This window comes from Raoultibacter massiliensis (assembly GCF_900199545.1).
Lineage (GTDB): Bacteria > Actinomycetota > Coriobacteriia > Coriobacteriales > Eggerthellaceae > Raoultibacter > Raoultibacter massiliensis.
In genome coordinates this window covers 565,681-623,351 of the sequence record NZ_LT962671.1, presented here as the reverse complement: position 1 = coordinate 623,351, position 57,671 = coordinate 565,681, and the positions used below count along the sequence as shown (strand labels likewise).

50 protein-coding genes and 2 tRNA genes (2 of these 52 only partly in view) are annotated in these 57,671 nt (G+C 59.9%); 11 read left to right on the top strand and 41 right to left on the bottom strand.

Translation table 11 applies throughout. From position 1 onward, the window contains the following. The 16 genes from fabG to C1719_RS06715 all read right to left on the bottom strand — a co-directional run. Window positions 1-40, bottom strand: the 5' portion of a protein-coding gene (gene fabG, locus C1719_RS06790; RefSeq protein WP_102374415.1) for a 3-oxoacyl-[acyl-carrier-protein] reductase. 746 nt of this gene lie to the left of the window's left edge; the window shows 40 of its 786 coding nt (coding positions 1-40); its start codon is at window positions 38-40; the stop codon falls past the left edge of the window. After that, window positions 27-1,037: an ACP S-malonyltransferase gene (locus C1719_RS06785; protein WP_245874406.1), complete on the bottom strand. Its 1,011-nt coding sequence runs from the start codon at window positions 1,035-1,037 to the stop codon at window positions 27-29. The genes fabG and C1719_RS06785 overlap by 14 nt, the downstream gene beginning before the upstream one ends. Then, a complete protein-coding gene (locus C1719_RS06780) occupies window positions 1,037-2,017 on the bottom strand; it encodes a nitronate monooxygenase (RefSeq protein WP_102374414.1) in 981 nt (326 codons plus the stop codon). Before C1719_RS06780 ends, C1719_RS06785 begins: the two co-directional genes overlap by 1 nt. A gap of 10 nt (window positions 2,018-2,027) precedes the next feature. Next, window positions 2,028-2,249 (bottom strand): acyl carrier protein, encoded by a 222-nt coding sequence (locus C1719_RS06775; protein ID WP_102374413.1) that lies wholly within the window; start codon window positions 2,247-2,249, stop codon window positions 2,028-2,030. Between the two features lie 152 nt (window positions 2,250-2,401). Further along, complete coding sequence (locus tag C1719_RS06770) at window positions 2,402-2,896, bottom strand: MarR family winged helix-turn-helix transcriptional regulator (protein WP_102374412.1); 495 nt, start codon at window positions 2,894-2,896, stop codon at window positions 2,402-2,404. Window positions 2,897-2,925: 29 nt separating this feature from the next. Continuing rightward, the gene (locus tag C1719_RS06765; RefSeq protein WP_102374411.1) at window positions 2,926-3,780 is read right to left on the bottom strand and encodes a DegV family protein; all 855 of its coding nucleotides are present in this window, start codon (window positions 3,778-3,780) and stop codon (window positions 2,926-2,928) included. 289 nt (window positions 3,781-4,069) lie between these two features. After that, on the bottom strand, window positions 4,070-4,507 hold the full coding sequence (locus C1719_RS06760) for a hypothetical protein (protein ID WP_146007862.1): 438 nt from the start codon (window positions 4,505-4,507) through the stop codon (window positions 4,070-4,072). A 253-nt stretch (window positions 4,508-4,760) separates the two neighbouring features. Then, complete coding sequence (gene rnr, locus C1719_RS06755) at window positions 4,761-6,764, bottom strand: ribonuclease R (protein WP_102374409.1); 2,004 nt, start codon at window positions 6,762-6,764, stop codon at window positions 4,761-4,763. A gap of 8 nt (window positions 6,765-6,772) precedes the next feature. Continuing rightward, a complete protein-coding gene (locus tag C1719_RS06750; RefSeq protein WP_102374408.1) occupies window positions 6,773-8,050 on the bottom strand; it encodes a S41 family peptidase in 1,278 nt (425 codons plus the stop codon). 24 nt (window positions 8,051-8,074) lie between these two features. After that, a complete protein-coding gene (gene ftsX, locus C1719_RS06745) occupies window positions 8,075-8,989 on the bottom strand; it encodes a permease-like cell division protein FtsX (protein WP_102374407.1) in 915 nt (304 codons plus the stop codon). After that, window positions 8,982-9,812 carry a cell division ATP-binding protein FtsE gene (gene ftsE / locus C1719_RS06740; protein WP_102374406.1) on the bottom strand — a complete coding sequence of 277 codons (831 nt, stop codon included), beginning with the start codon at window positions 9,810-9,812 and terminating at the stop codon, window positions 8,982-8,984. Before ftsE ends, ftsX begins: the two co-directional genes overlap by 8 nt. 44 nt (window positions 9,813-9,856) lie before the next feature. Further along, window positions 9,857-10,840, bottom strand: coding sequence for a transketolase family protein (locus C1719_RS06735; RefSeq protein ID WP_102374405.1), 984 nt, complete (start codon window positions 10,838-10,840; stop codon window positions 9,857-9,859). Then, window positions 10,833-11,669 (bottom strand): transketolase, encoded by an 837-nt coding sequence (locus C1719_RS06730; RefSeq protein ID WP_102374404.1) that lies wholly within the window; start codon window positions 11,667-11,669, stop codon window positions 10,833-10,835. Before C1719_RS06730 ends, C1719_RS06735 begins: the two co-directional genes overlap by 8 nt. 28 nt (window positions 11,670-11,697) lie before the next feature. Then, window positions 11,698-12,792, bottom strand: coding sequence for a peptide chain release factor 2 (prfB, locus tag C1719_RS06725; RefSeq protein WP_102374403.1), 1,095 nt, complete (start codon window positions 12,790-12,792; stop codon window positions 11,698-11,700). 65 nt (window positions 12,793-12,857) lie between these two features. Next, window positions 12,858-15,656, bottom strand: a complete 2,799-nt coding sequence (secA, locus tag C1719_RS06720) for a preprotein translocase subunit SecA (RefSeq protein WP_102374402.1) — start codon at window positions 15,654-15,656, stop codon at window positions 12,858-12,860. Window positions 15,657-15,852: 196 nt separating this feature from the next. Continuing rightward, window positions 15,853-18,414, bottom strand: a complete 2,562-nt coding sequence (locus C1719_RS06715; protein WP_146007861.1) for an AfsR/SARP family transcriptional regulator — start codon at window positions 18,412-18,414, stop codon at window positions 15,853-15,855. A gap of 205 nt (window positions 18,415-18,619) precedes the next feature. Here C1719_RS06715 and C1719_RS06710 point away from each other — a divergent pair, with 205 nt between their 5' ends. Both C1719_RS06710 and C1719_RS06705 read left to right on the top strand, forming a co-directional pair. Then, entirely contained in the window at window positions 18,620-19,978 is a 1,359-nt protein-coding gene (locus C1719_RS06710) for a CCA tRNA nucleotidyltransferase (protein WP_102374400.1), read from the top strand. Between the two features lie 107 nt (window positions 19,979-20,085). Next, entirely contained in the window at window positions 20,086-20,796 is a 711-nt protein-coding gene (locus C1719_RS06705; protein ID WP_102374399.1) for a CDGSH iron-sulfur domain-containing protein, read from the top strand. 164 nt (window positions 20,797-20,960) lie between these two features. On the opposite strand, the gene tnpA is transcribed toward C1719_RS06705, so the two are convergent. The 11 genes from tnpA to C1719_RS15555 all read right to left on the bottom strand — a co-directional run bounded on the left by tnpA (window position 20,961) and on the right by C1719_RS15555 (window position 28,997). Continuing rightward, window positions 20,961-21,482: an IS200/IS605 family transposase gene (gene tnpA / locus C1719_RS06700; RefSeq protein ID WP_180963402.1), complete on the bottom strand. Its 522-nt coding sequence runs from the start codon at window positions 21,480-21,482 to the stop codon at window positions 20,961-20,963. A 141-nt stretch (window positions 21,483-21,623) separates the two neighbouring features. After that, window positions 21,624-21,700, bottom strand: a tRNA-Glu gene (locus C1719_RS06695). Between the two features lie 95 nt (window positions 21,701-21,795). Further along, window positions 21,796-21,869: transfer RNA gene (locus C1719_RS06690), tRNA-Gln, on the bottom strand. Window positions 21,870-21,977: 108 nt separating this feature from the next. Next, window positions 21,978-22,124 (bottom strand): hypothetical protein, encoded by a 147-nt coding sequence (locus tag C1719_RS15695; RefSeq protein ID WP_180963510.1) that lies wholly within the window; start codon window positions 22,122-22,124, stop codon window positions 21,978-21,980. Continuing rightward, entirely contained in the window at window positions 22,124-23,533 is a 1,410-nt protein-coding gene (locus C1719_RS06685; RefSeq protein WP_102374398.1) for an SLC13 family permease, read from the bottom strand. The genes C1719_RS15695 and C1719_RS06685 overlap by 1 nt, the downstream gene beginning before the upstream one ends. 70 nt (window positions 23,534-23,603) lie before the next feature. Further along, window positions 23,604-25,013, bottom strand: coding sequence for an SLC13 family permease (locus C1719_RS06680; RefSeq protein ID WP_180963509.1), 1,410 nt, complete (start codon window positions 25,011-25,013; stop codon window positions 23,604-23,606). Window positions 25,014-25,086: 73 nt separating this feature from the next. After that, window positions 25,087-25,914: a 4Fe-4S dicluster domain-containing protein gene (locus C1719_RS06675; protein ID WP_102374396.1), complete on the bottom strand. Its 828-nt coding sequence runs from the start codon at window positions 25,912-25,914 to the stop codon at window positions 25,087-25,089. Window position 25,915: 1 nt separating this feature from the next. Next, window positions 25,916-27,391: a molybdopterin dinucleotide binding domain-containing protein gene (locus C1719_RS16060; RefSeq protein ID WP_245874404.1), complete on the bottom strand. Its 1,476-nt coding sequence runs from the start codon at window positions 27,389-27,391 to the stop codon at window positions 25,916-25,918. After that, window positions 27,316-28,488 carry a molybdopterin-dependent oxidoreductase gene (locus tag C1719_RS16055; protein ID WP_425439825.1) on the bottom strand — a complete coding sequence of 391 codons (1,173 nt, stop codon included), beginning with the start codon at window positions 28,486-28,488 and terminating at the stop codon, window positions 27,316-27,318. Before C1719_RS16055 ends, C1719_RS16060 begins: the two co-directional genes overlap by 76 nt. A gap of 55 nt (window positions 28,489-28,543) precedes the next feature. Beyond that, a complete protein-coding gene (locus C1719_RS06665; RefSeq protein WP_102374395.1) occupies window positions 28,544-28,729 on the bottom strand; it encodes a hypothetical protein in 186 nt (61 codons plus the stop codon). Window positions 28,730-28,763: 34 nt separating this feature from the next. Beyond that, window positions 28,764-28,997 carry a zinc-ribbon domain-containing protein gene (locus tag C1719_RS15555; RefSeq protein ID WP_180963508.1) on the bottom strand — a complete coding sequence of 78 codons (234 nt, stop codon included), beginning with the start codon at window positions 28,995-28,997 and terminating at the stop codon, window positions 28,764-28,766. A gap of 336 nt (window positions 28,998-29,333) precedes the next feature. Here C1719_RS15555 and C1719_RS06655 point away from each other — a divergent pair, with 336 nt between their 5' ends. Further along, a complete protein-coding gene (locus tag C1719_RS06655) occupies window positions 29,334-30,842 on the top strand; it encodes a helix-turn-helix transcriptional regulator (RefSeq protein ID WP_102374393.1) in 1,509 nt (502 codons plus the stop codon). Window positions 30,843-31,032: 190 nt separating this feature from the next. On the opposite strand, the gene C1719_RS06650 is transcribed toward C1719_RS06655, so the two are convergent. The 7 genes from C1719_RS06650 to C1719_RS06620 form a co-directional block, all read right to left on the bottom strand. Further along, window positions 31,033-31,734 carry a ferric reductase-like transmembrane domain-containing protein gene (locus C1719_RS06650; protein ID WP_102374392.1) on the bottom strand — a complete coding sequence of 234 codons (702 nt, stop codon included), beginning with the start codon at window positions 31,732-31,734 and terminating at the stop codon, window positions 31,033-31,035. Between the two features lie 90 nt (window positions 31,735-31,824). Further along, window positions 31,825-32,442: a 4Fe-4S dicluster domain-containing protein gene (locus C1719_RS06645; protein ID WP_102374391.1), complete on the bottom strand. Its 618-nt coding sequence runs from the start codon at window positions 32,440-32,442 to the stop codon at window positions 31,825-31,827. A 9-nt stretch (window positions 32,443-32,451) separates the two neighbouring features. Continuing rightward, window positions 32,452-34,905, bottom strand: a complete 2,454-nt coding sequence (locus C1719_RS06640; protein WP_102374390.1) for a molybdopterin-containing oxidoreductase family protein — start codon at window positions 34,903-34,905, stop codon at window positions 32,452-32,454. 222 nt (window positions 34,906-35,127) lie between these two features. Then, window positions 35,128-36,108 carry a slipin family protein gene (locus tag C1719_RS06635; RefSeq protein ID WP_245874400.1) on the bottom strand — a complete coding sequence of 327 codons (981 nt, stop codon included), beginning with the start codon at window positions 36,106-36,108 and terminating at the stop codon, window positions 35,128-35,130. Beyond that, window positions 36,086-36,496 (bottom strand): GntR family transcriptional regulator, encoded by a 411-nt coding sequence (locus C1719_RS06630; protein ID WP_102374389.1) that lies wholly within the window; start codon window positions 36,494-36,496, stop codon window positions 36,086-36,088. Before C1719_RS06630 ends, C1719_RS06635 begins: the two co-directional genes overlap by 23 nt. Before the next feature lie 11 nt (window positions 36,497-36,507). Then, on the bottom strand, window positions 36,508-37,404 hold the full coding sequence (gene nrfD, locus C1719_RS06625; protein ID WP_180963507.1) for an NrfD/PsrC family molybdoenzyme membrane anchor subunit: 897 nt from the start codon (window positions 37,402-37,404) through the stop codon (window positions 36,508-36,510). A 589-nt stretch (window positions 37,405-37,993) separates the two neighbouring features. Continuing rightward, the gene (locus C1719_RS06620; protein WP_102374387.1) at window positions 37,994-38,254 is read right to left on the bottom strand and encodes a hypothetical protein; all 261 of its coding nucleotides are present in this window, start codon (window positions 38,252-38,254) and stop codon (window positions 37,994-37,996) included. 185 nt (window positions 38,255-38,439) lie between these two features. Here C1719_RS06620 and C1719_RS06615 point away from each other — a divergent pair, with 185 nt between their 5' ends. Then, on the top strand, window positions 38,440-39,759 hold the full coding sequence (locus C1719_RS06615) for a trigger factor (RefSeq protein ID WP_102374386.1): 1,320 nt from the start codon (window positions 38,440-38,442) through the stop codon (window positions 39,757-39,759). Between the two features lie 122 nt (window positions 39,760-39,881). Then, the gene (locus tag C1719_RS15875; protein WP_146007859.1) at window positions 39,882-40,124 is read left to right on the top strand and encodes a hypothetical protein; all 243 of its coding nucleotides are present in this window, start codon (window positions 39,882-39,884) and stop codon (window positions 40,122-40,124) included. A gap of 239 nt (window positions 40,125-40,363) precedes the next feature. Here the strand turns inward: C1719_RS15875 and C1719_RS06605 are convergent, their stop codons facing one another. After that, window positions 40,364-41,329, bottom strand: a complete 966-nt coding sequence (locus tag C1719_RS06605) for a LysR family transcriptional regulator (RefSeq protein WP_180963505.1) — start codon at window positions 41,327-41,329, stop codon at window positions 40,364-40,366. 426 nt (window positions 41,330-41,755) lie between these two features. Between C1719_RS06605 and C1719_RS06600 the strand changes: the two genes are divergently transcribed. The 4 genes from C1719_RS06600 (at window position 41,756) to C1719_RS06585 (ending at window position 48,234) form a co-directional block, all read left to right on the top strand. Then, entirely contained in the window at window positions 41,756-44,368 is a 2,613-nt protein-coding gene (locus C1719_RS06600; RefSeq protein ID WP_102374383.1) for a molybdopterin dinucleotide binding domain-containing protein, read from the top strand. A gap of 2 nt (window positions 44,369-44,370) precedes the next feature. Continuing rightward, on the top strand, window positions 44,371-45,180 hold the full coding sequence (locus C1719_RS06595) for a 4Fe-4S dicluster domain-containing protein (RefSeq protein WP_102374382.1): 810 nt from the start codon (window positions 44,371-44,373) through the stop codon (window positions 45,178-45,180). A 78-nt stretch (window positions 45,181-45,258) separates the two neighbouring features. Then, entirely contained in the window at window positions 45,259-46,677 is a 1,419-nt protein-coding gene (locus C1719_RS06590; RefSeq protein ID WP_102374381.1) for an SLC13 family permease, read from the top strand. Window positions 46,678-46,809: 132 nt separating this feature from the next. Beyond that, the gene (locus tag C1719_RS06585) at window positions 46,810-48,234 is read left to right on the top strand and encodes an SLC13 family permease (RefSeq protein WP_146007858.1); all 1,425 of its coding nucleotides are present in this window, start codon (window positions 46,810-46,812) and stop codon (window positions 48,232-48,234) included. A gap of 139 nt (window positions 48,235-48,373) precedes the next feature. On the opposite strand, the gene C1719_RS06580 is transcribed toward C1719_RS06585, so the two are convergent. Continuing rightward, window positions 48,374-49,441, bottom strand: coding sequence for an alpha/beta hydrolase (locus C1719_RS06580; protein WP_102374379.1), 1,068 nt, complete (start codon window positions 49,439-49,441; stop codon window positions 48,374-48,376). Window positions 49,442-49,450: 9 nt separating this feature from the next. Beyond that, on the bottom strand, window positions 49,451-52,075 hold the full coding sequence (locus tag C1719_RS06575) for a cation-translocating P-type ATPase (RefSeq protein ID WP_102374378.1): 2,625 nt from the start codon (window positions 52,073-52,075) through the stop codon (window positions 49,451-49,453). A 234-nt stretch (window positions 52,076-52,309) separates the two neighbouring features. Here C1719_RS06575 and C1719_RS06565 point away from each other — a divergent pair, with 234 nt between their 5' ends. Both C1719_RS06565 and C1719_RS06560 read left to right on the top strand, forming a co-directional pair. Further along, window positions 52,310-53,347 (top strand): MBL fold metallo-hydrolase, encoded by a 1,038-nt coding sequence (locus C1719_RS06565; protein WP_102374376.1) that lies wholly within the window; start codon window positions 52,310-52,312, stop codon window positions 53,345-53,347. Window positions 53,348-53,431: 84 nt separating this feature from the next. Continuing rightward, window positions 53,432-55,057, top strand: coding sequence for an amidohydrolase (locus C1719_RS06560; RefSeq protein ID WP_102374375.1), 1,626 nt, complete (start codon window positions 53,432-53,434; stop codon window positions 55,055-55,057). A gap of 1 nt (window position 55,058) precedes the next feature. On the opposite strand, the gene thiD is transcribed toward C1719_RS06560, so the two are convergent. The 4 genes from thiD to thiC form a co-directional block, all read right to left on the bottom strand. Next, window positions 55,059-55,841: a bifunctional hydroxymethylpyrimidine kinase/phosphomethylpyrimidine kinase gene (gene thiD / locus C1719_RS06555; RefSeq protein WP_102374374.1), complete on the bottom strand. Its 783-nt coding sequence runs from the start codon at window positions 55,839-55,841 to the stop codon at window positions 55,059-55,061. Between the two features lie 82 nt (window positions 55,842-55,923). Then, window positions 55,924-56,571 (bottom strand): thiamine phosphate synthase, encoded by a 648-nt coding sequence (thiE, locus tag C1719_RS06550; RefSeq protein ID WP_102374373.1) that lies wholly within the window; start codon window positions 56,569-56,571, stop codon window positions 55,924-55,926. Window positions 56,572-56,574: 3 nt separating this feature from the next. Continuing rightward, window positions 56,575-57,414, bottom strand: a complete 840-nt coding sequence (gene thiM / locus C1719_RS06545) for a hydroxyethylthiazole kinase (RefSeq protein ID WP_102375961.1) — start codon at window positions 57,412-57,414, stop codon at window positions 56,575-56,577. Window positions 57,415-57,482: 68 nt separating this feature from the next. Next, window positions 57,483-57,671, bottom strand: the end of a protein-coding gene (gene thiC, locus C1719_RS06540; RefSeq protein WP_102375960.1) for a phosphomethylpyrimidine synthase ThiC. The gene runs 1,110 nt beyond the window's last position; 189 of the gene's 1,299 nt are visible here — the last part of the coding sequence; its start codon lies beyond the right edge, outside the window — the gene reads right to left on this strand; its stop codon occupies window positions 57,483-57,485.

Here is a 57,671-nt window from a genome sequence, read left to right as displayed (position 1 = left end):
CGGCATCCGCCGATGCGGCGCCTTCGCTATATGTTTGCATTGCAATCCTTTTCAGAGTCAGCGCTTTCACGCAGCGCGTCCGACACCGTCGCGCCCATCCCATAGCGGGCACATGCCGCCTCGAAGTCGCCTCGATCCTGCACGATCGATCGGGCGAGGCTTTTGTCGATGCGTTTGACAAGTCCGACGAGCACGCCCCCGAAGCCGGTTTCGACGAAATCGGTCGCACCCGCTTGCTCCAAGAACGAGACGCTTCGATCGAACCGAACGGGCTCGACCAAATGGCGAGCCAGATGCTCTGCGGCATCGGCGGCGCAAAGGGGGCGGGCATCTACGTTGCATATCAGGGGGATGCGCGGCTCGTCGAACGGAACGGTGGCGAGATACGACGAAAGCGCATCCGAGGCCTCTTGCATCAACGGGCTGTGAAAGCCGCCCTCGGTGGCGAGCATCGCCGAGCGCTTCTTGCGGGCGCCCCACGCCTCTCGCGCGCGTCCGACCGCATCGCTTGTGCCCGACACGACGATTTGACCGGGACAGTTGCAGTTTGCAATCACGAGCACATCGCCTTCGGCGCACTCCTCGCACAGCTGCCGAACCGTTTCCTCGTCGGCGCCGAGCAGCGCGCACATGGAACCCGGATGGGATGCGGCGGCTTCGCTCATGAGCTCTGCGCGACGCGCTGCAAGCGCAAACGTCTCGCCGAGCCCGAGCATGCCCGAAACCGCCAATGCGCCGATCTGCCCGAGTGAAAAACCGAGCACGGCGCTCGGCTGAACGCCCTTTGCCATGAGCGCACGGGCGATGCCCACCGACAGGGCGGCTATCGAAGCTTGGGCGCACAGGGTTCGCGAAAGATCCTCCTGCGTGCCCTCGGCAACGGCTCGCGCGACATCGAACCCGAACGAGTCGGACGCGCAATCGAACGTTTCCCGCACTTCGGGCAAGCCCATCAGGTCTGCCCCCATGCCGACAGCTTGCGATCCTTGCCCCGAGAGCATGAAAACCGGCTCGGCGGGGTTTACGGCAAAATCCACTACGCGCCCCTTCGCACCCGTGCGCGCTCGGCGCTGCATTCGGCCATTTCCGCAAGCGTGCGCCCGCCGATCTCTTCCGCTTCGCGTACCAGATCGGCAACCGCCTCGCGCGCGGTCTTCCGCTCGCGGACGATGCCCGCAGATTGGCCCGCCATCATCGAGCCTCCGTCGGTATCGCCTTCCACCGCTCGCCTGAGCGAGCCGGCGTACAGAGCCTCAAGTTCGGCGGCATCGGCAGAAGGATCGCCCTCGAGCAGCCTCACCTTGCGCGAGAACGCATTCTTCAGCCCGCGTACGGGATGACCGCCCGCGCGACCCGTCACGATGGTATCGGAGTCCTTGGCAGCCACGACGCGTTCTTTGTACGCATCGCAGATCGTGCACTCGTCAACCGTAAGAAACCTCGTTCCCACTTGCACGGCTTCCGCTCCGAGAGCGAACGCCGCAGCCATGCCGCGACCATCTGCGATCCCACCCGCAGCGATAACGGGGATCGAAACGGCATCGCACACGGCGGGAACAAGCGCCATGGTGGTGAGCTCGCCGATATGACCGCCCGCCTCGCAGCCCTCTGCGACAACCGCATCGGCGCCGCAACGCTCCATCCGGGCCGCAAGGGCGCTCGATGCAACGACGGGTACGACCTTGCATCCGGCTTCCTTCCACATCTCGATGTAGGCCGAAGGGCTGCCGGCGCCCGTCGTGATCACGTCGATGCGCAAATCGGCGAGCAGTTTGGCGATCTTTGCCGCATCGGGGTTCATGAGCATGACGTTTACGCCGATGGGCTTATCGGTTGCAGCGCGCGCAAGGCGCACCTGCTCCTCGATCCAGGAAAGGGGGGCGGCTCCCGCTGCGATGATGCCAAGGCCTCCCGCTTCGCTGACCGCTCCGGCAAGGCTTGCATTGGCAACCCATGCCATCGCTCCCTGGATTACGGGATACTCGATTCCCAAAAGCTCGGTTACCCGCGTCTTCATGGGCTTCCCCTTATTTGAGGGAGTCGATGTGCTCAACGAGCTGACCGATGGTCGCAATGCCCTCGGGCTCCCCGAACTCAATGTCGCACTTCTCTTCGATATCGCAGATGAGCTCCACCATATCGAGGGAATCGATTCCAAGGGAATCGAGCGTCGCCTCTTCGGTAACCTGCTCGCCCTCGATGTCGAGGTTTTCGGAGAGCACTTCTTTTACGGTATCCAGCGTTGCCATAACGGTTCCTTTCTCTTTGCCGCTTCCGCGTTTGCGGGCGGCTCCTTTTCCTTGGCGCAAAATAGTTTGATAATCTAAGTTTTTACCGAGAACAATACTACGACTCGCATTCGTTCAAGCAAGGGGTTCCATGATTTCTGCAGACGTTGCGGTTAAGCCTGTTCGTCGAAGAAGGACTTCACGCGAACGAGAGCATGGGCGAACACGCGCTCCTCTTCCTCGTTGAGCCCGGCCAGCGCTTCGTTGATCATCTTCTTGTGGAAAAGCCCATGCGCACGGTACACCTGCTTTCCCCGCTTGGTCAGCGAGATAAGCACCTTGCGCCGATCGTCTTCGCACCGCGTTCTCGAGATGAAGCCCTTCTCTACAAGCTTGTTCACCGCCGTCGTGAGCGTGGCGAGCGTTACGCCAAGGCGTCCGGCTACCACGTTCATAGGGTTGGCCTCATGCAGGCCCACGGCCACTATCGTATGGATTTCGGTGATGGTCAAACCTTCGGTGAGCTTGTTCTGCAGAGACTTCTCTTCGGTCCTCAGCACCGAGTTGAACGTGCTCGACAAAAGCTCGTCGAGCTCCGCACGACGCCTGATCGCGGCGCTTCCGAGCGGCTGCTGTGTCTGTTCGGATTGTTCGTTTGTCTCGGCCATGGCTCCCGTCCGTTCGATTCGGTACCATTTTACCCGTTTAGCGGCGATACGGCCATGCCGATTACGCCGATGCCCGCATGGGTCGCAACCGTAGCGCCGCATGCATCGATGCCGGAAACCTCGAACTCGATCCCCTCGGCTTCAAGCGCCTTGATGAGCTTTTCGATTTCCGCGCCGTTGCGCGCGTGCATGAACCGCAACCTGAGCGCTCCGCTTTCTTCGGCATGGGAAGCCGCAACTTCGACCAGGCGCTTGATGATGCCCTTCGAGCCTTTAACCTTGTCGAAATTCACAAGACGGCCCTCGTCGTTCAAAGCGAACACGAGCTTGATGTTGAGCATCGCCGCGCCCTGCGCTTGCTCTTCGGTGATGCGGCCGCCCTTCACGAGGTTGTCGGTCGAATCGGGCGCAAGGTAGAGCCGCGTTTTCGCTGCGGCTTCTTCAACGGCGGAAACGATCTCGTCGAAGGAAGATCCCGCGTCGCGCATACGGCACGCCCGCTCCACAAGCAGTCCGAGGCTCGATGTCGCGTTCTTGGAGTCGATCGCCGCAACGGGGATATCGACGCGGTCTGCCGCCATGCTGGCGGACGAAAGCGTTCCCGACAGCACGGGTGCGATATGCAGCGAAACGACGGCATCGTAGCCTTCTTCCGCAAGCCGTTCGTACACGGCAATGAAATCGCCTGGCGAAGGCTGCGAAGTCATAGGGATCTCAGCCGCCGCCTCCATGCGGTCGTAAAGCTCTTCGGATGGAAGCTCAACCTGGTCAAGCAACGATTCTCCGCCAACCTGGATCTTGAGCGGAACCATGACGACGTTGTTCTGCTCGTACTCTTCGGGCGACCAATCGCAGGTCGAATCGGTTACGATGGCTATTCTCATATGCAAACCTTCTCTCGTTTCCGACCGGCAGAGCGCCGGCAGAATGCAGCCGAAAACGGCCGCATGGTTTCAAGACCGTGACATGGTATCAAAATTAGTTTGATAATCAAACTAATTTCTCCCAAAACACATTCCAGCTTGCACGTCTTCAAATTTCACTCAGGGATTTATGGATGACTGGCAAAGTCATGGTTTTCCATGCGCGCAGCGAGCCTCCCGAACGGCGGCCCAGCAACCCGATGCGATTCGCACGGCGAGCCGACGCTCCGCAAAACGGCCCGATCCCGATCTACGAATCTTCTTTCGCGGCGAGTGCTTTTTGGCCTGCGGCCTTCGCCTCTTCGCTCGCCAAGACCAGCACCGGTTCGCCGCCGGGGGCATCTTGAACGGCGCTTGCCACATCGAAAGCCTCGCTCCCGTCGGCCAAGCGCTCATCGCTGTAAAACCATACGGTATGCACGTCGAACCCATCTCCGGCCGTGACATCGGCGAAAACCCCTTCGAGCTCGTCTTCGGTCGCCTGAGACGGAACCGAAACGCGATAGCTTGCGCCGCGCAGATCGCCCTGTGCGTACTCGTCCACCCCTTCGGCAACCGCGTATTCGATGGTCGCCTGAGCCTCGGGAGCCTCCCCGCCACCGGCGTTATCGGAAGAATCGCCGCCCGAACAGGCACCGAGCACAAGACAAAGGGCCAGAGCCCCCGCAATCGCCACGATCCTCTTCATATGCGCGCATCCTTTCGCTTCGCAACCCGCCCGAATATTCGGATGCCCTGCACCCGTTGAAGGCGAACTCGGCGCCGATGCGCTGCTCCATGCTGCACGCCAACGCCATCCCGATTCGCCGGAAGCGGCGCCCGCCGACTCCGACAACAAACGCCTGCAAGGCATTATACCAGCACCGACGCTGCGGCAAGGGACCGGTTTCGATGACCCTATCGGAATACGGCCTTGTCGCACGGTGCTCGGGAAGCCGGCTTCAGCGCCCTTTTGCGGCAAGCCTGAAATCGAGCTTGCGCTCGCGCGGATTCGCCGCTTCGAGAACCACGCGAATGCGCTGCCCGAGCCGATATGCCGCACCGCTTTCCTGCCCCACCAGCTGATGGCGCTTCGCATCGAGGGCGAAATACTCGTCGCCGAGCTCCTTCAAGGGAACGAGGCCCTCGGCCGTGTTGTCGAGCCGCACGAAGAACCCATAGCTTGCAACGCCTGCGATCACAGCGTCGAACGCGGCTCCCACATCGTGCGACAGGTATTCGACCAGCTTGTATTCCTGCGACTCGCGAGATGCCGTTTCGGCGATACGCTCCATTGCCGACGAATGCTTTGCAAGCCAAGTAAGGTTGTGAACCTGCTGCTCGAAGGTTTCAGGCTTGCCGAACAGGTGCGCCTTGAGCATACGGTGCACGACTAGATCGGGATATCGCCTGATCGGACTCGTGAAATGCGTGTACGCGTCGCTTGCGAGGCCGAAGTGCTGTTCGCACTCGCTTCTGTATTCGGCTCGCTTCATCGAACGCAGTACGAGCATCGATACGAGCTCGGCCTCGGGCCTTCCCGCAGCACGCTGCAACACCGCTTGGATCGCCTTGGGGTTTCCTGCCGAAAACGCCGATGCCGAAACGGTCTTCAGATAGTCGAATTCCTGCAGCACGGGCACGAGCTCTGCAAGGCTTTCGGGGGAAGGCGGCTCATGCACGCGGTACAGGCTCGGAAAACCCCGTTCATGCAGATAGGAGGCCACCTCGCTGTTCGCAAGGATCATCGCCTCCTCGATCATCTCCGTCGCATCGGTCCGACGGCGCAGCACGATGTCCACAGGAGCGCCGTCGGCATCGAGCTTCACCTTCGCCTCGGTCGTATCGAAATCGATGCCGCCCTCCTGCCGGCGCTTGTTCGCAAGGCCGCAGGCGACGTCGTGCAGGCTCGCGAGCCGCACCGCAAGATCCTTCCCAACGGACGCAACCGGCATTCCGTCAAGCGCCTCCTGCGCCTCCTCGTAAGTGAGACGAGCGTGCGATTCGATGAGCGATGGGTAGAAAATGCGGCGTTTGACCTCGAAGTTCTCGTCGAGATACAGATCAGCCGTCATAACGCGGCGCGGCTCGCCCGGTTTGAGCGAGCAGATGTCGGAGGAAAGCTCTTCGGGCAGCATCGGGATCACGCGATCGACGAGGTACACGCTCGTCGCGCGGCGGCGCGCGTCGAGGTCGATCGAGGAGTTCCAGGGCACGTAATGCGAGACGTCGGCAATATGCACGCCGAGCCGAACCAAACCGTCGACTTTCTCGATCGAGATGGCGTCGTCGAAATCGCGTGCATCGGCGGGGTCGATCGTGAAGACGAACCGATCGCGCAGATCACGGTAGCCCTCGCGAAGCGCCTCCTCCCCATCGACCCGCGCATCCCGCGCCTGTTCGAGCGAGGCATCCGAAAAGGCCGTTTCGAGCTTATGCCGCGCGATGATCACATCTATGGCAAGATCCTCGTCGTCGGCCCGACCGATCACCTCTTCGATGATGCCCGTGGCGGCTTCGGTGCGCGAAGGGTAGGTGGCGATGCGCACGCGCACGGCGTCGCCATCCTGCACGTGGGGATAATCCTTGCGCATGGTGAAGATATCGTAGGGTATGCGGCGGTCTTCGGGCACCACGACGCCGAAGGGCTCGGCGACTTCGTAGCGGCCCACGATGCTCTCATGCGCCCGCCCGACAACCCGAACGACCCGTCCCGAGGGCTTGTCGCCCTTCTTCCCGCTGCGCCCCTTGTGAGGCTGTTTGTGCTGGGGGTTGACGTGCGAAGAAGCAAGCTCCACCATATCGCCGTCGAATGCGCCGCCCATTTTCGAAGAGGGAACGAAGAGCTCCCCTTCGGCCGTTTGCACGAACCCGTAACCGGCAGCCGAAACGCGCAGGACTCCACGGGGATTGCTGCGGGGATTGCGCCGGGTCTTCCGCTTTGCCGTAGAGCGCGATCTGCCCATGGCGCAGCCTAAAGCACCACGAGGGACTGGGCGGTCTCTATCGCAAAATCCTTCTGGCTGTCGGCTCCTTCTTCGCCGTCGTCATTGACCGTGATGTCGGGCGCGATGCCCACGTTGTTGATATCGTGGCCTTGCGGCGTACGGTAGTAAGCCGCCGTATAGCGAAGCGCTCCGCCGAAGCTGAGCTTCTGAACCCTCTGAACCGATCCTTTGCCCATGGTGTTCGTGCCGACGACCGTCGCGCGCTGGCTATCTTGCAGCGCAGCCGCAAGCACCTCCGCCGCAGCCGACGTGTTTCCGTCAACAAGCACGACGAGCGGTTTGTCGGTTGCCGTCACGCTGCTTGTCACGGATTTCGTGCTCGTGCCGTCGCGCACGGTTTCGATCTCGACGACGACGCCGCTCTTCATGAACAGCGAGGCGATCTCGACCGCCTGCGTAAGGTACCCGCCGGGATTGCCCCGCAAATCGAGCACGAATGAAAGCGCGCCGCCTTCCTCGAGATCGGAAACGGCTTGCTCGACGAGACCCGTCGACTCCTGGGTGAACTGCTTGAGCGAGATGTAGCCGACCTGATCGTGAATCTCGGTGATCAGGTTCTGCTCCTTGTAGATGCCCGTGGTCAGCGTGGTGGAAAACTCCTCCCCGCCTTCCGCATCCATGCTTGCAGGGCGGCGCCACGTGACGATGACCGAATCGCCCTCGTCGCGCGCAAGCGCGTTGACCACCTCCGTCATCGACCAATCCTGACTGCGGTCGCCGTCGATAGCGACCACGAAATCGCCCTGTTTGACCCCGTTCGCATCCGCCGTCGAGCCCTCGAAGACATCGACCGCGTACGCAAGGCCGTTGTATTCGGAGAACAGCACGCCGATGCCGCCGTACTTGGTCGAATTCTCCTTCATGAACGCCTGGTAGCGCGTCTCGTCGTAGTAGCGCAGATACGGATCTTCCGTCGATTCGGCGAACGCGTTCAGAAGCTGAGCGGTCGTGTTGTCGAGATCGTAGGAATCCATGCTGTCGTTTGCAAGGATGCCCTCCACTTCGGCCACGCGAGCCGAGATGGAGCTGTAGGTGCTGCCGTGCACCGTAGCACCGGGATTCTGCTCGCCTGCAACGATGAGGGATTCGAATCCGATCCGCTCGAGCAGGCCGCGATCGCCTCGCAACAGGAAGCCCGCAGCAAAAGCGAGGCACACGCAAATGCAGGCCGTCAGTATTCTGATGATCCGTGCATTGCGTGCGCCCGCTGCTTTAAGCTTGTTTGTTTCGCCGTGTTTGGCCATGACCGTGCCGCCTTGCGAGGGCTGCTACACCTTCAGGTAGCGGCGCATGGCGAGCGCCGAGCCGAGGAGGCCGATGATCAGACCCGCCGCGATCAGAAGCGCATAGATCATGAAGGTCGTCGACGAGCCGAGATCGAGCGGAAGCCACACGAGAGCCGTCGAGATCTGCGGAAACACTATGGAACGCAGAAGCTCGAGCGATCCGACCGCCAGAAGCGATCCGATAATGGCGTGCAGCGCGCCCTCCATGAGGAAGGGTCCCCGAATGAAGCCGTTCGAGGCGCCGACGAGGCGCATGATCGCGATCTCCTTGCGACGTGCCAGGATGGCGAGCCTGATGGTGTTGTTGATGAACACCATTGCGATGAAGATCAGCAGGGCGATGAGGGCGATGCCGATGTAGCGGATGTAGTTCGTAAGATCGAATAGACGCTCCACGCTCTTCTGACCGTATTTCAGCGAATCGGCCGGATCGCCCGGGTTGTCGCAGATCTTGGTAAACGTAGCGTTCGACTGGATCTGACCGGCGATCGTTTCGACCATCTGAGGATCGGACAGCTCCACTTCGATGGAAGCAGGAAGCGGATTCTGGCCGTCAAGCTGGTCGACGATCTCGGGGTTCGAGGTCATCGAATTGCGGAAGTTCTCGAGCGCCTGCTCTTTGGTGGTGAAGCCCACGCTCTCAACCCCCTCGAGACCTTGAATGTAGCTCTCGAGCGTCGTGATATCGCTGTCGCTCGCATCGTCTGAAAGCCACACCGAGATGGACACCTTGTCCTCCACTGAAGATACGACGTTCTCGACGATGAATCCGCCGATGAGAAAGATGCCGATGATGAGCAGCGAAAGGAAGATGGTGACGATGGACCCGAGGGCCGTCGAAAGGTTTCGCGAAAAGCCGGTAAGCGACTCTTTGAGGAAATACAGCAGACTAGACATCGAAACCGTACACCCCCCTGTCCTGGTCGCGGGTCAAGTGGCCCTTGTCGAGTGCGATGACGCGCCTGCGCATGTTGTCGACCATTTCACGGTCATGCGTGGCCACGAGCACGGTGGTGCCCGTGCGGTTGATGCGCTCGAGCAGATCCATGATGCCGCGCGATGTTTGGGGATCGAGATTTCCGGTCGGCTCGTCGCAAATGAGCAGCGGAGGCCTGTTCACGATGGCGCGCGCGATGGAAACGCGCTGCTGCTCGCCTCCGGAAAGCTGATCGGGGCGCTTGTTGAGCTTGTCCTGCAAACCGACGAGGCGAAGAACCTCGGGAACCTGCGTCTTGATGACGTGGCGGCTCTTGCCGATTACCTCGAGGGCGAACGCGACGTTCTCGAACACTGTTTTGTTCGGAAGCAGCTTGAAGTCCTGGAATACGCAGCCGATGTTGCGGCGCAGATACGGTACGCGCCAGTTGCGCATGTTCGAAAGATCTTCGTCAGCTACGTAGATATGGCCCTGCGTGGGCTTCACTTCGCGGATAAGCATGCGGATGAACGTCGATTTGCCCGATCCGGAATGACCCACGAGGAAGACGAATTCCCCTGCGTAGATCTGCAACGTGATGTCGTCGAGGGCGGGCTTGTTGGGCTGAGCCGGATACACTTTGGTCACATGATCAAACGTGATGACGGGCGTGCCCATCGGTTGGGGCATATCGTCTACGTCGAGCATGGGAAGCGATGCAGAAAGCTGCGAAGCCGCCTGCCTCGGACGCCCGGCGTGCGCACCCGTGCGCGCAGAAGCCCCTCGGGTATTATCGTTTGTCACAGAATGCTCCGTTCGAATAGTCAATATACTGAGACGCCGTAATTCTAGCAGATCGCTTTTCTGGCGATAGCCTTCTTCACAGCTTCAACAATGGCGGCAGCATCGAGGGCGAAGTACGCCATCAGCTCGGAGAATTCCCCCGACTTGCCGAACGTATCGCGAACGCCGACGAACTCGCAAGGCGCCGGGTGCTCTTCCGCAAGCGCCTCGGCAACTGCCGATCCGAGCCCGCCTACAACCGAATGCTCTTCGGCGACGACGGCGCACCCCGTCTTCTCGACCGAAGAGACGATGGTCGCACGATCGAGCGGCTTTACGGAAAACGCATCGACGACCTCGATCGATACGCCCTCTTCGGCAAGCATGTCAGCAGCCTTCAGGGCCTCGTCGATCTCCACGCCGCACGCGACGACCGTGGCGTCGGCTCCTTCGCGCAGCACATAGGCGCGTCCGACCTCGAGCTCCACGTCGTCGGCGTACACGCAGGGCACCGAAGCACGACCCATGCGCACGTACACCGGGCCCGGCGTTTCGGCCGCAAGCCTGATGGCGGCGCGTGCCGCCGCATAATCGGCGGGAACGAGCACCGTCATGTTCGGAAGCCCGCGCATGAGGGACACGTCTTCGAGCATTTGATGGCTGCCGCCATCGGGGCCGACCGAGACGCCCGCATGCGTGGGAGCGATCTTCACGTTGAGCTTGGAATAGGCAACGGTGTTGCGAATCTGATCGTATGCGCGGCCCGTGCCGAACACGGCGAACGAGCCGGTGTAGGCGATGTGGCCCGTCAAGGCGAGACCAGCCGCCACGTCGATCATGTTCTGCTCTGCGATGCCGCAGTTGAACAGCTTGCCCTCGTTTTCCGGTGCCGCCTGGGCGAACTTCTTCGTAGTCGTCGAACCGGTCAGATCGGCGTCGACGGCGACGACGGGGAATCCTTCGGCGGCAAGCTCGGCGAGCGTCGCGCCGAACGCCGCGCGAGTCGCCTTCTTCTGGGATGCCTGCTCGGGCGATGCAAACTTAACCACGGTTGCCTCCTTCCGCGCCGAGCTCGGCAAGCGCGATTTCGAGCTCTTCTGCGTTGGGGGCCTTGCCGTGCCAGCCCGCTTGGTTTTCCATGAACGAAACTCCCTTGCCCTTCACCGTTGCCGCGATCACCGCATGGGGCTTTTCTCCCCCAGCGGCCTTGAGATTGCCGAAAAGCTCGACGAGCGCCGCGATATCGTGGCCGTCGACGTAGGATACATCCCAGCCGAACGCTGCAAACTTCCCGCCCAGATCGCCTTCGCAGCACACGTCACAGCACGCGCCGTCGATCTGCAGGCCGTTGGCATCGACGATCGCGATCAGGTTGCCGAGGCGCTTGTGTGCGGAGAACATAGCCGCTTCCCACACTTGCCCCTCCTGGCATTCGCCATCGCCGAGCACGACGAACACGCGGTTGTCCAATCCGTCGAGCCGCAGACCCGCTGCGGCGCCCGCGCCGATGGACAGCCCCTGGCCAAGCGATCCCGTGGACACTTCCACGCCCTCGAGCAGGTTCGAATCGGGATGGCCCTGCAGCCGCGTGCCGAGCTTGCGCAGCGTCATGAGCTCCTCTTTGGGAAAGTAACCCGCTTCGGCAAGCGTTGCATACAGGGCGGGAGCCGCATGCCCCTTGCCCAAGATGAAGTAATCCCTGCGAGGGTCGCTCGGATGCGCCGGGTCGTGCACGAGCACGCCCCCGAAATAGAGCGCCGTCAGTATGTCGGCACAGGAAAGCGATCCGCCCGGATGTCCGCTTCCCGCTTCGGCGATCATGCGCACGATGCTCTCGCGGATGTTTCGCGCCTTCGCTTCGACCTCGGTTAATTCCATGCCCGTCCTTCTTCTCTCAGCCTGCACCTCACGACGTCACGCGCCACTTATGGTAGCCGAGCACGAACTCGTCGATATCGCCGTCCAAGACCGCGTCGACGTTGCCCGTCTCGATGTTGCTGCGCACGTCTTTCACCAATTGATAAGGATACAATACGTAGTTTCTGATTTGGCTGCCGAAAGAGTTTTCCATACGCTCTCCCCGCAGTTCCCGAAGCTCCTCTTCGCGCTTGCGCTCCTCGAGTTCGAAGAGCTTGGCGCGCAGCACCTTGAAGGCCGCTTCTTTGTTCTGGAGCTGTGATTTCTCGTTTTGGCAGGTAACCACGATGCCGCTGGGCACATGGATGAGCCTCACCGCCGAGTCGGTCGTGTTCACGCACTGGCCGCCCGGCCCGCTTGAGCGATACACGTCGACGCGCACGTCGGCGGGATTGATATCGATTTCGATATCGTCGGGAAGCACCGGCAGCACCTCGACGCCGGCGAACGTGGTGTGGCGGCGCTTCTTGTCGTCGGTCGGCGAGATGCGCACGAGGCGATGCACGCCCGATTCGCTTCTGAGCATGCCGTAGGCGTTGCGCCCCTCGATTTGGATGGTCGCCTTATCGAGGCCGATGCCGTTGCCCGGCACGAGGTCGAGCACACGCACCTTCCAGCCCTTCTTCTCCGCATAGCGCGCGTACATGCGGTAGAGCATCTCGGTCCAATCCTGGGCCTCGAGCCCGCCCGATCCCGGATTGACCGTGAGTATCGCGTCGCCCGAATCGAACCGGCCCGAAAACCACGACGCTACCTCGAGCCTGTCAAGCAGCGCGTCGAGCGCGTCGAGCGCTTGGGCGGCCTCCTCCTCGAACGCCTCGTCTTCCGAAGCGAGTTCGAGCGCTGCGCGGGCATCGTCGAGGAGCGTTTCCGCCTCGCGATACTCCTCGATGGTGTCGCGCAGATTGCTCGCCCGCTTCGACACCTCTTGAGCGCGGTTCGCATCATCCCAGAAACCCGGCGATGCGATGGTTTCATCGAGCGATGCAAGCTCCTCGCTTTTCCGTTCGATATGCAGGTAACCCTTCGCGTCTTCGACGCGCTTGGCCACCTGCTCGATATCTTTGAATTCCCTGTCAGTCATGCTTCCCCGCCGTTAACGAATGGACCCGAACCTGATGCCGCAGCACCGTGAAGCCGAATCGCACGTCAGAGGTTCGCTCCGTGGCACTTCTTGAACTTCTTGCCCGAACCGCACGGACACGGATCGTTGCGCCCGACGTTGGCGAACGGATCGTCTTTGTCCTTCTCCACCGTCTTGGCCTTTCCCGTTGGCGCCGCTTTCGGCGGTGCGGCGGGTATGCCCTTCGCCTGCGCGGCCGCAGCCTGCGTGCGCTGGGCGGTCGTGGCCGTATCGTTCAAAGCTGCCTCGGGAGACGAATAGCTCACCTTGCCCTCGAGCGGGTTGCGCTCCTCGGGAACCTCCTTGACCGCAATCTGCAGGCGCAGCAGCGTGCGAAGGAAATCTTCGTACATCGAAACGGTCAGGGATTGGAAAGCGGCGTACGCTTCGTTTTTGTATTCGACAAGCGGATCGCGCTGCCCGAAAGCGCGCAAGCCGATGCCCGCCTTGAGGTAATCCATCTCCTGGAGGTGGGCCATCCACTTCGTATCGATGATGCGAAGCATCACCTGGGCCTCGAGGTTTTTCATGGCGGCTTCGCCGAGCATATCGGTCTTCTCGTCGTAGACGCTCTGCAAGAAATCGACGATGCCTTCGAGAACGGCATCGGGATCGTCGTCGTGATCGAGCGCGGAAACCTCGAAATCGGTGCGACCGGTCATGTTTGCAACCCAAAGCTCGACCGCCTTGGAGTCCCAGTCGTCGGAAGGAACCTTTTCGGGGCAGTTTTCGGCAACGACGCCCTCGGCCGCATCGCGGATGATCTCGGGAATGCGGTCGGTGAGATCCTTGCCGTCGAGGATGGCGTTGCGCTCTTCGTAGATGGCGACACGCTGGAGGTTCATGACGTCGTCGTATTCGAGGACGTTCTTACGGGCTGCGAAGTGCATGCTCTCCACCTGGCGCTGAGCGCTTTCGATGGCCTTGGAAACCATACCGGCTTGGATGGGCGTGTCTTCGGAAAGATCGGTCTTCTCCATCATGCGGCCGATGGAATCCATGCGGTTGCCGCCGAAGAGCCTCATGAGGTCGTCTTCGAGCGAAAGATAGAACTGCGTCACACCTGGATCGCCCTGACGGCCGGAACGGCCGCGCAGCTGGTTGTCGATACGACGGCTCTCATGCCGCTCGGTGCCGATGACGGCCAAACCTCCCGCCCTGATGACACGCTCGTTCTCGACGCTCGTAACCGCCTTCGCCTCTTCGAGCGCGCTTGCGCGCTCTTCGGCCGACGGAGCGGGGGCCTTGCCCTCTTCGACTTCGGCGCCTTCGGGCAACTCGGGATCGAAGCCGCGCGCACGGAGCACGTCCTCGGCCATGACCTCGGGGTTGCCGCCGAGCAGGATGTCGGTACCGCGGCCGGCCATGTTCGTGGCGATCGTGACCGCACCGACGCGCCCGGCCTGCGCGATGATATGCGCCTCGCGTTCATGGTTCTTCGCATTCAGGGTTTCGTGTTTGATGCCGCGCTTGTCGAGGAGGCGGGAAAGCCGCTCGGAACTCTCGATCGACACCGTGCCGATGAGGCACGGCTGCCCTACGGCGTTGCGAGCCGCAACCTCGTCGGCGACCGCGTTGAACTTCGCATCGATGTTGCGGTAGATCAGATCGTCCTCGTCGTTGCGGACCACGGGCTTGTTCGGCGGGATGGCCATGACGGGCAGATTGTAGATTTGGCGGAACTCGGCGTCTTCGGTCATGGCGGTACCGGTCATGCCGGAGAGCTTCTCGTAGAGGCGGAAGTAGTTCTGCAGCGTGATGGTGGCAAGCGTCTGGTTCTCTTCGCGAACGAGCACATGCTCTTTGGCTTCGAGGGCCTGGTGGAGACCCTCCGAATAGCGGCGACCCTCCATGATGCGGCCCGTGAACTCGTCGACGATCTTCACTTCGCCGTCGACGACCACGTAGTCGACATCGCGGTGGAAAAGGAACTGGGCCTTCAGCGCCTGCTGCAGATGGTTTGCAAGCTGACCCGACGGATCGGCGTACAGATCCTCTATGCCGAGCATCGCCTCGATTTTCTCGAGGCCGCTCTCGGTTGCGTTGATGGTCTTCTTCGCTTCGTCCATGTCGTAATCGACATCGCGCACGAGCCCGGGCATGACGCGGGCGAACTTGTTGTAGGTCTCGGCCGCCTGCGTGCCGGCGCCCGAAATGATGAGGGGCGTTCGAGCCTCATCGATGAGGATCGAGTCGACCTCGTCGACGATGGCGAAGTGGTGGCCGCGCTGCACGCGGTTCGCAGCCTTCGTCACCATGTTGTCGCGCAGGTAATCGAACCCGAACTCCGAGTTCGTGCCGTACGTAACGGCCGCCTTGTACGCTGGAATCTTCTGATCGGGCTTCATGCCGTTTTGAATGAGGCCGACATCCATCCCGAGAAACTTGTAGATGCGCCCCATCCATTCGCTGTCGCGCTTGGCAAGGTAATCGTTAACGGTGACGATGTGCACGTTTTCGCCGGTGAGGGCGTTGAGATAGCCCGCCAACGTGGAGACGAGCGTCTTGCCTTCGCCCGTTTTCATCTCGGCGATCTGCCCGTCGTTCAAGGCCATACCGCCGATGAGCTGTACGTCGAAGTGACGCATGCCGAGCGCTCTCACGCCAGCTTCGCGCACCGCCGCAAACGCTTCGGGCAGCAGCGATTCAAGCGATTCGCCGTTTTGCTGCCGCTCCATGAACGCCGCAGTGAGCGCCCTGAGTTCGGCATCCGAGAGCTCCTGCATCCCGGGTTCCAAACCGTTGATCTTCTGAACCGTATCTTCGTAACGCTTGAGCTGCTTCCCTTCGCCCAGCGTGAGGAGTTTCGATAAAAAACCTGCCATGTACGAGCCGTCTTTCTCTCTTTGGCCAATGTGCCGATAAAGCTACCGAATCACTCTATCATACCTCGTAAAGCGTCAAAGGAAATCCACACTGCCGTTGCCGTCCCGCGTTGTTTTCGCCGAACGGGAGAGAAGGGCGCAAAGCGCCTCCGACGCAACGCAGGCCCCTTCCCCTTGGGCCGCGCCGCGCCGGATCCTACGACCTGGGAACGAACCCCTTGAGGCTCGGCTCCGCTTCGATGATCGAACTGTAGAGCATGACTGCTTTCGGCGAAGGATCGATGCCCAACTCGTCTGAAAGGTAGCGCTTGCACTTGAAATAGGTATCGAGTGCAGCCGTCCTCTGGCCCGACGCGACCTGGGCCTGCATGAGCGCCGTGTAGGCATCTTCGCGCGTCGAATCCTTGCGCACCGCAGCATGCGCAAACCAGAGCGCCGATTGCAACTCGCCGACGTCGAACAGCCTCGTCGAGGCGGAGACGAGCGCGTCGATCAGACGGGCACGGTACTCTTCGCGCTGGCGAAGGATGAACTCGTTGCCGCTCTCGCTCGGCAGCAGATCGCCGCGGTACAGTTCGTTGAGCCGCGCAAAGGCGGCCGACCAAGCTTCGGCGTCGGGCGCCCCGAGCAAGAGCTTGCCACACAGTTCATCGAACTCCGCAACGTCGCTTGAGACCGTGCGGGCGTCGAGGCGGCAGCTGTACTGGAGACGAATCAGATACGGGCACTCCTGGGTACCGGGCAAGGAAAGCGCTTTGCGCAGAATCGACCATACGGTGTAGAAATTCCGCTGCGCCGTCGCCGACGAACTCGTAGGCCACAGGATGGAGGCAAGCCGATCGCGCAGAAGTTCCTTGCCCTGGTTCAGCGCGAGCAACGCCAAGAGGGTCTTGACTTTCTGCCTGCGAAACGCGCTGGGATCGACTTCGCTATCGCCGATGCGCACCTCGAGCCCGCCGAACAGGCAGATGCGAAGCGTCGGGACGATCTCGTGCGTGCGAAGAAGCGCTCCTGAAAATCCGCAGTCGCCGGAAAGGACGATCCCCCGCCCCCTTCGCCCGCCGTGCATCGTCCCTTCCTGCACGCAGTCTGTCTCGCGACGCTCGCGTTCGAATGCGCTTCGCTGGGAGAACAGCTGCACCTCGAGCTTTTGGGCGACCATCCTCACGGAGACGAGCGGGGGGTAGAGGGCATCGGGAGAAGCGAGCGCCTTTGCTTCGTCCCATGCACCGAGCAGCGCCGCCTCGCCGTATCCGAACGAGCCCTCTTCTTCACAACGGCGCAGGTAATCGCCTGTTATCGCCAGCACGCGTTCGATATCGGCCCCGTCAGGCTGGGCGGGCGAGCCGAGCCCTTTTCCCGACAGGGCGTCGAGCGCCCACAAGAGAATGCCCGTCTCGACATCGCCCGTCCTCCCGCAGCCCAAACACGCCTCGGCGAGAAAAACGGCGGCGCGACCGTCTTCGGCAAGCCAAACAGCCGCAACCCCCAGCGCCTCCCATCGGCGGTTCCCGTCGGAAAGCGCCACAGAGATCGCCTCCGAATTCCTTCGGGCGTCGTTGCCGCCCGCCATCCGAACGAGCCCCTTGAGGACGTCTGCCGATTTCCGGCGGCAATCGGCATCGCCGTACCTCGTGAGCAGCAGCGCGGCATGGCCCCGCACGGCGTCGGAAAGGCTTGCTTTCGCAAGCACGCGCTCAGCGAGGGCAAGCGCCTCCGGCACGCGGTCGAGCCCGACGAGCCGCCACGCCTCGCCGATGAACACGGCGGCGGTATCGGAATTGAGTCGCATCGAGCGGCTTTCGAACAAACGGTGCGCCGGCAGCAGGCACCCAAGAGCCGAAAGCCTCCTCGCCCTCGACCCAAGCCAGGCGATCCGCTTTTCGGCGTTGCAGCATCCCCCGACGAACAGGCAAGCGCGCTCGGAAGCGCCCTGCGCGAGCAATCCATCGGCGAGCCGCATCACAAGAGCGTCCGCATCCGGAAACGACGAGCTCGCCGCCATGCGTCCGAGAGCGCGAGAAAACGCACGCACCACCTCGTCGATAGGAAATGCGTGCGTCTCGAACCGTTCGTCGTGCTCATCGACGCCCAAAAACAGGTACTCCTCGCCGAGCAGCGCCCGCGCATCGCTTTTCAAGGGGCCCGCGTACATCTTCGCATCGGCAAGAAAACCCCTCCGAAGCACGAGCAGCGTGAACACGCCCAGCAGAACATCGGCGGGAAGCCCGTCCGCCACGATGCCGCACAACAGATCGGCCTCGGCGCGAGATCCGCCCCACATAAGGCCGGGCACGCTGTCGGCGAGCGGCAGGGGGATCGAATCGCGAGAACCGAAAGCGGCATCGCCGGCGAACATGCGCTGCTCCTCTTCGGTTACAAGGAAATCCCTCGAACATATCCGCGTACCGTCGGGTTGCCTATCGACGAAAGATCCCCGCAGGGGCGTCATGGTAACGACAACCTCCCATCCCCGTTCGAGCAGTTTATCGATGCATGTCGAAACCGATTCGGCCCGCTCGGCCGTCAGGTCGGGAATATCCTCTATCACGACAAGCGAGCGTTTTCGGGTAAGGGAGGCGAGCTGCGTGCCGAGCGTAGCGTTGTCGACATCGCGCAAGAAACAGGGGCTTTTGGCATTGAGCCAGAAAACGTCGCGGAATCCGAAAATCGATTCGGCGTATTCGAGGGCGAGAGCCGTCTTTCCAAAGCCCGATGGAGCAACGAGGAAACGCACGACATCCCGATTCTGAATCATAAGGGACAAAAGCCTCGGGCGTTGGAAATGAATTCGCCCCCGAAGGTGCTTCGGCTTGCAGCCGTTGCATGCCGAACTCGAAACGTAATCGGCCATGGTCGCGCTCCCCTCTGCGCAGAAGCGGCCATCGGGTGTTACATGATAGGAGCGATCATCTCTTGTCGCAATACCTGACGTGGCCTTATGTCGTGCTATAGTATGCACCATGGGCAAGAAGGTCACATCTATCGAACTACCCCGTCATGCTCGTGCGGCCATCGATGCGCTCGAACGCTCGGGCTTCGAAGCCTGGTGCGTCGGCGGCTTCGTACGCGATGCCCTCATGGGCAGAAACGGCGGCGATATCGACATCGCGACCTCGGCGCCGTGGCAAGAGGCGAAGCTCGCGTTTGAGGCAGCCGGATTCCGCGTGCACGAAACGGGCACGAAGCACGGCACCATCACCGCGATCATCGGCGAAGAGCCCATTGAGGCGACGACGTACCGCGTAGACGGGCCCTACACAGACGGGCGCCACCCCGACTCCGTAACGTTTGTCCAAAGCATCGCGGCCGATCTCGATCGGCGGGATTTCACAATGAACGCCATAGCCTACCACCCTGTCCGCGGCCTGCTCGATCCACACGACGGAAGAGCCGATATCGATGCGGGAGTCATCCGCGCCGTCGGCAATCCCGAACGGAGGTTTTCCGAGGATGCGCTGCGCATCATGCGCGCATGCAGATTTGCCTCGCAGCTCGGCTTCTCGATAGAGGACGACACCATGAGGGGCATGGAATACTGCACGCCTCTGCTCGCCAGCGTGGCGAAGGAGCGCATCACCAAGGAGCTCCAAGGGTTCGTATGCGGTTCGGCAATCCACGATGCCCTTATGGCATGCAATCGCATACTCGCTTTTTTCATGCCCGAGATAACCGCCATGCAAGGGTTCGATCAGAAAACGCCTTATCACCAGTACGACGTCCTCGAGCACACGGCCTACGTAATGCAGAACACGCCTCCCTACCCCCTGGTCCGCTGGGCTGCGCTCTTTCATGATATGGGCAAACCGCGGGCGTTCTTCACCGACGACGAGGGCGTCGGCCATTTCTACGGCCACGCCAAGCTGAGCATCGAGCTTGCAAAACCCGTGCTGAAGGAGCTTACCTTCCCCCCGTCGTTTTCCTCCGACGTGCTGTTGCTGGTCAGATATCACGACGATGTGATCGAGCCGACCCCGAAGGCGGTCAAGCGCATGCTTCGCCGCCTCGATGGGCGCATCGACCTGTTCCGCGCCATGTGCGATCTCAAGAGAGGCGACTCGCTGGCCCAGGCGCCGCAATGCCGCAAAAGAGTTGCGGTCGCAGACGAGCTCGATAGGATACTCGATCAGATCATCGAGGCTCAGGAGGCGTTCTCGCTCAGAGATCTCGCCATCGGCGGTACCGATCTCATCGAACTCGGGGTTGCGCAGGGCCCGGAAATCGGCCGGCTGCTCGATCGGGCGCTCGAAGCCGTGATCGACGAGCGGGTGGAAAACGATCGCGACCATCTGCTCGCCTTTGTTCGAAAGCAGTGGCGATGACGCAACCGTTCGGCAACGGAACACGGCGATGCCGGCCGCCGCTGCCGAGGCCCCAATATACTTGGTCGCAGACACTTTTTGAGGCAGACGAGAAAGCGAGGTAGATCATGGAGGGCACCACCCAACCCGATAGCCCCTGCGGCGAAGGCATGAAGATCACCATCACGAAAGACGGCCCCTACATCGTATGCGGCCGCGTGCCGCTCAAGCGCGAGATCATCACACTCGTCGGCGGACATCGGGAATATCGGCTCGACCGCATCTTCGAAACCGAAGAAACCTACGCGCTTTGCCGCTGCGGGCGCTCGAAGAACATGCCGTTTTGCGACGGATCTCACATCGAAGCCCATTTTCAGGGAGACGAAACCGCTTCGAGGGAAGATTTCCTCGACCGAGCCGATCTTTATCCGGGCGGCGGCGTCGACCTTTTCGACGACAACCGCTGCGCATTCGCCCGTTTCTGCCATCGCGAGGAAGGCGATGTGTGGTCGCTCACCGAAGCGTCGGACGATCCACATTTGATGGAAGAAGCGGTCAAAGCCTCAACCGACTGCCCCGCAGGCAGGCTCGTCCATCGGAACAACGGCGACGGCACGCTGATAGAACCCGATTTCGAACCAGAGATCTCGCTGCTCGAAGATCCCGAGAAGAACGTGAGCTCATGTCTGTACGTAAGGGGAGGCATCCCGCTCGAATCAGCCGACGGGACGCTCTACGAGCCGCGCAACCGCTATGCGCTCTGCCGATGCGGACAATCGCGCAACAAGCCGTTCTGCGATGCGAGCCACGTGCCCGCCGACTTCCGAGACGGACTGTAAGGCTGGAATAACCGCGAAACCGCACTTGATCTGCAATCAGAACCACCCGTGAAAACGGGTGGTTTGCTCTAGGGGTATAACCCCAAGGATTACCAGCCAGCGCCTAAAGACGCTGGCCTTCACTTGTGTTCAGGCCGTATAGCTTTTGACTCGCAACAAGCCACTTAAAGTGGCAGCTTGCCTTGTCCTTTGATGAACGGGTCTTCGTATTCTTTAACGCTTAACTTGTCGAGTGCAATGTCGTGCTTTTCTTGTTCGCGAATGTATTTTGCAATAGCGGCCTCATTAAGACCTACCGTGCTTACGTAGTAACCTTCGGCCCAAAACTTCCTGTTACCGAACTTGTACTTGAGATTGGCATGCTTGTCGAAAATCATCAGGGAACTCTTTCCCTTCAGATACCCCATAAAACTAGAGACGCTTATCTTCGGCGGAATGCTCACTAGCATGTGAACATGATCAGGCATGAGGTGCCCTTCTAGTATCTCAACGCCTTTGTATCCGCATAGTGTGCGGAGTATGCTCCCAATGCTAGTCCTCAATTGATTGTAGATAATTTTGCGCCTATACTTCGGAGTGAAGACGATGTGATACTTACACATCCACTTCGTGTGCGACAGGCTATGCGACTGTTGCGCCAAATTAATCACCTTCCTAATTCGCTGGACGACCTGAACAATCGCCATTGTATAGGAAGGTGATTTTGTATAACATCTGTCGCGCACCCGCATAGCGGGTGGTTGATATCGTCCGCGCTTTGCGCGGCCGACGGGCTAAAGCCCTAATGCAAAAAAGAACCCCCGATCTGCGGGGGTTCTTCTAATTTTTGGTAGTCCCGACCGGATTCGAACCGGCGACCTCCGCCTTGAGAGGGCGGCGTCCTGAACCGCTAGACGACGGGACCATAGGCGCATCGTGGTAGTTTATAGCGACGAACCATTCTCGTCAAGAACCTTTTTCGAGGTTCTTTCTCTACGCATCTGCCACACTGCAAACAAATGGCTGGGGTGGAAGGAGTCGAACCCTCACATACGGTACCAGAAACCGCTGTCCTGCCATTAGACGACACCCCAGTAGCACATGCGATCGAGCGGGAAACACAAGTTTCCGACTGCAAACGCGAGTGAATATATTACGGTTACAAACACGCTTCGTCAAGCCCGTTTCTTGAAATCGCAGGCTTATTTTCCAGAAACGCCCTCCCGCGATTTCTCCACGCGAAGCCCCTCGCCCGCCCGAACGGAACCCTTCTTCGGGATGAAGCCGGCAACCGCCATCAGGCAGGCACCGAGCACCCGTTTCGATTTCCCAGCAGCAGAAAATCTCATCAGTTCGGTATCCCCAGCACCCCCACCATGAACGGCACCCATGCGGCGAGCAAGGTGATCAGGCAGAGCACCGGCACGATGCCCGCCTTGAACGCATCGCCGAACGTATAGACGTTATCGCGATACGACAGGGCCAAACCTGGATTGATGGGAAGCAGAAGGTTGCCGGACAGGATAGCCGCAAGCAGAATCGCCGGTATCGCAGGAGAATACCCGGCCTGCATGCAGTACGTCATCAGAGGCGGAATGAGGATGGTGGCGAAGGCGGGACCCACCGGCACAAACGAATGGGTAAAATACACCGCAGCCACGATGAGCCAGAACGTGAAGAACATACCCAACTCCATGACCCCGCTGTTCAGGAACAGGTTCGCCAGGAATGCGACGCCGCCCGTAGACCCGACGATGCCGCCAAGCGAGATGACGGCCCCGATCATGACGACGATCGTCCACGGAACCTCGCGCTGGAACTCGTCGAACGTGAGCAACCTGATGCCGGGCGCGCACATGAGCGCAAGAGCCACGACGGAAACCGTCGTCACGTTCAGCGCAGGCACCCAGGAGCCGATTATCCACAGCACCGGCACGCCCAAGAGGAAAACGAGCGTTTTCTTCTCTTCGAGCGTCAGCGACCCGAGTTCGGATGCCTTCGCCGTCAGCACGCGCAGACTCTCCTCGTCGATAGGCTCCGGCTTGAATATCTTGGTGAGGACGACCCAGATGATCGGGATCATGACGATGGCGACGGGAGCAGCCGCAAGGACCCAGGACAGAAACGGAATCGTCTGCCCCGTCGCCTGCTCTACCAAACCGATCGCAAGCACATTGATGGACGCACCCGCAGGCGTTGCCATTCCTCCCATGAAGATGGCGAAGGCGCTGCCGAGATACAGGCACTTCGCAAGGTTCGACTTGCCCTTGACGTGCCCCGCGTTTTCCAGCACCGTATCGGCGAACCCGAGAAACAGCACCAACGTGGCCGAGTCGTTCATGACGGCAGAAAGCAGGCCGCCTGCAACCATGAACGCCAGCACGAGCTTACGGGAGTCTCTGCCGGCGATCCGCACGAGAAACCCCGTCAGGCGAATGGCGAGATCTGATTTCATGACGATAGCCGTCAACGAGAAGACGGCCATGGCGAAAATTACGGTGGTCGTGCCGAATCCGGAAAAGACCGTATTGATTTCCGCGATGCCGAGCAGTGGCGCAAGGACCAGCGCGAGAAGGCCCGTCACGCCCATGGGCAGCGTCTCGCACACCCACATCGCAACGGCCGCGAACAGAATCGAAAGGCCGACGATCCCCTCATGGGTGAGTCCCTCGACAGGAGGCAGAAACCACCCGATGAGCAAAATGACAAGCGCAAGAGGGATGCCGACATACTTTTTGTTTATGCTACCGCAAACCATAATTCCCCCTATCCCCTGGACCTTCCAGCCAAGCCGGCCGGAAGGTCCGTAAGCGATTGTTTGCCCAAAGCTACATGGCGATGCCCATGAGGCCTGCGGCGAACGGCGTCCAGGCGCTCAGAAGCACCACGAAAATGATCGCCGGGACGATGCCGGTCTTGAACAGCTCGCTTGCCGTCCAGCAGTTATCGCGGTAGGCAAGCGCCATTCCCGGATTGAAGGGAAGGAGGAAATTGCCCGAAAGCAGGATTGCGAGCATCATGCCCGGCACGGCAGGCGACATTCCAACCGATACGCAAAACGCCATCAGCGGAGGCACGAGCAGCGTGATGAACGCAGGCCCGATCGGAACGAGCGTGTGGAACGCGTACACGGCGAGCATGATGAGCAGCAGCGAGAAGAATCCGCCGAGCTCCGTGACCCCCGTCGACAGGAACATGTTTGCAAGGTAGGCAACGCCGCCGGTTGCATTGACGATCCCGCCGAGGCACAGCACCGCGCCGATCATGATGACGATCGTCCACGGAACCTCGCGCTGGAACTCTTCGAACGTGAGCAGCTTGACGCCGGGAAGAAACATTGCGGCAAGACCGAGCACGGTAACCGTGGTCACGTTGAGGGCGGGAATCCACGAGCCGGCAATCCAGAGGACGGGCATGCCGATAAGGAAGAAGAGCGTCTTCTTCTCTTCGGGAGCCAAAGGCCCCAGTTCCCTTGCGCGCTTCTGCAGCTCTTCGAGATCCTTCTGCTCGATCGGCTCGGGCTTGAGGATCTTGATAACGGCAAACCACGTGATCGGAACCATGAGCAGGCACACGGGCAGGCAGGCCACCATCCAGTCAACGAAGCTGATCGTCTGCCCCATCGTTTGCTCGAGCATGCCGATGACGAGCACGTTGATGGAGGATCCCGCGGGGGTCGCACCGCCTCCGATGAACGCGCAAAGCGCGATGCCGATGTAGAACGCCTTCGCCAACCGCGATTTCCCGATCTCGTGGCCCGCGTTGTTGAGAACGATCATGGATAGGCCGATGACGAGCACCAGAACCGCCGAGTCGTTCATAACCGTCGACAGCAGCCAGGATACGCACATGAACGCAAGCACGAGCTTGTTCGAGTTCGCTCCCGACCATTTCGTCATCGCAGCGGTCAATCGAATCGCGAGATTCGACTTCATGACGATAGCCGTGAGACCGAATACCGCGATGGCGAAGATGACGGTGGTCGTGCCGAATCCGGAAAAGACCGTGTTGATTTCCGCGATGCCGACGATCGGCGCCACGACGAGCGCCAGAAGGCCCGCAACGCCCATGGGTATCGATTCGCATATCCATAGGGCGACGGTTGCAAGCAGGATGGCAAGGCCCAAAATCCCCTCGTGGGTCAGATCGCCCGTTCCTGGCAGGAACAGCCCGCCGACTACCAAAATCGCCGCAATCACCAAACCGGCGATCTGTTTTATTGAAGATGTGTTTGACATATGTTCCCCTAACATTTTGCGTTGAAGAATCCGAGCTGAGCCGCCTTGCGTTGAGGCGGCTCAGCTTTTCGCGCTACTCGGCAGCCGCAAACACGTCGATCGGACCGATGTTGCAATCCTCGTCCGTCGCATCCGCTTTCACCATACGCGTCATATACCCCTCGGCCTCGACGTACACGTTGTAGAGCGCGGCATCGACCTGATGGAACCAGAAGTCGCCGAACTCATCGGTCTCCGCCTGCAGGATCTCGGTCGTTTCAGGGTTCTCGAGCGTGATTTGCGCGCCGGCAACCACCTCGTCGGATTCCAGATCGACCACGATGCCCGCCACGAAGCGCTTCGGCAGATTCAGATAGTATACGTGGGGCTTGTCGGCGTCTGCGCGCTCGGGAGCGATAAACTCGGCGGCTTCGAGCTCGCCGGCGAAATCTTCCCCGTCGCCGAAACGAATTGCCCCATGCGGGCAGGCATCGACGCATCGGGGCACCGACCAGCCATCGTCGAGCAGATGCGCGCATCCCGTGCATTTCTGCGGCACCGCAAGCTCCTCGTTCCAGAAAATCGCTCCATACGGACACGCCTCCACAAGCTCGCGCTTCCCTTTGGCCTTTTCGGGATCGACGATCACCAGGCCGTCATCGCGGCGATACACGGCCTCGGGCGCCGCTTTCATGCACGGGGCGTCGCCGCAGTGCTGGCACAGCCTCACAACATAGGACACCTTTACTTTCGGAACGCTGCCGCGCACCTTCTCGTCGACGTTGAGCCAGAAGTGGCCGGTATCGGGCTGGGGCAGCGCAATGGGAGACCAGTCGTTGTCGCAGTGCTCGTCTTTGCAGGCGATCTGGCAGTTCCGGCAACCGTTGCACTTCGCCGGATCGATTACAAATATTTTGCCCATGCTAGTTTCCTTCCACGATGTATTCGTCCACCACAACACCGGATGCCGGGTCGTAGGCACGCCCGAACGCCTCGGGATACTGCTCCGCAAGCTGGAACACGTCGACCTTCTCGATGTTGACGAGAAACCCGCTCGTCACTTCGCCATGCGCGTTCTTCGATGTGGTCGCCGACGGCGCAATGAGGTTGTTGGCGCCGCCGCGGTCGAGGCCGCCCACCCCTGATACGATGGTGTCGACGCGGGCGCCATGATCCTGGTAGATCGCGCCGGGAATGATGCGCTCGGACACGATGACGCCGCCGAGCACGCCGCCGCGCTCGTTGTATATCTTCGCCACATCGCCGGTCTTGAGGCCGAGTTTGCCGGCATCGACGGGATTCACCCACACGGGCTCGTAGGCGTAGCCGTCCGGCCCGACCACCTTGCATGTCTGGATCTCGCGCAGCCACGTGATGTCATCGCAGTTTGCATGGACGCGCCAACGCGGATGGTTCGAAACGATGAGGAACGGGTATTCGATCGCGCGCTTCGAATCGATGCGCTCCTCGTGGCCGTCGCCCTCTTCGATCCATCGCGGAATGGGGCCGCGGATCTCGTCGTCGGGAAAGATGTCGGCGAGGGCCGTCGAGTAGTATTCGAGCTTCCCCGAAGGCGTTGTGAGCGGATGGTTCTCGGGATCCTCGTAGAATTGGCTGAGGCCCACAGGCAGATCCTCCCATTTTTCCTTCGTCGGGAACGGGTAATACTGCTTCTCCTTGAACTCCTCGAAGGAGAGCTTCTCGGAAGCGCCGGTATTCTCGAATCCGGCCTTGATGAAATCGCCGACGGTTTTGCCGCCGTCCATCATGCGAGCGTGCAGATCCTCGTAGATGCCGCCGAACTGCTCGAGTTTCTTGGCAACCTCTTCGACAGCCTCGAGATCGGATTTCGATTCGCCCAAAGATTCGATGGCCTGCTGCTCGTAGTAGACCACGCTCCACATGCCGTTGTCGGAGTCGGTGCCGATGTCCTCCTCTTCGAACTTCGTGTTGATGGGAAGCAGGATGTCGGCGAACAGGCAGTCGTTTTCCATCCAAGGATGCTGGATGAGCAGAAACTCGATGGACTCGTGGCGCAGCGCTTCCTGCATCTCGTTGCCGCCGTTCCAGCAGGTTTCCCAGCAAGGAGCGTCCGACCAGATCATATGGATGCGCTCTTTGCCCTCAAGCGGGAAGGTGAGCGGCCCGACGAACTGGTCTTCGCGAGGCAGTCCTGCGGCGATGTGCCCGTACCACTGAACGGGCGGGTTGGTGATGGCCTCGGGGATCATCGTCTTGGGGATGATGCTGGGGCGCACCGAATACTGCCGACCGCGAAACGCGGGACCGCAGTTCGGTATCTCGACCGACGGCGGCATAGGCGTCACGCTTTCCATGCCGAAAAGCGACCATTCGATGAACTTGAACTGGTTGGCGCCGGGCTTTCCGAGAGATTGCATNAAAGCGCACCTGCGAGGCGGGCGGGTTCGGGGGCGAACGCCGAACGGATGACCGCCCCGCCGTTGCAGTGGGCGATGGAAACGGCGTGCTTCGCCCAGTAGCGGGCAAGCGCCTTGATGGTGTAGGACGGCACGCCGCACTTCTTCTCGGCCCACTTCGGCGTCTTCGGAATGCCGTCTTCGCCGCCCATCACGTAGTAGGCGAAATTGTCGAATCCGATGGAGTGGGTATCGAGGTAATCGCGGTCGAACGTGCCTTCCGAGAGCCATACGTAGGCGATGGCAAGCTGCAGCGCAGCGTCGGTGTTGGGAAGCACGGGGATCCACTTGTCGGCGTGCACCGCGTTCGTGTAGTTCACGTCGGGCGAGATGTGGATCTGCTTCACGCCGATTTCAGTGAACCAGAAGCACAGACGGCTTGCCATCATGCCGCCCCAACCCCACGGAGTGGTCTCCGGATCGGCACCCCAGAACAGCACCGCATCGCCGTTCTCGGAGATGTCCTTGATCACGTTGTTCTGCATGTTCTGCTGACCGAGCGGATCCATGCCCCAGATGTGCTTGGCGCCCCAATACCAGCCTTCCCAGCTGTCGGGCTGACGCGCCTGCAGCGTGTAGTCCCCGATCAGACCGAGCATGCGCGTCTGGCACCCATGGGTTCCGTGAACGAACTTCGTTTCACCATGGCCGTCGCCCTGGACGAGGATCGAAAGCGGGCCGTATTCGTCGTGAATCCTCTTGATTTCCTCGGCGATGATCTGAGCGGCTTCGTCCCATGATACGCGAACGTATTTGCTCTTGCCGCGGTTTTGGGGATTGCGCTCGCCACGAGGATCCCAATCCACGCGCTTCATTGGATAGGGAATGCGGTTTCTCGAATACACGCGCTTTTTGTATCCGTAGGACAGGGGCCCGGAAACCACTTTGTATCCCGGCTCGAACGTGTGGCCGCGCGCCTCGATCTTCCATGCGTTGAAATGATCGTCGTCGTACTTCTCGTCGAAATGGAAGGGGCGGATGCGAAGTATCCTGCCCTCGTCCTCGTCGACGTCGACGCTGCACACGTTCGCACCGATGGCAGAGGCGCAAAAACCCATGCCCTTTACGATTGTTTTACCAGTTGCACTTCCCATAATGTTCCCTCTCGTCTTCTTACCACTTCATGAAGTTGAATGCATCGAGGTCAGGCATGGCATCCTTATCTTGGATATTGCTTTCGCTCGGTGCCGCCGGCTTTGTCGGCGGCTTCGGCGGAGCGGGCTTCTTCGCACCGGGGCCCTTGAGAGCTTCCAGCTGCTTTTCCGCTGCGATATCCTTTTTCTTCTCCTCGTTGCTCACGACATCCTCCTCACTTTGCAGTTTGCGTTTTGCGCTACGGCTTCGGAACCCGAGGCACCGACGGCGGCTTCGGCGCGCCGGGCGCTTTGGGGGCTCCAGGGGCACCGGGAACAGGCGGCGCGCCCGCGCGGCCCATGGCGGCGGCGGGCACCTTCAAAAGCGGTTTCCCGCACGAGGTGCACGTTTCGCTCCCCGGCGGATTCGTCGCCCCGCACGAAGAGCACACCGACTCTCCCCCCTCATCGACGCTTGGTGGCCTAAAACACATACGTCCTCCTTTCGTCATCGACGCCTGCATGCCTTCGCAAAGCAAGGCGTATGACTGCGCAGTATGAAAACGAAATGGGAAAGGCGCATCATGCCAGTTTGACCTTTAACGCTCGAAGGCATAATCACCGCATGATGAATCGCCTGATCAGATAGCTCGAATATTTCTTTCGATACGCCCGTTTTCCAGCATGGAACAGGCACGGGAACCTCGGCGATGCAATCGATTTCAACCGCATCATCACCCCAAGATGATGCCCAACATCGAGGTGTTCCGATAGAATGAGAGCATGATTTGCAGCACCATTGGCTTCCCGTTCAGAAGTGAAAGGCAACCATGATACGTTTTCTTGATCGGTCCCCGGAAAAAAGAAGCGGCTGCAAACCCAAGGCGCCGTTCAGCGCGGCCTCGCTTCTGGCCATGCTCGGCTTCTCATGCTACATATTCTGGGAACTTCTGGGGATCTTCGGCGCCCTTCCGTTCGCAGCGCCTTACTTTCCAGGCGACTCGCTCTGGCTCATGAGGGTATGCGGGTTCTTCGTTCTCGCCGCAAGTTTCCTGGTTGCAACGAAGGCGTACCGCCGTCTCGAGAACCGCCCGATCCTCGTCCTCGGCATCGGCGCAGCGTCAGCGCTGGTCGTTTTACTGCTTTCGTCTCTGTTTCCCCTGTTGGCCGCTCCACCGGTATGGGTTGGTATAATCGCCTGGAGCGCGCACGGCCTGAGCCTTTCCTTCCTCATGTTCGCATGGGCTCTCTATTTCAGCGCATGCTTCGACTCATGGACGGCCATCGTTGTGGCCGTCGGATACGTGATCGGTTTCTCGATGTTCTTCCTGTACTCGCTCACGATACCGTTCGACAACACGGCGTCTTCGCTGTTTCTCGGCTTCGCAAGCGCCGCCACCACCATCGGCATGCTGGCGTTCCTGCTTTTCGCCAGCAAAATGCCTTTGCACATGCTCGAGAGAAGGCAGGAAGACGCATCCGGCGCCGATGCAGAGAAAAAAGAGGGATCCGATGCGCCCGCCCGCATCACCCTCAAAACCGTTTCGCGCGTTGTTTACGCAACAACATGCGGAGTCAACTTCGGGTTCGCCATCATCCTGCTCCAATCGATTGGAACGATGTCGGTAAGCTACGGAGCGATCGGCGGAATGATAGGCTGCACCATCGCGCTCATCGCCCTTTCCGCAGGAGCGTTGAGCAGGGGGGCCGACATTCGCCGCATCGGGTTCGTGCCCATAGCAGCTCCCCTGCTGTTCCTCCCCCTCGGCGGAATCATAAGCTACATACTCTGTAGCATCCCCATCATCGCCACGTCCATTTTCACGGCAACCGTCAGCTGGTACAACACCGCACGTCGATCGTCGTCGAAGCACCGTGGGCCGATCGAGGTCTTTTCGAAGGAGAAGATGCCGGGGTGGTTCGGGCTTTTCATCGGAGCCATCGTATGCGAAATCGCCGTCACCGCAAGCTCCGACGTTTTCACGGTTATCGTTGCAGCGCTCGTAGCCTTGGTGTGCGTGGCGTTCGCCTTCCTCGAGCTATGCACGTACAACAGCACCGACGATCAGCACGCATCCGCCAAGGAGGGAAAAGAGCAGATCGAATTCCGCAGCAGGCGATTCCGCGATCGCTGCGATTCCATATCGCAATCGTACGGGCTGACGCCGCGCGAAGCCGAAGTGCTCGTCTTGCTCGCAAAGGGATACCATGCCGATTCCATATCGGCAGAGCTGAGCATTGCGAGGCCCACGACGAGAACGCACATCCAGCACATTTACCAGAAGCTCACGATCAATTCGCAACAGGAGCTGATCCACATCGTGGACACACGGGAATGATGCCGGGAGGCGAATCGGGAAGCAGGGTGATATCCCCAAGTTCTAACTTAAGCTCCCGAAGAAGCAAATCCCCATCCTTGTCTTCGACAACGTTGCTCGACAACGCGACGACGGCACCCAGGCGACGACTGCAAAAAGCGACGGCATCATATCAGACGATGCAAAAACACCCGATATAATGCCGCGTTCGCTATGCAACCGATTCTGCCAGCTTTGCCCGACCCTCCCCCCGATCGGAAACCGCACGATAGATCCTGAGCGTCGCGTACGAGCCGAACAGCACGGTATACACGGCAATGCTGATTTGAGCCGTCACTCCTTGCAGCAGCGCAGAAGGCAACAATATGCTTACGAGATGCACGTAAATCAGCCCGAAGAACACGTACGCCCACTTCTGCAGCTTCTTCCATGCACTTGCATCCATGCGACGCTTCACACCTTTGACCGACGTTACGCCCAGCACCAGAAGAAGCGCGAGCAATGCCATAGCTGTCGCGAAGAACAGGGCGAACCTTCCATCAAGCGCGCCGATATCCGCCAAACGGGGAGCGAACGACAGCAGATACATAGCCATATGGCCAACCGCAAGAAGACAGGCAAGGATGGACAGTTCGGCACGAACGGGACGCAAAGAAAGCCCCGCCCTCGAATCCTTGCGAAACACGCCAACGAACATGACGACGGTAAAAAGAGCAAGCGAAAGCGTGCATTTTTGCATCAGCAGGAACAGCCCACGTCGCACAAGCTCCGGGTACGGAACGAACGCGTGGGCAACGTACATGATGTTAAGGAGCACCGCGAGCGCATAAAAGACCATCGGGTATTTCATCAGCGGCTTTCTTAAAAGCAAGACAGCCACGGTCGCGCAAACGAGAACGATGATGAAGTTCATCTGATCTTTCCTTTCAAATGTGCGGGCCTTCTTGAAAAAGGGACCCTCTGTTTTCCAGAAGGCCCCTTGCCCATCAAAAGCTCCCTCAATCTATTTCAGATAATAGACCGACGGATTCGTCCCCTGCTCTGCAAGCAACTGCATGCTATCGCGATCGACGATAAGCTTTGAGACCTCGGATTCGGGGTCGTCCAAATCCCCGAAATACCGAGCATATCCCACACATGCCTGCACACACATCGGTTGCTCATCCTGCTTGACGAGGTTTGCGCACATCGTGCACTTCTCGACCGTGTTGGCAATATGGGCGGGTGCATCGACGTACCCCACCGCAAAGTCGAGCGCGTAGGCAGGCTCGCCGTCGTTGTAGACGCGCACGTTATACGGGCATGCTTCTATGCATGATTTGCATCCGATGCAGGTTTCCGGATCTTGCATGACGATGCCCGTTTCTTCGTCCTTGTATGTCGCACCCGTGGGGCACACCGCCACGCATGACGGCTCCGCACAATGCTGGCAGGCAACCGGACGATGCTGAAGCGTACAGTTCGGGTACTCACCCGAAGCCGTATCGATGGTTTCACCGCCGTCGGTGTACACGACGTTCCACCAGTTGCCAGACGGCAGGTTGTTGGCAAGCTTGCACGAGGTAGCGCATGTTTGGCAGCCCATGCACTTCTTCAAATCAATGACCATTCCGTATTGCATGATAACCCCCTACTGGACCTTTTCCATCTCGCACAAGCAGTCGAACCAGTTATCCTGCTCGAAGCGAGGCCACGAAGCGCAGGAAGACAGATCGGAGTAATGACCGTCGATAAAGTTGACCTCTTCCCAACCGTGATCGATTACAAGGACGCCCTGGCGGCAACCCGCGTTAATGACGGCTTTGAGTACCACGAACCCACGATCGTTGTAAAGCCGCACGGTATCGCCCTCTTTGATGCCGCGGGCTTCCGCATCCGCCGGACTCATCTTCACATAGGGCTCGGGATCGAGTTCGAGGATCATCGGGGAATTATTGAACATGGTGTGGGTCTTGAACTTGCTTCGCTCGCTGATGAACGTGAGCGGATACCGTTCGAACAATTCGTTTTCGTACCATGCCTCAAGAGGAGGCTCCCAGAACCAGCATGATTCCTTGATCATGTCCCATTCCTGCCCGACGTTCGCCATAGGCTGTATGCCCTCGTGATAGAATTCGAAACGACCCGATGCGGTAAGGGGCATCGCATTGAGCCCCACCACAACGGGCTCTTCCGGGTACGACCAGATCGCATGCTCTTCCTTGAGCCTCTCCCATGTGACGCCCGCAGCTGCTGCCACCTCGTTTGTAACACACGATTCAAGGAAGCCCTCGACGCTTTGCGTAAACTTATCTTCAAAGCCCATCGCCTTGCCCAGCAAAGTGATGATCTCGAAATCCCCCTTCGATTCGAACATCGGATCAACCACTTTCTCCGACAACTTGATGAAGGGGTTTGCGCTCGTTCCGATATCATCGCGCTCAAAGAGGAATGAAACGGGAAGCACGATGTCGGCGTACGTAGCCGTTTCGGACATGAACATATCCGAAACCACGACAAGTTCCATGGCACCCAAAGAAGAAATCCACTTGAGCCGGTCCGGCTCGTTTCCGATCGGGTTGCAGATGTATATATAGGCAGCCTTAGGAGCTCCCACGATATCGCCCAGAACCCCTTCCTCCATGAGCTGATGCAGATGAGGGGCATGGACCGTCGGCCCCGGAACCACATCAACGAGATCGGCCGTAGCCGTACTCGCATACCCTTGAACACTGGGAGCGCTGAAGTCGCTGCACGCAATGCCTGCTCCGTGTTTGGCTTCCTGACCGGTGATGTCGGCAAGCGCAAACATGCCGTCGTATGCGGTTTGCCCGTTTGCATAGTGATCGGGGCCAAATCCCGTGAAGATCATCGACAACCCCGATGTGTAGATGCGCGCCAATTCCTCAATCGTCTCGAGAGGTATGTCGGTATACCTCGAAATGGTTTCGAGGTCCCACTCGTTCAAACGGTCCAGCAGTATCTGGTATGCAGGCTTCACCGCAACGCCTTCAACCTCAAAACCGCCTTCGATTTCGGGGTCTTTTGCAGCATCGAACGCAACAGCTTTCCCATCCTCATACACGAGCACGCGATCGTCCGGGCTTCCCGCCTCAGCCTTGCCGATGTCGCTCAAACGCAAATACAGCCCGTCTTGATCCTTTACCAAAAACGGTGCAACCGTCATAGTTTGAAGATGGGTTTTGTCGACCTTGCCGTCACGGATGGCTATGAGCGCCATGCCGGCAGCCAGCAGCCCATCGGTTCCAGGGCGAATCGAGACGAACATATCGGCTTTTGCCGCAGAAGTGGTGAAAATAGGATCGATTACGATTACCTTCGCACCGTTTTCTTTTGCTTCTGATACGAAATGATAATCGACGATCATGGACTCGGAGGGATTCGTCCCCCAGATAAAGAGGTTCTCCGTGTTCACAATGTCACGATGCTCGTTATGCCCCGGGAGCAGTGCGCTCAACCCACCATGGTTCATCTGAGTGTACATTCCCGTGTTGTCGTAACAGGGCGCAATGGTCATGGCGCCCATAAGCGCTTGGAGCCGACCCGTGTAAGATATCGTAGCCATACCGCTTCCCGACCCGCTCATGAAGGCAACGGCAGACGGGCCGAATTCGGATTGCAGCTCTTTCCACTTCGATGTGATTTCCTCGATAGCCTCGTCCCACGAGATGCGCTCCCATTCGCCAGCCCCACGCTCGGTTCCATCCACGCGGCGCATAGGATATTGGACGCGTGTCGGCGAATACATGCGCTCGATGTTCGCATAGCCCTTCAAGCATGTTTCCTGATAGGGGCTCAACGACCCATCGGGACACTTCAAATTGGCTTTGGTAATGTTGCAGATCTTCCCGTCGCGCACATGAACATAAAACGGGCAACCCCATCCCGAACAATTGCCCATGCAGCTTTGGAAATACGTTTCCTCAGCAACCCCAATGGTGCCACCCTCTTCGACGGGATCGTTCCCTTCCCCGTTTGAACTGCAGCCCGCAAGCGCCCCGAAGGCAGCCACACCGGCTGTGGTGAACGCGGTGGTCTTCAGGAAGGCTCGTCTTGTAAGCGCAGATGGCTTGTTTCCAGCCATGATTCCTCCTCATTTCGTTGCCCGAGACATGAGGCCATAACGCCCTCGCTTTCAATAGGCCTTTTACCTCCCGAAAGCGCTTTCGGCATCACGTCTTATTCTGGAATCAGCTGATTTCTCCCACTACATGTTATACAGGATTGTCGTGCGACATTCAAGATTGTTGTGCGACAATTTTGAATTGTCATTATTCTACTTTTAGACTAGTGCGCTGTACCCACATCATTTACGAGCGTGCTCATCCCCTGGTGAAGGGGCAAAACCTTCCGTATACGAGCTCGGAACCACCACGGCGCCAGCGTTCTCATGGATACCTTCGTGGATCAGGTGCATCTTCCTCAGCTCAAGCGCAACCTCGTCGTCGCGGTACTGATCGGCCACCTCGGAAAGAATGTCCGAAACGTCCTTTTCGGCCTCCATGAGCATGATTCTCGAGTTCCGGCGACGCTCGGATTGGGCCTCGAGAGAGAGAACATCCTGCAAGGCGCTCGGCACGATGATATCGCGTACCTCAACCGCAACGACCGTCACTCCCCAGTCGGACACCTTCTCCTCGATCGCAACGCGCAGCTCGTGATCAAGCTGGTTGCGCCTCACGACGACCTCGGATATGGGAGCACGCCCTATCGCATCGCGCAAGGCGGTCTGGGCAGCCAGCGCAACGGCGAAATAGCAGTCCTCGACCTCGGTACAGGCGCGCTCGGGGTTCCATATCATCCACGAAAGCACGGCATCCACGTCAAGCGGAACCAGATCGGACGTCAGCGTTTCCTCCGCTCCGAACGGCGTGATCATCATGCGCTGATCGACGCGCAACGAACAGTACTCGATCAGCGGAATCGTAAAGAACAGACCCGGGCCCGCAACGCGGGAGAATTTCCCCAGGCGCAGCACTACCATGCGCTCCCAGTCGAGCGCTACGTGAACCGACGAAAGCGCCGCCAGACCCAGCAGAGTGGAAACTGCGATCGCTGCGATGTTCACCTCGGAAAAAGCCAGATAGAACAGCCAGATAACAAGACAGAACACTGCAACGGCAATCGCTATCTGCAACGCAAGCGCCCCGTTACGCGTCGCCTTCTTGCTCGGGTCGGAACGGTACGCTTCAGCCGCAACGCCGAATTCCATTTCGATGCGGCGGGCGGTATCCCGCTTGCGCGATTCATCGACGGGAGAGCTCTTACTTGCCTTGTTTCTTTTCATGTTCCCTCTTCAACTTCCTGATCGCCTTGCTGATCTGTTTCGGAATATCGTCGTAGGCCATGCCTTTCTCAAGGCAATTACTCACAAAATCCTCCACCATGGCATCCACATCGGGCGCATCCGATATGTCGTCGGGCTCGCTCACGAACGCGCCTCGCCCCTGCGTCGTCACGATGTACCCGTCGCGTTCGAGCGCAACGTAGGCCTTGCTGACCGTGTTGTAGCTGATGTAGAGCTCCGCTGCGAACTTGCGTACCGTAGGCAGCTGATCCCCCGGCTTGTAATACCCGGTATTAATCAGATACACCAACCTGTCACGCAAGCGAACCCACAGCGGCAAATCGCTGCTTTCGTCTATCTCGAATGTCGGTATCGGTTTTGCTGTCATGCTACCTCGTTTTAGATGCTCGTATGTATTCTGGCCTCAACCAAACTCAGCCTCAAGCAGAAGCCGCCGATGAGAACCAAGCCCGAAATTGCCAGGTCAATCCATTCCCCGTGTTCGCATCGCGCGGCATAGGCATTCAAGATGCCAGGCAGAACCAGGCCGCACAGCACGAAACCCGTTAAAAACACCAGCGCATGATCACCCAGAAGCAGGCGTTCGACCGACTGGGCCCCTAGATCCGCCATCGAGACCGACAGCAGATACGCGAGACAAACGACGAGCTCCGAAATGATAACGGCTAGGTCGATCGCCGCCAAGCGCGATAGAAGGTTCTTTTCCGGACGCCGCACGAAAAGCCCGTTCGAACACGCCATTACAAGCGCAATGCCCGTCGAGAGCGCTGACAGAAAGAACATCACGATGAGAAGCGGCGAATCCCACAGCGGAACCGCTTTCATGGATTGCAGGAAAACGCCCGTATACGCCATGACGAACAACGCCGCCGCAAACCCCACCGCAAGCGCGATGGGCTTCGCCCGCCGAACCGCCGCAGGCAGCGAGAAGAACCGTATGATCGCCAAGTACGCCACGCACAGGAGCAGCGCCGTGAGGGAGAACGTGCCAATGCTGATGTACGACGTGGTCGGCCTCGTGAAAAGCAGAAACGCGATCTCGGGGCGCCCTAAATCCGCGAGCAGGCATATCGCCCCCAGGGCCAAAACGACAAAGGAGACGGCATATCCCCTTTTCAGCAGGCAATCGAGATGACGACCCTCCGCAAAACCCGACTCGGTTGCACGCAAAGAGCCACCAGCATGTCCGTACTTGAAATCAAGCAGGGCGAGAACGGCAAAAGCACCCGCCCCGACACCGCCTAAAAACAAATATGCAACGATCAGCAGGCCCAAAGCCCATGCTCCCTTGCCCGTAAATCCGTCCTGTTCGCCATAGGATAGCACATTGTCGCACGACTATTGCGATGGACGGACATCGGAGCTATGGAGCAATACCTATCCAATCGACTAAAATTGGATAGGGGGGTTTCCGGGCTCGCAGAAATAAAGATCGAGGTCGGTAAGTCCGAGCGTTTTTCGAGAACGAGCACGATCGTGCTGCAATTACAGACCCTGCCGAACTCAACAGAATTCAAGCAGATCCAACGGTCGGTACGATGATTTACAGATGAACATCGTTCATCTGCAGGCCAAGGCGAGTTTTGGTAGTTTTTTGTCTCGCCGATAGCAAAAACTGCAATATAATAACTTCTCTTTCGCAGGTCAAAATAATATAAGGTGATACTTTATTGATAACAAACTGCCAAAACTCGCCTTGGCCTGCATTTCAATCCGTTCGTGAGCAAGAAAGCCAACGAACGAAGCCGCATCCCAGCTTTTCATGCTGAGACGCGGCCCAAGGCAAGTTCCCGCAGCGAATCGAACAATTGAGGTGTTCCAGCGAAACGGCATGCGATTCCGCAGCCTTGCGACAAGCAGCTGCTTAAGCCTGCTTGTACACGACGTACGTTTCCTTAACCTGCCCATTTGCATCAAAAGCCGCAATTTCTGCTGCGCTTTTGAATTCAAGATCGTCGCCTTTGTAACCGTAGTTGCTGTTGTTCATCGTATACATGTATCCGTAGATGATGCCACCCTCGTCGGCGCTCTTTTCCTGAGCGTCCACCAATTCCTGTGCGGCAGCCTTGCATTTGTCGAGTTCTTTCGGATTCCACAGACGGTCTCCACCGAGCGGTCCAAGCATTTCATCCTCCTTACCGGTAGTTTGCAGTAATCACATGATACGTACCCGCAGTGAAAAATCGCCGAGATCAGGCCAACGGAAACGGGACGCAGCGCAACGAATGCGAGACGCCCCGATCTCCCCGCCGCACGATCGGGGGTTTATCCTGAGCAGAAGACGAAGAGCGATCGGGAGAAAGGATATCCATGAAGTACACCGTTCGCGCCCGCGAGGGAGAAACCCAAACCATATCGGTGCAGCTCGATGCGACCGAGGTAACAGAGCGCCTGCGAACCTTTTACATGGCAGCCGCCCAAAATGCGGGGCTTAAGCCCGCGGCAGGACTGACCGCCAAACAGCTGGTCGAACAAGAGCTCGACCACGATGAAATCGGCCGTTCGGCCAGTGAAACCGTAGCGTCGAGGACCGCCCCTGCCGTGCTCGACCAAGCCGGCGTCGACATCATGGGCGTGCCGAATTACGGATGCTACGGCTACGCCGAATCAGGAAAGACGTTCGCCTTCGACATCGTCGCAACCGTCAAACCGAACATGGAACTCGATTCGTACGGACCTGTCGCCCTACCCGAAATCGACAGCGAAGTGGACGAGGGGGATATCGACGATTTCGTATCCAGCGTGGCGCGCTACCACCCCGACAGCGTCGCGGATGAATCCACAAACGAGGTTGGCGCCAACTCTCTCGTGTCGCTTGCCATGGAAACCTGGCGCGAAGGAAAGCGCGTCGATGGACTCTGCTTCGAAGAGCGCGAGTACCAACTGGGGAAAGGCGATATGCCAGAAGGCTTCGACGAAGGGATCCTCGGTGCGCGCGTCGGCGAAACAAGAACCGTTGAATTCAGCGCACCTGTTCCCAACCGCAGATCAAGGGGCGTCTTTCCCGTTCGGTCGTACACGGCGACGGCCACCGTCAAAGCCATTCTGAAGCAAGTGGAGCCAACGATCGACGACGCATGGGTTGCGCGAAACATCACCGCATGCGCTTCGGTTGCGCAACTGCGCGAGAAGGCCCGCCGGGAACTGCAGCAACAGGCGACAGAGCAATCGCACGGCTATCTGCTGTACCGCGCCGCAGATGCGGTATCGCAGCGCCTGACCGAACCGGTTCCCGATTCCGCATTCGCCTCCCACTACGCCGAACTGCTGCAGGGATTTCGCGGGGAGCTCGTTTCGCGCGGCATAACCGAACAGGATTACCTGAGCGAAAACAACATGAGCGCCGACGAGTTGAAGCACCGCCTCATGAGCCAGACCCGCGAGCAAGTGCGACAGGGCCTGGCGCTTGATGCCATGGCGCGCCATCACGGCATCAAGATCACGCAATCCGAGCTGAAAGCCTACTTGGGCAAAACAAGCCAGGGCAACCCCGACGAAACGCTTGACGATCTCAAAGCCCACGGCGGTCTTCGAAGAGCCGAAGAAGCCGCCCTTCGGGCGAAAACGAACGAGTGGCTCGTCGAAACGGCGCGACCGATCGAGGCCGAAGGCCCGAACGGGGCCGTCTAGCCCGACGAGCAAGGACGCCCTCCCACAGTTTTCGTTGGGGAGCCACAATATCCGACTGCTGTTCACGAATGAAAAGCTCCCATATGCTGTGAAACCGTAGAGCGAATCGAATGGAGGAAACTATGTGCTTCAGACCAGCAGCCGTCAATACCAACGTGATCGCCTGCCCCATGTGCGGTCATGAGAACCCCATCTCGGCAACGGTGTGCGAAGAATGCGGCTTCGCCGCAAGCGGCGCGGCGTCGCCGGGAGCGCCCGGCGCGCCCAAGGCCCCCGGTGCGCCCGGAGCCCCAAAAGCACCCGGGGCTCCCAAAGCCCCTGGAGCCCCCAAAGCACCCGGCGCACCCAAGGCCCCAGGCGCGTAAGCAAGGCAAACGGGCTGCCGCACGGGCGGAGCGCGCATTGCACGGCACCGCCTTCCAATCACATCGCCCGCAATCGAAACGCGCCATGCATCTCGCGCTCCCGCTGCCTCCAGCGGGAGCGCGATTGCTTTTGACAGGCGCCTACGAGCGCCTCAGACAAGCATGCGGACGCAGGAAAGGCCGCTCGCGAGCTCGGCATCTGCCGCCTGCGCATCGCAATGCCTCCCGAACAGCCGAATCTAGTCGCAGAGCGTGTAATACCCCTCGTCGGCATGCGCACGGTAAAAATCGTTCAGAATCTGCATGAGACCGGTAAAGCAATCGGATTCGAGATCGGCCTCCATGCCGATGAACCCGATCTCCACCTCGTAGGAGTGCTCCATATCGCGCAGAACGAACCCCGTCTCCTCGGCCATGGTGAGCGAGGCGATGGCGGGAAGGAACGAAACGGCCGAATCGCATTCGACCATGCGCTTGCGCAAGGAAAAATCGGAACTCGATAGCACTATGGCCTCGCGTCCGAAGCGTTTGGACAGAAGGCTGTACAAGTACGTGTTGGTGGAAACCAGATGTTTCGAGACGATATCGTCGTCGGTAAGCGCATCTTTCCCCGCCAGCGAAGATTGCGCGTTCACCATGACCCGATCGTAGGTCTTGAGGTACGGGCGGTACTGATAGCCCTTCTTCTCCAGATCGTCGATGCCCCCCACATTGGAATTACGATCCTGGTTGAAGAAGCACACGAGTCCGATGATGGGGCAAGCGTCTGAAAGCCCGTTGGCGTTGCTCGCCAAAAGATCGTGACGGATCTGGGAGTTCTGCGATTCGCGAAAATGGATCTCGCTCGATTCGAAAATGTAGTCTTTCGCCTCCTTCGTAAGAAAGGCGAGCATGGCGACGTTTTGGCATTCGAGCTGGATGGAGTGGGATCCCACTTGCTGCAGCTGGGATTTTGCTGCCGCGAACTCGAGCATCCCAGCGTAGCTCTCGATGATATCGGCAGCTTTGGGAACCAATTCCTCTCCGATGGCGGACAGGGTAAGCTTGTTGGAATAGCGGATGAGCAACTGGCATCCGAGCTCTTTTTCAAGCTCGTTCATCGCACGGCTCATGCCCTGGGGCGAAATGAAATTCAGCTTCGCCGCCCTGGTGATCGACTTGGTTTTCGCAACATCCAAAAAGTAATGCAGATACTCGATGTTCACGGAGCCCCCTATCCCGCATTAATTCGGCTGAACCGCGATCATTATATGGCAAAGAGGATATCCAAGGGGTGCGGATTCAGCTCCCCCTTGCCCGAAACGATGGCTAAACGGAATGCCAATCGATATTTCCACCAATCTGAACTGCGTATACGAAAAGCGGGTACAGCAAATTGTTGTGCTTCGTCAATGAAATGGGAAGCCGGAAGGAGCCCCCACAAAAACAGGGGGCAGCCCAACGGGTCGCTTATTTTCACCGCTCGCGTTGATCCATACACTCGCTGTGGGGGATCGAATCGAAGCTTTCGTGCGCACGGGAGGTTCGGGTTCAGGATCGCTCATCCAAGCAGGACGGCGCATCGAACGGCCAACCGCGCCATCCGATCGCTTGGGACAAAAAGAGCAGAAGACGAAGAAAGTAGGAGGAGCATGAAGACGTCTGACAAGACAATCTACAAGAACATGTCGCTATGTTCTTTCGGCAACGGCGCCAATCTCACCGCTGTCGACTCCAAGGACGGAAAGATCGTTCGTATGCGCCCCGTGCATTACGACGAGCATTACACCAAAGAGGATCTCAATTACTGGACCATCAACGCGAAGGGCCACACCTTCGAACCCGGCATGAAGACGCTGAACTCCCCGTTCACCTTCATTTACAAAACCCGGACGTACTCCCCGAACCGCATCCCCTTCCCGCTCAAGCGCGTCGATTGGGACCCGAACGGAGAACGCAACCCCCAAAACCGCGGCAAATCGAAATTCGAGCGCATCAGCTGGGATGAGGCAACCGACATCATCGCCGCGGAAATCGTGCGCATCGACGAGACCTACGGCCGCAACTCCATCTTCTGCCAGGGCGACGGCCACGGCGAGACCGGCTCCATCCACGGCCCCCACGGAACCATGGCGAACCTGCTCGACATGACCGGCGGCCTGACAATGCAGGCCCGCCAGCCCGATAGCTGGGAAGGCTGGTACTGGGGTGCCAAGCACGCCTGGGGCAACGAGCCTTTGGGGCAGAACACCCATCAGCACAACCTGTTCAAGGATATCTCCGAGAATTCCGACGCCGTGCTGTTCTGGGGCTGCGACCCCGAAACCACGCCGTGGGGATGGTCGGGGCAGCAAGCAAGCCGCCTGTGCTTCTGGTTCACCGAAATCGGCGTGAAGCAGATCCACATCGCCCCCGACGTGAACTACGCGAATGCCGTTCACTCCGACATGTGGATTCCCGTGCTGCCCAACACCGATGCCGCGCTGCAGCTCGCCATCGCATACGTGTGGATGACCGAGGGAACCTACGAGAAGGAATACGTGGAAACCCACACCGAAGGCTTCGACTGGTTCGAATACTACGTGCTTGGCAACGAGGACGGCATCCCGAAGACCCCTGAATGGGCCGAAGAGAAATGTCACGTGCCCGCCTACCGCATCAAGGCGCTCGCACGCTACTGGGCTTCGCACAACGTATCCATCGGCCACTGCAACGGCGGATCCTACATCCGCTCCTGCTACTCCCACGAACCCGCCCGCCTCGAAGTGTATCTGCTTGCCATGCAGGCTGTCGGCAAGCCGGGTCGCAACCAGGTCAAGTTCATCGAATGGGCGCTCATCGGCATGGATTCCTTCAACCCCCTGCCCCCCGGATACTTCCTGCCCGAGGTTCGCGCCTGCTACCACGGATCGGTGCTCGGCGAGCTTCCCGCCTCGTTCATCCCCAAGACGCTCGTGCCCCAATGCATCACCGTCAAGCCGGGCGAAAAGGTGGAATGGTACGGCCACACCACAAGCCGCCACCACCGCACCGACCAGTTCAAGAAATTCCAATTCCCGCAGGACGGCGATCACGGCATCAAGATGATCTGGTCCGATTCGCCCTGCTGGTCGACCTGCTGGAACGGCGGCAACGAATTCCAGGATGCCCTCCTGAACCCCAACCTCGAGTTTTTCCTGGTCGAGCATCCGTGGATGGAAAACGACACCCTGTTCGCCGATTTGATCCTGCCCATCTCGACTACCCTCGAGTTGGACGACTTCGGCGTCGATACGTATTCGGGCCAGTTCAATTCCATCATCTGGGAACAGCACGCCTGCGACCGCCAGCACGAATCGCTTTCCGATTACGAAGCTGTACTCGAGGTTGCCAAAAAACTGCAAACCTACGGCGGCATCTACGAGGATTGCGCAAGCCACCTTTCGGGCGATATGACCGTCGAGGAGTGGCAGGAGGTCGGATACCAGGGATCGGGCCTGCCCGAAGAGGAGCAGGATCTCGAACTCATCAAAAAGCAGGGCTACCAGATGCTTCCCACCCGAGAGGGCTGGGACCAGGAACCCGCCGGCATGATCGAATTCTACGAAGATCCGCAATCAAACCCCATGGAAACCCCCACGGGCAAGATCGAATTCTATTCGACGGGACTCGCCAACTTCTTCCCCGACGACATGGAGCGCCAGCCGGTTGCCAAATGGATCGAGGAGTCCGAAACCCATCATGAGCGCATCAGCTGCGACCGCGCCAAGGACTATCCCTTCCTGCTGGTTTCCAACCACCCGCGCTGGCGCATCCATGCCAACTTCGACGACTGCCCGTGGACGCGCGAGATCGAAACGTGCAAAGTCGTCGGCGTTGACGGCTACGCGTACGAACCGGTATGGATCCACCCGACCGACGCGGCCGAGCTCGGCATTGAAAACGGCGATATCGTCGAGGTGTTCAACGAACGCGGCACGGTTCTGGGCGGAGCCTACATCACCGAACGCGTAATCCCCGGCGCCGTTCTGCAGGATCATGGCGCCGAGACCGATCCGATCGTAACCGGCGTGGGCGGCATCGACCGCGGCGGTGCGAACAACCTGATCGCACCGAGCGCCACCTCGTCCAAGAACGCAGCCGGAGAAGTTACGGGCGGCTTCTTGGTGGGCGTGCGCAAGTGCGACATCAACGCTCTGATGGAACAGTACCCCGCAGCCTTCGAGGCCGAGCACTACACCATCGAGACGGGCACCAACGTCTACGACTATTTGCAGGAGGCTTAAGAATGAAAACTATTCTGTTTGACGCCAGCCTGTGCAACGGCTGCTACGGTTGCCAGATGGCTTGCAAAGACGAACACTGCGGCAACGACTGGAGTCCCATCGCCGCCGAACAGCCCACGACGGGCCAGTTCTGGTGCAAGGTCGAGCAGGTCACCCGCGGCAAGCTCCCCGAGGTGAAGGTGCAGTACACGCCCGTTATGTGCGGGCACTGCGAAAACGCGGCCTGTATGGAGGCCGCAACCGACGGAGCCGTATACCGTCGCGAAGACGGCTTGATCATCATAGACCCGGTGAAAGCAAAGGGTCAGAAGGCCATCGCAGAAGCATGCCCCGCCGGCGCCGTCTACTACAACGACGCACTCGACATTCCCCAGAAATGCACGGGTTGCGCGCACCTGATCGACGACGGGTGGGAGGTCCCCCGCTGCGTCGACGTATGCGCAACGGGCGCCCTGACCTACATCGACGAGGAAGACGTGCCCGCCGAGGCGGTGCCCATGCCCGCCGCAAGCGAACTCCATCCCCATGTGCATTACATGAACGTCCCCAAGCGCTGGATCTACGGCGTGCTGGTTGACCGCTCGATAAACGAGGTTGTGATCGGCGCAACCGTAAAGCTTCTCGATGCCGAAGGCACCGAGGTCGCACGTATCGCCACCGACGAGTTCGGCGAGTTCCGCTTCAAGGAGCTGGACGAGCAGGCATACACCGTAACCGCCTCCGTCGATGGCTACGAAGACATCGCGCTCTCGGCCGATGCAACCGACAAGGATGTCGTTTTGGGCGACATCTTCCTGAGCGCCGTTGCATAAGCGCTCGCAGGGGCTCCCCCGCGGCGCGCACAACCGCGCCGCGGGGTTCAAAGACAAGCAAAACAGGAAGGGGTAACAATGGCTGAAGCAGCCAAGAGCAACAAGGTTCTCTTCAAATGGATCTGGATCGCCGTTGCCATCGTTTTAATCTTAGTGGGCCAGTTCGGCCCGCTGTGGTCGCCCGAGCTGAGCCGCGCGGGGCAGACCGCCATCATGGTCTTGCTGGCGGCGGTTGTCATGTGGGCGACCGAAGCGCTGCCGCTGCCCATCACATCGCTCGTGATGGTGGCTCTGTGCGGGTTTCTGGGGATAGCGGCCTACAACGATATCTGGGCCGCAACGTTCACGAGCTCTCTTTGGATGTTCGTCGGCATCTTCGGATTCACGACGTTTCTCGGGGTATCGACGTTTCCCCAACGTCTGATAGCCATGGTCGTCCGAATGGTGAAAGGCAACATCAATCTGGTCATTCTGGGCTTCATGGTCATCTCCGCCATCATTTCGATGGTCATGTCGAACATCGCTCTGACAGCTATCATGATGGGCTTCGCCGCTTCGCTTCTGCGCGCAGCCGGCGCGAGGCCGGGCGAATCCAACATGGGCCGTTGCCTTGCGCTTGCGATTCCCTTCGCCGTCATGTTCGGCGGATGCCTTCTGCCCTCCGGCACGCCCATCAACGTCGTCGTCCTCGGATTGGCCGAAAGCGCCTGCGGCGTCACCATCACGTTTGCCGAATGGTTCGGCTACACCATCATCCCGGTTGCACTGAGCCTCGTAGCCTGTTGGATAATCCTCATCAAGGTATACAAACCCGAGCCCTTGAGCCAGGAGACCGTCGACAAGTTCCTGGGAGAGGTTTCGGCTCTGCCGCCGATGGATTTCAAAGAGAAGTTCAACATCGGCGTTTTGCTGGTTGCGTTGGTATGCTGGATTGCAAGCTCCTGGATTCCCGTGCTGAACACCACGTTCGTCGCTCTCATCGCGCTCGGCCTGCTGTTCTTGCCCGGCACCTCGATGATCACCACGAAGCAGTACCGCTCTGAAAGCCCTTGGGACATTCTGCTGATGATGGCGTCGATCAACGGCATCGTCGCCGCCATGTCCGCCGCAGGCTCCGTCGCATGGATCGTCAACATGCTCCTCGGCGTCACCTCGGGCATGAGCTTCGTCATGCTGTTCATGGTCATCAGCGTCGTGTTGGCCATCGTGCACAACTTCTTCCCCTCGGGCCCTGGCCTTGCAGCCCTCGTAACGGCCCCTGTCCTGGGCCTCGTGGCCGCCGTCGGTGGAAACTTCACCGCGACCATCCTGATGCTGGCCCTCTGGTGCGCTCTGTGCTTCCTCGTCCCCCTCGACTCGGTGCTGCTCGTATCCTACGCGGGCGGGTACTACAAGTTCAACGAGATGTGGAAGGGCGGCCTGCCCGTCACCATCGCAACGATGGTGTTCTTCAGCGTGTTCCTGCTCGTCGTTCCTCCAATGGTAGGAGCCATGTAAAACTCTGTTTGCACGCCCTTTCCGGGCCCTGCGGATGCGCAGGGCCCGGGAGCAGCCGAACCGAAGAGGGAAAACCCTGATTGCATTTTCGTGCGGCTGCACAGGGCTCCATTTACGATTTGGGGGTACATCGTGTCTGAAGTTCTCATGCGCGCTTCGCTGCGCCCGCGCAACGTGGCGTGCATTCTCTTGGCCGTCGCCATCATAGCCGCAACGGCGCTCGCCCCGCCGACGGCCGGCCTCACCTACGAGGGCCGCATGGTGCTGGGCATTCTAGGGGCGGGCATTCTCCTGTGGGTCACCGAATCGCTGCCGCTACCCGCAACCGCGCTGCTCATTTTGGTGATGATGCCGATCATGGGCGTGTGCACCTTCGATGAAGCGTACGCCAACGCCATGGGCTCCACGGTGTTCTTCCTCATGGGCACCTTCGCGTTCACGGTCGCGCTCGATGCCACCACCATCCCCACCCGCATAGCGGCGTTCGTACTCAGATGGTCGGGCACCGACACCAACAAGATGCTACTCGGCTTCATGTGCGCCACAGCCTTCCTCTCGTTTTTCATGTCGGATGTTGCCGCCTGCGGCGTGTTCATCTCGGTTGGCAAGCGGCTGCTCGAGCTCAACGAAGCCGAAAAGCTGAAATCCCCCATGGGCAAAGCCATGATGATCGCCATTCCCTGGGCATCGTATGCGGGAGGCTGCGCAGTCATGACCGGCAACGGCTGCAACGTGATCACCGTAGGGTTGTTCTCGTCGCTGTTCGGCGTGAACATGAACTTCATCGAGTGGTCGATGCTGGGGTTTCCATTCTGCGTCATCATGCTGTTCTCGTCGTGGTTCATCATCACGCGGTTCTTCAAGCCCGAACCCATCACGCAGGCGTCTATCGACGCCACGATGGCGGAGGTCTCCGACATGGGCAGGATCAGCCGTCCCGAAGTGATGACGATCGTCATCATCGCGCTAGCAATGGTTTTTTGGATTCTGAGCTCGTGGTTCAGCTTCCTGAACACCGCCATGATCGCCATCTTCGCCATCGTCTTGCTTTCCGTTCCAGGGTGTTCGACTTTGGAATTCAAGGGGCTTGTATCACGCATGAACTGGGGTGTGCTGCTCATGATCATGTGCATCTTGTCGGTCGCGCATTTCGTGGTTGCCACCGGAGCGGGTGACTGGATGGTTGCCGCCGTCGTGGCCGCACTGCCCGAAAGCTGGAAGGTTCCCGTCGTGGTGCTCATCGTGCTTTCGACGATCGGCGCCATCGTGCACAACATCGTTCCCGTGGGCCCAGCTGTAGCGGGCATCCTCGCCTATCCGTTCGGCGTTATCGCGGGCGACTTCGGCATCAGCATGTACTGCATGCTGATGGTGGTGGCCTGGCAGGCTTCGCTCGCTTACATCCTGCCGCTCGACTGCGTGCCCATACTCACCTATTCGACCGGATATTACAAGATGTCCGACATGGTGAAGGTCGGCTGGATTCCCACCGTGCTGCTCGTGGTTCTGACATCCACGCTTCTGCCGGCCCTGTGCATGCTGTTCGGATTCGCGTAGGGAATCGATGCGCAGATAGACCCGATGCGAGCCCGGCGGATGCTTCGTCGGGCTCGCCGTCTGCACGCGGCGCAACCCTTCGCACCCCGCGAGATGTTCGTCGCAGGCGCCCGCACCGTCCATTATCGCGGCATTGCGCCTAGCCCGCCTTTTTCTCGAGAAAGTCGAACACCGTGTCGAAGTAAAGGCTCGGGTCGGTTTGCGCCGAAAGAGCGTGTCCAGCCCCCGCAACGACGAGCAGCCGCTTTTCGGGCGCCCTGCACGCTTCGAACAGCTCGCGGGCCATGGATGCGGGAATGAACCCGTCGCTCGATCCATGGATGAACAGCGTGGGCGTTATGCTCTTCTTCACCTGCTCGAGAGCCGATGCGTGCTTGATGTCGTAGCCTCCGCGCGCTTTGAGCATGATGCGCGCATCATCGACGACGGGATGGCGCGGCAGCCCGAAGAGCTTCTTCACCTGGCCGGCGAGCATCGACTGCAAATCGGTGAAGGCGCAATCGGAAACGACAGCCTTCACTTGAGCGGGGATAATTTCGCCCGATGCCATGCATGCCGCTGCCGCCCCCATCGAAACGCCGTGCAGAACGATCGAGACGTCTGCGCCGAAGCGTCCGATCAGATAGTCGATCCACAGCAGAAGATCGCAGCGGTCCGTCCACCCCATGCCGATAAGATCGCCGCCGCTTTGCCCGTGGGCGCGCAGGTCGGGAGCAAGCACGTTGTACCCATGCGCAGCGTAGCGCGCACCCAGGTACTCGACGTCGTGGTGGGAGTTGGTGTAGCCGTGCACGAGCAGAACCCACCGATCGCTCGGATCCGATGCCGGGTAGATGAACCCCGAAAGATCGAACGCATCGCTTTCGTGCGCACGCGCCGCACCGCATATGCCCCCTTTCGCAACGCCCGTCGAAGCGCGAATGCGTACCTGCTCGACATCCGTGCGCTCAAGCCACGCATCCCGTTTTGCAAAAAGCATGCGCCGATTCTGCTCGACGGCATCGCGCACGTCGGAGGCGACCGATCCGTTCGCCAGATCTCCCCCGATCCGATCGCGTCGGCGCATGCGACCGGTCTTGCCATCCTTGCCCGGTACGAGCGCATAGTCTATGCATGCGTTGCCGATGGCAACCACCGATGCACCGTAGAGCGCTGCAAGCGCAGCGCCGCATGCCGCAACGATTCCCGCCGTTCTCTTCATGCCCATCACGGCCTCCTATCTGCCGACGAACGCCTTTCTGCAAGCGCGGTACAGCTGGATAAAGAACGTCGGCGCGAACGCCAAGGCGACGATTGCGCCGACTTGTCCCATCGTAACATCCGCAACCTGGATGAGGGGATGGAGAAACGGAACAAACAGCACCGCCGCAAGCAACAAGACGCCCGCACCGAACGCCATGAGCGTGTAGGGGTTGCTCAGAAGGCCAAGGTGCATGATGGTCGCATCGCCGCGGCAGTTGAACCCGTGGAACAGACGTGCGAGCGAAAGCGTAGCGAACGCCATCGTCATGGCAACCGCTTCGCCCGACCCGTTAAGTCCGATGAAAAACGCGGCGATGGTGGCTGCGGCGATGAGCAAGCCTTCCGATCCGATCTGCCCGAGCAGCGTGCGATCGAGAATGGGCGCTTTCGGATCGCGCGGTTTCTGGTCGAGCAGATCGTCGTTTGCGGGCTCCATGCCGATGGATATGGCGGGAAGGCTGTCAGTCAGGAGGTTGATGAACAGCAGGTGCACGGGGGCAAACGGCGCCGGAAGCGCGGCGATGGATGCGAACAGCACGCAGATGATTCCTGCCATGTTGCCCGAAAGCAGAAAATGCACGGTGTTTTTGATATTGGCGTACACCGCCCGGCCGTTGGCAACGGCCCGCACGATGGTGGCGAAGTTGTCATCGGTGAGAATCATCGATGCCGCATCCTTGCTCACCTCGGTTCCCGTGATGCCCATGGCCACGCCGATGTCGGCTTTCTTGAGGGCAGGGGCATCGTTTACGCCGTCCCCCGTCATGGCCACGATGTTGCCGCGACGCTGCCAAGCCGACACGATGCGAATCTTATGTTCGGGAGAAACGCGCGCGTACACCGCTACGAAGGGAAGCACCTCGTCGAGATCCGCTTCGCTCATCGCATCGAGCTCGACGCCGTCGACCGCGATCTCGCCCTCGTCCATGATGCCGAGCTCGCGGGCGATCGCCGAAGCGGTCACCTTATGGTCGCCCGTAATCATGACCGTGCGGATGCCCGCCCCCCTCGCATCGGCTACCGCAACCACCGCCTCGGGGCGAGGCGGATCCATCATGGCCGCAAGACCCACGAACACGTAACCATCCTCATCCTCGACCGAAAGATCGCGAACGGCATCGAGGGGGCGCATGGCGAACGCGAGCACCCGAAGCCCATCTTGGGAAAGCCGATCGTTCACGCGCAGAACCTCCGCCTTGTCGGCCTCGGTGATGGGCTTGGCGCCGCGCGCCGTAAGAATGGCGCTCGAGCGACCGAGCAGCACGTCGAGCGCCCCTTTGGTAAGCAGCAAAGGCTCGCCGCGCAGCTCGTGAAGCGTACTCATGAGCTTGCGATCGGAATCGAAAGCCAGCTCGCGCAACCGGGGGTGTTCGGCGCGGTAGGCCATCTCGTCGATAGCGAGGCTGTCGCCGATCTGCACGAGGGCGACCTCGGTCGGATCGCCGAGCGCCGCACCCGTCTTTTCATCGGTCGTCGCATCGCTTGCCAGCAGCCCTATTTCAACAAGCTGGCGCTCGGGCTCGTCTGCGAGATCGATCTCTTCAAACGGCACCAAGCGCCCGTCGACGTAGATCATCTGCACGGTCATTCGGTTCTGCGTCAACGTTCCCGTCTTATCGGAGCAGATCACCGAAACGCTCCCCAGCGATTCCACTGCCTTGAGGTCCTTGATGATCGCATGCTGTTTGGCCATCTTCTGCGTTCCGATGGCGAGAACGATCGTCACGATGGAGCCGAGCGCCTCGGGAATGGCGGCGACCGCGAGGGCTACGGCGAACATGAGCGAATCGACAATCCCCATGCCGCTGCGAAACACCGAAAGCAGGAACACGACGACGCAGACGATCGCAACCCCGATGGCAAGCTTGGCCGAAAAGGCGTCGAGGCTTTCCTGCAGCGGGGTCTTACGCTCTTTCGTTTCGTTCATGAGCGAAGCGATTCTACCGATTTCGGTAGCCATGCCCGTCGCCGTGACCACGGCGTATGCGCGCCCGTAGATCACAAGCGATCCAGAAAACACCATGTTCTCCCGATCCCCGATCGCCACGTTGTCGCCCTCGATGGGAAGCGAGTTCTTCTCGACGGCAGAGCTTTCCCCCGTCAGCGCGCTCTCGTTGACCTTGAGCGAGAAGCTCTCGACGATGCGCCCGTCGGCTGCGATCAGATCGCCCGCTTCGAGCACGAGAAGATCGCCGGGCACGACCTCGGATGCCAAAATCTCGACACGCTCGCCTCCGCGCATGACGCGTGCTACCGGAGCGCTCATGTCTTTCAGACTTGCAAGCGATTGCTCGGCTTTCACCGTTTGCAGGGTGCCGAGCACGGCGTTCAACAGAATAACGGCAAAAATGACGATCGTGCTTTCGACGTGACCGGACGCGAGGGATATGCCCGCCGCTGCGATGAGCACTATGACGAGCAGGTCTTTGAACTGCTCGAAGAACACCGACAGCACGCTTTTCTTCCCCGCATCGACAAGCTGATTTTCGCCGAAGCGGGCAAGCCGTGCGGATGCCTCCTCAAAAGAGAGTCCATCCAGATTCGATCCCTGTCTTTGCAGTGCTTCCTCCGCCGTCAAGCGAAACGGCTGTACTCCCATCGGATGCTCCTATCGTTGCGGCCTGCCTGCCGAGCTTTTCATCTGGAAACGGCGCCGTTTCCGAGTTCGGCGATGCGGCGCGCTTCCGCATGCTTGCCTTTTTCCTTCATCGAAGCGTATCGCCCGCACGCGTAAAGCGCGAAAACGGTCACCGGAACGTTTTCGGACCGAGCGCTTGCCGACACCGTGCCGAGGTACAATGGGCACAAGCACCTGCGAGGCAACGAGGTAACCATGGCAACAGCATCGGCCGACATGCCGCAATACGATTTCGATTACGACGGCTTCATCACCGAAGTCATCCCCCGCGTATACCGCGTAAGGGTTCCCCTCCCCGATAATCCCCTCAGGGAACTCAATTCGTATTTCATCGTCGATGACGAATCGACGACCATCGTCGATGTGGGCTTCGACCACCCCGCCTGCGAAGCGGCGCTCAACGCCGCACTCGATGCCCTCGGCCGCACCTGGGATACGGTGCAGATCGTACTCACGCACTCGCACCCCGATCACACCGGCAACCTCGATCGCATCTATCGGAACGGCATGCGCATTTGCGCAAACCTCCACTCCTTTCAAGAGGTCGAAAACCTCCAAGTCATGGAAGCCAAAGTATTCCAGCCGCTCGTTCGCCAAGCGGCGCGCCCCCAAGACGAGGGGCTTTCGTTCGAAAAGGGCGTGCCCCGGCTGAAACTGCATGCTGAGCTGTTGCCCCTGAAGCACCGCCCCTCCGTCACCTACATCGAGGAGGGCGATACCGTATCCGCGGGCGCCTACGAGTTCGAAGTCATCGAAACACCCGGACACGACAACTGGCACATATGCCTGTACGAACCGACGACAAAGACCATGATCATCGGCGATCACGTGCTCGAACGCATCACGCCCGCCATCTCGTCGTGGTTTGCCACGCACAACGCACTCGAAGAGTTCATGGAAAGCCTCGGCAAGATGAACCGCTACGACGTCGACCTCGTGCTGCCCGCCCATGGAGATCCGTTCACCGGCCTCACGAACCGCGTCATGCATTTGAAAGACCATCACGAGAAGCGGTTGGAAGAAATCTACGAGCTGGTCGCACAGGGGCACCACGACATCATCTCCATCTCGCAAAACGCTCGCTGGAAATACCCCGATTGGTGCCGATGGCCGCTCGACCAGAAGTATTTCTCGATGGCCGAGACGATGGCGCATCTGGTATACCTCGTATGCGATGGGAAAATCAAACAGACCATCTGCGGAGACGAATACCGATTCGAACTTCCGTCGTAGGGCAGCAGCCGAGCTTCGGGCCCATACTTAGCCGGCCGGCGCGCCGGCCGCAAGCCCCACCCACGAACCGCAAAGGAACCGCCGATGTTCGCAGATACCATCATCGAAACCGAATCGCTGTTCACCGGCGCGGGTGCCGGTGCCGAACCGGGGGCGGTGGCCATAGCAGGCGACCGCATAGCCTATGCGGGCCCGAAAGGCGGCGCTTTCACATGGCGCGGGCCGGACACGGAGGTGCGCGATTACGAAGATGCGTTGGTGGTACCCGGGTTCCACGATTCCCACCTGCACTTCTTCCATTCGGCGCTCTACAGTTCCCCTTTGGCGTCGAACTACCTCGGCACGAGCGAAGCCGACTACGTGGCGCACTTGGCGCCGCTTGCCGCTTCAAGGCCCGAGGGATCATGGCTGCTCGCCCAAGGATGGCGCGAGTACCGCTGGAATCCCCCCGTCATGCCCAGCAGGGAATCGCTCGACGACGCTTATCCCGCGCGGCCCGTTGCGCTGTATTCGGGCGATGCCCATACGCTTTGGGTCAATACGGCCGCGCTCGATGCGCTTGGCATCACCGAAGAAAGCGAACCTCCTGCGGGCGGCAGCTACGACCGCGACGGCGAAGGCAGGCTCACGGGCATCATCCGCGAAGCCGCCGCCATGGAACTGATGCCGCGCATCACGGCGTCGTTTTCCGATGAGGAGATGCAGACGGCCTACTGCGGGTTCATGGAAAAACTGCTTGCGAACGGCATCACCTCGGTCTGCGACATGTCGCTCATGGCAAGTCCGGGACTCGATTTCGTTCGCGACGACATCTACGCGGCTCTCGATGCCCAGGGGCGCCTCGCCGTGCGCGTGCACATGTTCCCCACGCTGACCGACGATATGGCCCGCCTCGAATCCATGCAGAAGCGCTTCACGGGAAACCGCCTGAGGGCACCGGGTTTCAAGCAGTTTTTCGACGGCGTCTCGAGCCAGCACACGGCCTATCTCGCCCAACCCTACGCCAACGCCCGCTTCGACGGCGATCGGGGGCGACCCACCGTCGAACCTGAAACCATGCGCAAGCTCGTGCTCGGAGCCGCGAAAGCGGGGCACGCCGTGCGCATCCATACGATCGGCGATGCGGCCATACACGGCGCCCTCGATATCTTCGAAGAGGCGCGCCTCCTGTTCGGACCGCTCGAGCACGGTCAAAATTGCTTGGAGCACCTCGAAAACTTCCAGCCCGAAGATATTGCGCGCCTCGGCGAGCTCGACGTACTCGCCGCCGTACAGCCGCCGCACATCACGCTCGATCCCGGCGGCCCCGAACGCGATCTGGGTCCCGATCGGATCCGCTGGATGTGGCCGTTCTCGACATTCCTCGAAAAGGGCGTGAAGATGGCCTTCGGCACCGATTCGCCCGTCGTCGACGTGAATTCGATGGACGTGCTGTACGCTGCCGTCACGCGACGGGATCCGCGCACTCACGAGCCGCAAGGCGGCTGGCTTGCGCAAGAACGCATTTCCATGGCAGACGCGCTGCGTGCCTACACGCTCGGCAGCGCCCAAGCCGCCGGAAGGGCAAACGAGCTCGGCACGCTCGAAGCGGGCAAATTCGCCGACATCGCCGTGCTCGACCGAAACCTGCTCGCCATCGCCGAAGACGAAATCCAGCAAACGAAGGTCATTGCCACCTACGTGGGCGGAACGCTGCTCTACGGGGAATGAATCAGTAATCCCACATGTGGTTCAAGGGGCCGTTGCCGCGCCCGAGAGCAAGGCCGTACTGCAGCGCCCCCGTCACGTAGCTTTTCGCTTTCGACACGGCGGCCTGCATCTCGAAATCCTGGGCAAGCCCGCAGGCGATGGCGGATGAGAGCGTGCATCCCGTGCCATGCGTGTTTTCGGTCTCGATGCGCTTATGGCGCAGCCAGACCACCCGCCCGTGCTCGGTCACGAGCACGTCATCCGCCCGCTCGGTTCCATGCCCCCCCTTGACGAGTACCGCACCCGAGGTTTTTTCGGCAAGCTCCTTCGCCGCGGACTCCATATCCTCGTCAAACGCGATGGCGCGACCGCAAAGCACTTCGGCCTCGGGAATGTTGGGAGTGACGATATCGGCGAGGGGCAGAAGCTTCGCCACCAAAGCCTCGACGGCTCCATCGTCGATGAGACGAGCGCCCGAAGTTGCAACCATGACCGGATCGAGCACGATGTTTTTCGCCTCGTTGGCAACAAGGCGCTCGGCAATGGCTTCGATGATGGCCGCCGAAGACACCATGCCTATCTTCACCGCATCGGGGCGAATGTCGTCGAACACCACGTCTATCTGCTGCGCGACGAATTCAGGGTCGACCTCGACCACGCCGTACACGCCGGTAGTGTTTTGCGCGGTCAATGCCGTAATGGCCGTCTCGGCGTACAGCTTATGCGCCGCAATGGTCTTGATGTCGGCCTGAATGCCGGCGCCCCCGCTCGAATCGGAACCCGCAATGCTCAAGACTGCTTTCATGTTCGACCCCCTCAGTCGTCGTTATCCGTGTTTCCGCACGCGCCTTGGCGCGGCGTTGTCGCGCCAAGGCAAATCGTAGCGCTTAGGCAAGCGCCTCGTCAACGAGCTCGCGAAGGCGCTTCGTCGACGACTCGATGTCTTGCGAGGCGAATATCGCCGACACCGCCGCCGCCCCATCGACCCCGGTGCCCGCAAGCGAGGATATCGTCGTTTCGTTGAGACCGCCGATCGCCACCACCGGAATGGCAACGGCCTCGCATATGGCGGCGAGCTCTTCGAAGCTCACGTCTGCGGCCTCGGGCTTCGTCGGCGTTCCGAACATCGCACCGACCCCAAGGTAATCGGCTCCGTCGGCCTGCGCCTCAAGCGCCTCTTCGAGCGTTTGCACCGAGACGCCGACGATCTTGTCGGAACCGAGCATGGCGCGCGCGGTTGCGCACGCCATGTCGTCCTGCCCCACATGAACGCCATCCGCATCCGCAGCGAGCGCCGCCCCGACGTCGTCGTTGACCACGAACGGCACCCGAGCGCGAGCGCAGAGCGGCCCGAGCTCTTTAGCAACGGCGATCAGCTCGTCGGCCGATGCGTGCTTGTCGCGCAGCTGAATGAAGGTCGCCCCGCCCCGCAGCGCCGACTCCACGCACTCGGCGAGGGTGCGCCCGTCGAGCCACGCGGTATCGGTTACCGCGTACAGCCGCATGGCCTTGCGTATATCATCGCGCGCATACATGGGCTACCGCTCGATTCGTTCGATTTTAGCCGCTGCTTCGAGCGCTTCGCCATCCATGCGGTACAGCGCATCGAGCAGGTAGGTGCGAAAAGAGCCGTTGCCATCGCGTGATCCCATGCGCTTTTCAGCAAGCTCGCCGGCCAAACCCATGCTCGAAACGGCGGCGACCGTCGCGTCGAGCATCGATCCGGGGTTGGCTGCGGCGTATGCGGCGCACAGACATGAGAGCATGCACCCCGCGCCGGTTATCTTGCCCATCACAGGCGATCCGTTAAAGACGGCATAGGCCTCTTCCCCGTCGGTCACGATGTCGATCGCCCCGGTGATGGCGACGACGGCTCCGGTCTTCTTCGCGAAATCGCGTGCGAACGCGGCCGATTCGGCCAGGTTTTCGGGAGTCACCGCATCGTCGGGGCATACGTCCACGCCCCGCGTGGTCGCAGCTCCCCCCGCAAGCGCCTTTGCCTCCGACATGTTCCCACGGATCACGGCGATGGGAAGCTTGTCGAGAAGCTCGGCCGCCGTAGCGGTGCGCAGCCTCGACGCTCCCGCCCCAACCGGGTCGAGCACGATCGGATGGCCGAGCTCGGCAGCGCGCTCCCCCGCCAAAAACATCGCCTCGATCGTGCGCTTGTTCAGGGTTCCGATGTTGATGGCGAGAGCACCGCAGATGCTCGTGATATCGATCACATCTTCGGGCTCATCGCTCATGATAGGGCTTCCTCCGCAGGCCAGAAGCGCATTGGCGCAATCATTGACCGTCACGTAGTTCGTGATGTTATGCACGAGCGGCACGCTTGCGCGAACCGTTTCCACCGCGTTTTTCAAAGCAAACTGTTCCATGGTTGTCTCCTTACCGCCGACCGGACCCATTTGCGCTTTCAATATGGGTCCCCGTCGCCGCCTGTTGGTCATCGAGCATCGAGATCTATAGTCAGCCCGTCCATAATCGTATTCACCGTGCGCATCGCGCACATCTTTCCGCACATCGTGCACGTTCCATCCGTCGAAGGCGGCGCGCTTTCGAAATAGCGTCGAGCCTTGACCGGATCGATCGCATGGGAAAACATCTCCTCCCAATCGATGCGGCGCCGCGCATC

Excerpts from the sequence above, each read along its gene's own strand:
- C1719_RS06780 (WP_102374414.1), bottom strand. The coding sequence starts at position 2,017 with ATGAAGACGCGGGTAACCGAGCTTTTGGGAATCGAGTATCCCGTAATC.
- C1719_RS06775 (WP_102374413.1), bottom strand. The coding sequence starts at position 2,249 with ATGGCAACGCTGGATACCGTAAAAGAAGTGCTCTCCGAAAACCTCGAC.
- C1719_RS06770 (WP_102374412.1), bottom strand. The coding sequence starts at position 2,896 with ATGGCCGAGACAAACGAACAATCCGAACAGACACAGCAGCCGCTCGGA.
- C1719_RS06765 (WP_102374411.1), bottom strand. The coding sequence starts at position 3,780 with ATGAGAATAGCCATCGTAACCGATTCGACCTGCGATTGGTCGCCCGAA.
- C1719_RS06760 (WP_146007862.1), bottom strand. The coding sequence starts at position 4,507 with ATGAAGAGGATCGTGGCGATTGCGGGGGCTCTGGCCCTTTGTCTTGTG.
- rnr (WP_102374409.1), bottom strand. The coding sequence starts at position 6,764 with ATGGGCAGATCGCGCTCTACGGCAAAGCGGAAGACCCGGCGCAATCCC.
- C1719_RS06750 (WP_102374408.1), bottom strand. The coding sequence starts at position 8,050 with ATGGCCAAACACGGCGAAACAAACAAGCTTAAAGCAGCGGGCGCACGC.
- ftsX (WP_102374407.1), bottom strand. The coding sequence starts at position 8,989 with ATGTCTAGTCTGCTGTATTTCCTCAAAGAGTCGCTTACCGGCTTTTCG.
- C1719_RS06730 (WP_102374404.1), bottom strand. The coding sequence starts at position 11,669 with ATGGAATTAACCGAGGTCGAAGCGAAGGCGCGAAACATCCGCGAGAGC.
- prfB (WP_102374403.1), bottom strand. The coding sequence starts at position 12,792 with ATGACTGACAGGGAATTCAAAGATATCGAGCAGGTGGCCAAGCGCGTC.
- secA (WP_102374402.1), bottom strand. The coding sequence starts at position 15,656 with ATGGCAGGTTTTTTATCGAAACTCCTCACGCTGGGCGAAGGGAAGCAG.
- C1719_RS06715 (WP_146007861.1), bottom strand. The coding sequence starts at position 18,414 with ATGATTCAGAATCGGGATGTCGTGCGTTTCCTCGTTGCTCCATCGGGC.
- C1719_RS06710 (WP_102374400.1), top strand. The coding sequence starts at position 18,620 with ATGGGCAAGAAGGTCACATCTATCGAACTACCCCGTCATGCTCGTGCG.
- C1719_RS06705 (WP_102374399.1), top strand. The coding sequence starts at position 20,086 with ATGGAGGGCACCACCCAACCCGATAGCCCCTGCGGCGAAGGCATGAAG.
- tnpA (WP_180963402.1), bottom strand. The coding sequence starts at position 21,482 with ATGGCGATTGTTCAGGTCGTCCAGCGAATTAGGAAGGTGATTAATTTG.
- C1719_RS15695 (WP_180963510.1), bottom strand. The coding sequence starts at position 22,124 with ATGAGATTTTCTGCTGCTGGGAAATCGAAACGGGTGCTCGGTGCCTGC.
- C1719_RS06685 (WP_102374398.1), bottom strand. The coding sequence starts at position 23,533 with ATGGTTTGCGGTAGCATAAACAAAAAGTATGTCGGCATCCCTCTTGCG.
- C1719_RS06680 (WP_180963509.1), bottom strand. The coding sequence starts at position 25,013 with ATGTCAAACACATCTTCAATAAAACAGATCGCCGGTTTGGTGATTGCG.
- C1719_RS06675 (WP_102374396.1), bottom strand. The coding sequence starts at position 25,914 with ATGGGCAAAATATTTGTAATCGATCCGGCGAAGTGCAACGGTTGCCGG.
- C1719_RS16060 (WP_245874404.1), bottom strand. The coding sequence starts at position 27,391 with ATGCAATCTCTCGGAAAGCCCGGCGCCAACCAGTTCAAGTTCATCGAA.
- C1719_RS15555 (WP_180963508.1), bottom strand. The coding sequence starts at position 28,997 with ATGTGTTTTAGGCCACCAAGCGTCGATGAGGGGGGAGAGTCGGTGTGC.
- C1719_RS06655 (WP_102374393.1), top strand. The coding sequence starts at position 29,334 with ATGATACGTTTTCTTGATCGGTCCCCGGAAAAAAGAAGCGGCTGCAAA.
- C1719_RS06650 (WP_102374392.1), bottom strand. The coding sequence starts at position 31,734 with ATGAACTTCATCATCGTTCTCGTTTGCGCGACCGTGGCTGTCTTGCTT.
- C1719_RS06645 (WP_102374391.1), bottom strand. The coding sequence starts at position 32,442 with ATGCAATACGGAATGGTCATTGATTTGAAGAAGTGCATGGGCTGCCAA.
- C1719_RS06640 (WP_102374390.1), bottom strand. The coding sequence starts at position 34,905 with ATGGCTGGAAACAAGCCATCTGCGCTTACAAGACGAGCCTTCCTGAAG.
- C1719_RS06635 (WP_245874400.1), bottom strand. The coding sequence starts at position 36,108 with ATGAAAAGAAACAAGGCAAGTAAGAGCTCTCCCGTCGATGAATCGCGC.
- C1719_RS06630 (WP_102374389.1), bottom strand. The coding sequence starts at position 36,496 with ATGACAGCAAAACCGATACCGACATTCGAGATAGACGAAAGCAGCGAT.
- C1719_RS06620 (WP_102374387.1), bottom strand. The coding sequence starts at position 38,254 with ATGCTTGGACCGCTCGGTGGAGACCGTCTGTGGAATCCGAAAGAACTC.
- C1719_RS06615 (WP_102374386.1), top strand. The coding sequence starts at position 38,440 with ATGAAGTACACCGTTCGCGCCCGCGAGGGAGAAACCCAAACCATATCG.
- C1719_RS15875 (WP_146007859.1), top strand. The coding sequence starts at position 39,882 with ATGTGCTTCAGACCAGCAGCCGTCAATACCAACGTGATCGCCTGCCCC.
- C1719_RS06600 (WP_102374383.1), top strand. The coding sequence starts at position 41,756 with ATGAAGACGTCTGACAAGACAATCTACAAGAACATGTCGCTATGTTCT.
- C1719_RS06595 (WP_102374382.1), top strand. The coding sequence starts at position 44,371 with ATGAAAACTATTCTGTTTGACGCCAGCCTGTGCAACGGCTGCTACGGT.
- C1719_RS06590 (WP_102374381.1), top strand. The coding sequence starts at position 45,259 with ATGGCTGAAGCAGCCAAGAGCAACAAGGTTCTCTTCAAATGGATCTGG.
- C1719_RS06580 (WP_102374379.1), bottom strand. The coding sequence starts at position 49,441 with ATGGGCATGAAGAGAACGGCGGGAATCGTTGCGGCATGCGGCGCTGCG.
- C1719_RS06575 (WP_102374378.1), bottom strand. The coding sequence starts at position 52,075 with ATGGGAGTACAGCCGTTTCGCTTGACGGCGGAGGAAGCACTGCAAAGA.
- C1719_RS06565 (WP_102374376.1), top strand. The coding sequence starts at position 52,310 with ATGGCAACAGCATCGGCCGACATGCCGCAATACGATTTCGATTACGAC.
- C1719_RS06560 (WP_102374375.1), top strand. The coding sequence starts at position 53,432 with ATGTTCGCAGATACCATCATCGAAACCGAATCGCTGTTCACCGGCGCG.
- thiD (WP_102374374.1), bottom strand. The coding sequence starts at position 55,841 with ATGAAAGCAGTCTTGAGCATTGCGGGTTCCGATTCGAGCGGGGGCGCC.
- thiE (WP_102374373.1), bottom strand. The coding sequence starts at position 56,571 with ATGTATGCGCGCGATGATATACGCAAGGCCATGCGGCTGTACGCGGTA.
- thiM (WP_102375961.1), bottom strand. The coding sequence starts at position 57,414 with ATGGAACAGTTTGCTTTGAAAAACGCGGTGGAAACGGTTCGCGCAAGC.